This window comes from Actinomyces sp. oral taxon 171 str. F0337 (assembly GCF_005696555.1).
In the GTDB taxonomy this organism is placed as follows: domain Bacteria; phylum Actinomycetota; class Actinomycetes; order Actinomycetales; family Actinomycetaceae; genus Actinomyces; species Actinomyces oris_E.
In genome coordinates this window covers 2,468,725-2,526,026 of the sequence record NZ_CP040005.1, presented here as the reverse complement: position 1 = coordinate 2,526,026, position 57,302 = coordinate 2,468,725, and the positions used below count along the sequence as shown (strand labels likewise).

The 57,302-nt window shown below is 67.4% G+C and carries 49 protein-coding genes and 2 pseudogenes (1 of these 51 running past the window's edge); 22 read left to right on the top strand and 29 right to left on the bottom strand.

The annotated features are described in order from the left end of the window. The 6 genes from FBF36_RS10855 to dapC all read left to right on the top strand — a co-directional run. On the top strand, nt 1–372 hold the 3' portion of the coding sequence (locus FBF36_RS10855) for a hypothetical protein (protein ID WP_225792349.1). Its footprint begins 324 nt before the window's first position; the window shows 372 of its 696 coding nt (coding positions 325–696); its start codon lies beyond the left edge, outside the window; its stop codon occupies nt 370–372. Between the two features lie 87 nt (nt 373–459). Continuing rightward, nucleotides 460–1,662 (top strand): MFS transporter, encoded by a 1,203-nt coding sequence (locus FBF36_RS10850; RefSeq protein ID WP_009394102.1) that lies wholly within the window; start codon nt 460–462, stop codon nt 1,660–1,662. 206 nt (nt 1,663–1,868) lie between these two features. Then, nucleotides 1,869–3,791, top strand: coding sequence for a translational GTPase TypA (gene typA, locus FBF36_RS10845; protein ID WP_009394101.1), 1,923 nt, complete (start codon nt 1,869–1,871; stop codon nt 3,789–3,791). Between the two features lie 15 nt (nt 3,792–3,806). After that, complete coding sequence (locus tag FBF36_RS10840; RefSeq protein ID WP_009394100.1) at nt 3,807–6,005, top strand: VanW family protein; 2,199 nt, start codon at nt 3,807–3,809, stop codon at nt 6,003–6,005. A gap of 237 nt (nt 6,006–6,242) precedes the next feature. Then, nucleotides 6,243–6,593 carry a ferredoxin gene (gene fdxA / locus FBF36_RS10835; protein ID WP_009394099.1) on the top strand — a complete coding sequence of 117 codons (351 nt, stop codon included), beginning with the start codon at nt 6,243–6,245 and terminating at the stop codon, nt 6,591–6,593. Between the two features lie 59 nt (nt 6,594–6,652). Continuing rightward, complete coding sequence (gene dapC, locus FBF36_RS10830) at nt 6,653–7,861, top strand: succinyldiaminopimelate transaminase (protein WP_192574969.1); 1,209 nt, start codon at nt 6,653–6,655, stop codon at nt 7,859–7,861. Between the two features lie 16 nt (nt 7,862–7,877). Here the strand turns inward: dapC and FBF36_RS10825 are convergent, their stop codons facing one another. Beyond that, nucleotides 7,878–9,113 carry an ATP-binding protein gene (locus tag FBF36_RS10825; protein ID WP_034490803.1) on the bottom strand — a complete coding sequence of 412 codons (1,236 nt, stop codon included), beginning with the start codon at nt 9,111–9,113 and terminating at the stop codon, nt 7,878–7,880. 232 nt (nt 9,114–9,345) lie between these two features. On the opposite strand from FBF36_RS10825, the gene FBF36_RS10820 reads away from it, so the two are divergent. Further along, nucleotides 9,346–10,767 carry a citrate synthase gene (locus FBF36_RS10820; protein ID WP_087943936.1) on the top strand — a complete coding sequence of 474 codons (1,422 nt, stop codon included), beginning with the start codon at nt 9,346–9,348 and terminating at the stop codon, nt 10,765–10,767. A 339-nt stretch (nt 10,768–11,106) separates the two neighbouring features. Here the strand turns inward: FBF36_RS10820 and FBF36_RS10815 are convergent, their stop codons facing one another. The 7 genes from FBF36_RS10815 to FBF36_RS10790 all read right to left on the bottom strand — a co-directional run bounded on the left by FBF36_RS10815 (nt 11,107) and on the right by FBF36_RS10790 (nt 15,989). Beyond that, complete coding sequence (locus FBF36_RS10815; RefSeq protein ID WP_009393207.1) at nt 11,107–11,346, bottom strand: hypothetical protein; 240 nt, start codon at nt 11,344–11,346, stop codon at nt 11,107–11,109. Continuing rightward, a complete protein-coding gene (locus FBF36_RS10810) occupies nt 11,343–11,591 on the bottom strand; it encodes a ribbon-helix-helix domain-containing protein (protein ID WP_034490804.1) in 249 nt (82 codons plus the stop codon). Before FBF36_RS10810 ends, FBF36_RS10815 begins: the two co-directional genes overlap by 4 nt. A gap of 65 nt (nt 11,592–11,656) precedes the next feature. Then, on the bottom strand, nt 11,657–12,505 hold the full coding sequence (locus FBF36_RS10805) for a VOC family protein (protein ID WP_009393212.1): 849 nt from the start codon (nt 12,503–12,505) through the stop codon (nt 11,657–11,659). Between the two features lie 97 nt (nt 12,506–12,602). Next, nucleotides 12,603–12,677 (bottom strand): hypothetical protein, encoded by a 75-nt coding sequence (locus FBF36_RS13540; RefSeq protein WP_263970037.1) that lies wholly within the window; start codon nt 12,675–12,677, stop codon nt 12,603–12,605. Beyond that, nucleotides 12,674–14,887, bottom strand: a complete 2,214-nt coding sequence (locus FBF36_RS10800) for a GDSL-type esterase/lipase family protein (RefSeq protein ID WP_225792348.1) — start codon at nt 14,885–14,887, stop codon at nt 12,674–12,676. The genes FBF36_RS13540 and FBF36_RS10800 overlap by 4 nt, the downstream gene beginning before the upstream one ends. Nucleotides 14,888–14,965: 78 nt before the next feature. Next, nucleotides 14,966–15,502: a hypothetical protein gene (locus FBF36_RS13535; RefSeq protein WP_009393221.1), complete on the bottom strand. Its 537-nt coding sequence runs from the start codon at nt 15,500–15,502 to the stop codon at nt 14,966–14,968. A gap of 151 nt (nt 15,503–15,653) precedes the next feature. After that, complete coding sequence (locus tag FBF36_RS10790; protein WP_009393223.1) at nt 15,654–15,989, bottom strand: hypothetical protein; 336 nt, start codon at nt 15,987–15,989, stop codon at nt 15,654–15,656. A 373-nt stretch (nt 15,990–16,362) separates the two neighbouring features. Between FBF36_RS10790 and FBF36_RS10785 the strand changes: the two genes are divergently transcribed. Continuing rightward, on the top strand, nt 16,363–17,190 hold the full coding sequence (locus tag FBF36_RS10785) for a class I SAM-dependent methyltransferase (RefSeq protein ID WP_138137516.1): 828 nt from the start codon (nt 16,363–16,365) through the stop codon (nt 17,188–17,190). A 143-nt stretch (nt 17,191–17,333) separates the two neighbouring features. On the opposite strand, the gene dapD is transcribed toward FBF36_RS10785, so the two are convergent. After that, nucleotides 17,334–18,317: a 2,3,4,5-tetrahydropyridine-2,6-dicarboxylate N-succinyltransferase gene (gene dapD / locus FBF36_RS10780; protein ID WP_009395020.1), complete on the bottom strand. Its 984-nt coding sequence runs from the start codon at nt 18,315–18,317 to the stop codon at nt 17,334–17,336. 60 nt (nt 18,318–18,377) lie between these two features. On the opposite strand from dapD, the gene FBF36_RS10775 reads away from it, so the two are divergent. Both FBF36_RS10775 and FBF36_RS10770 read left to right on the top strand, forming a co-directional pair. Next, nucleotides 18,378–19,103 carry a histidine phosphatase family protein gene (locus FBF36_RS10775; RefSeq protein ID WP_138137514.1) on the top strand — a complete coding sequence of 242 codons (726 nt, stop codon included), beginning with the start codon at nt 18,378–18,380 and terminating at the stop codon, nt 19,101–19,103. Beyond that, on the top strand, nt 19,100–19,870 hold the full coding sequence (locus FBF36_RS10770) for a hypothetical protein (protein WP_225792347.1): 771 nt from the start codon (nt 19,100–19,102) through the stop codon (nt 19,868–19,870). Before FBF36_RS10775 ends, FBF36_RS10770 begins: the two co-directional genes overlap by 4 nt. 56 nt (nt 19,871–19,926) lie before the next feature. On the opposite strand, the gene FBF36_RS10765 is transcribed toward FBF36_RS10770, so the two are convergent. Then, nucleotides 19,927–20,400: a PLD nuclease N-terminal domain-containing protein gene (locus FBF36_RS10765; RefSeq protein ID WP_009397509.1), complete on the bottom strand. Its 474-nt coding sequence runs from the start codon at nt 20,398–20,400 to the stop codon at nt 19,927–19,929. A gap of 109 nt (nt 20,401–20,509) precedes the next feature. On the opposite strand from FBF36_RS10765, the gene FBF36_RS10760 reads away from it, so the two are divergent. Beyond that, nucleotides 20,510–21,889 carry an AMP-binding protein gene (locus tag FBF36_RS10760; protein ID WP_138137512.1) on the top strand — a complete coding sequence of 460 codons (1,380 nt, stop codon included), beginning with the start codon at nt 20,510–20,512 and terminating at the stop codon, nt 21,887–21,889. On the opposite strand, the gene FBF36_RS10755 is transcribed toward FBF36_RS10760, so the two are convergent. Next, nucleotides 21,873–22,805, bottom strand: coding sequence for a PfkB family carbohydrate kinase (locus FBF36_RS10755; protein WP_009398657.1), 933 nt, complete (start codon nt 22,803–22,805; stop codon nt 21,873–21,875). The two genes, FBF36_RS10760 and FBF36_RS10755, sit on opposite strands and share 17 nt — an antisense overlap. After that, nucleotides 22,802–23,833, bottom strand: coding sequence for an ADP-ribosylglycohydrolase family protein (locus tag FBF36_RS10750; protein ID WP_009398658.1), 1,032 nt, complete (start codon nt 23,831–23,833; stop codon nt 22,802–22,804). The genes FBF36_RS10755 and FBF36_RS10750 overlap by 4 nt, the downstream gene beginning before the upstream one ends. Nucleotides 23,834–24,041: 208 nt before the next feature. Between FBF36_RS10750 and FBF36_RS10745 the strand changes: the two genes are divergently transcribed. Beyond that, a complete protein-coding gene (locus FBF36_RS10745) occupies nt 24,042–25,022 on the top strand; it encodes a 1,4-dihydroxy-2-naphthoate polyprenyltransferase (protein WP_009398660.1) in 981 nt (326 codons plus the stop codon). 27 nt (nt 25,023–25,049) lie between these two features. Next, the gene (locus FBF36_RS10740) at nt 25,050–25,823 is read left to right on the top strand and encodes a hypothetical protein (protein WP_009398662.1); all 774 of its coding nucleotides are present in this window, start codon (nt 25,050–25,052) and stop codon (nt 25,821–25,823) included. A 47-nt stretch (nt 25,824–25,870) separates the two neighbouring features. Here FBF36_RS10740 and FBF36_RS10735 read toward each other — a convergent pair whose 3' ends face one another. From FBF36_RS10735 to FBF36_RS10725, 3 genes are all read right to left on the bottom strand, one after another. After that, complete coding sequence (locus FBF36_RS10735; protein ID WP_009398663.1) at nt 25,871–26,632, bottom strand: SDR family NAD(P)-dependent oxidoreductase; 762 nt, start codon at nt 26,630–26,632, stop codon at nt 25,871–25,873. Nucleotides 26,633–26,742: 110 nt separating this feature from the next. Continuing rightward, complete coding sequence (locus FBF36_RS10730; RefSeq protein ID WP_009398664.1) at nt 26,743–27,324, bottom strand: YagU family protein; 582 nt, start codon at nt 27,322–27,324, stop codon at nt 26,743–26,745. A gap of 279 nt (nt 27,325–27,603) precedes the next feature. Then, complete coding sequence (locus tag FBF36_RS10725) at nt 27,604–28,116, bottom strand: hypothetical protein (RefSeq protein ID WP_009398666.1); 513 nt, start codon at nt 28,114–28,116, stop codon at nt 27,604–27,606. A 225-nt stretch (nt 28,117–28,341) separates the two neighbouring features. Between FBF36_RS10725 and FBF36_RS10720 the strand changes: the two genes are divergently transcribed. From FBF36_RS10720 to FBF36_RS10710, 3 genes are read left to right on the top strand one after another with little or no spacing between them, the layout of a single operon-like run. Beyond that, nucleotides 28,342–30,045: a cytochrome c biogenesis protein CcdA gene (locus FBF36_RS10720; RefSeq protein ID WP_034493603.1), complete on the top strand. Its 1,704-nt coding sequence runs from the start codon at nt 28,342–28,344 to the stop codon at nt 30,043–30,045. Between the two features lie 39 nt (nt 30,046–30,084). Then, a complete protein-coding gene (locus tag FBF36_RS10715; RefSeq protein ID WP_009398669.1) occupies nt 30,085–30,717 on the top strand; it encodes a sigma-70 family RNA polymerase sigma factor in 633 nt (210 codons plus the stop codon). Further along, the gene (locus tag FBF36_RS10710; protein WP_138137510.1) at nt 30,714–31,643 is read left to right on the top strand and encodes an anti-sigma factor; all 930 of its coding nucleotides are present in this window, start codon (nt 30,714–30,716) and stop codon (nt 31,641–31,643) included. The genes FBF36_RS10715 and FBF36_RS10710 overlap by 4 nt, the downstream gene beginning before the upstream one ends. A gap of 362 nt (nt 31,644–32,005) precedes the next feature. On the opposite strand, the gene FBF36_RS10705 is transcribed toward FBF36_RS10710, so the two are convergent. Together FBF36_RS10705 and FBF36_RS10700 are read right to left on the bottom strand one after the other, a co-directional pair. Beyond that, entirely contained in the window at nt 32,006–33,097 is a 1,092-nt protein-coding gene (locus tag FBF36_RS10705; RefSeq protein ID WP_009398671.1) for a 1,4-dihydroxy-2-naphthoyl-CoA synthase, read from the bottom strand. Nucleotides 33,098–33,161: 64 nt separating this feature from the next. Then, nucleotides 33,162–33,833 carry a response regulator gene (locus FBF36_RS10700; RefSeq protein WP_009398672.1) on the bottom strand — a complete coding sequence of 224 codons (672 nt, stop codon included), beginning with the start codon at nt 33,831–33,833 and terminating at the stop codon, nt 33,162–33,164. Between the two features lie 486 nt (nt 33,834–34,319). Between FBF36_RS10700 and FBF36_RS13295 the strand changes: the two genes are divergently transcribed. Both FBF36_RS13295 and FBF36_RS10685 read left to right on the top strand, forming a co-directional pair. Further along, nucleotides 34,320–34,592, top strand: coding sequence for a hypothetical protein (locus FBF36_RS13295; protein WP_192574968.1), 273 nt, complete (start codon nt 34,320–34,322; stop codon nt 34,590–34,592). A 973-nt stretch (nt 34,593–35,565) separates the two neighbouring features. Next, a complete protein-coding gene (locus FBF36_RS10685; RefSeq protein WP_009398674.1) occupies nt 35,566–36,909 on the top strand; it encodes an arginine deiminase family protein in 1,344 nt (447 codons plus the stop codon). A 19-nt stretch (nt 36,910–36,928) separates the two neighbouring features. On the opposite strand, the gene FBF36_RS10680 is transcribed toward FBF36_RS10685, so the two are convergent. From FBF36_RS10680 to FBF36_RS10645, 8 genes are all read right to left on the bottom strand, one after another. After that, entirely contained in the window at nt 36,929–38,194 is a 1,266-nt protein-coding gene (locus FBF36_RS10680; RefSeq protein ID WP_225792346.1) for a galactokinase family protein, read from the bottom strand. Further along, on the bottom strand, nt 38,191–39,081 hold the full coding sequence (locus tag FBF36_RS10675; RefSeq protein ID WP_225792345.1) for a nucleotidyltransferase family protein: 891 nt from the start codon (nt 39,079–39,081) through the stop codon (nt 38,191–38,193). The genes FBF36_RS10680 and FBF36_RS10675 overlap by 4 nt, the downstream gene beginning before the upstream one ends. Before the next feature lie 22 nt (nt 39,082–39,103). After that, nucleotides 39,104–40,522 carry a phosphoglucomutase/phosphomannomutase family protein gene (locus FBF36_RS10670; RefSeq protein ID WP_009398678.1) on the bottom strand — a complete coding sequence of 473 codons (1,419 nt, stop codon included), beginning with the start codon at nt 40,520–40,522 and terminating at the stop codon, nt 39,104–39,106. Between the two features lie 87 nt (nt 40,523–40,609). Beyond that, entirely contained in the window at nt 40,610–41,473 is an 864-nt protein-coding gene (locus FBF36_RS10665; RefSeq protein ID WP_034493612.1) for a carbohydrate ABC transporter permease, read from the bottom strand. After that, nucleotides 41,470–42,462, bottom strand: a complete 993-nt coding sequence (locus FBF36_RS10660; protein WP_050792700.1) for a carbohydrate ABC transporter permease — start codon at nt 42,460–42,462, stop codon at nt 41,470–41,472. The genes FBF36_RS10665 and FBF36_RS10660 overlap by 4 nt, the downstream gene beginning before the upstream one ends. Nucleotides 42,463–42,518: 56 nt before the next feature. Further along, the gene (locus FBF36_RS10655; protein WP_034493614.1) at nt 42,519–43,811 is read right to left on the bottom strand and encodes an extracellular solute-binding protein; all 1,293 of its coding nucleotides are present in this window, start codon (nt 43,809–43,811) and stop codon (nt 42,519–42,521) included. A gap of 136 nt (nt 43,812–43,947) precedes the next feature. Continuing rightward, the gene (gnpA, locus tag FBF36_RS10650) at nt 43,948–46,158 is read right to left on the bottom strand and encodes a 1,3-beta-galactosyl-N-acetylhexosamine phosphorylase (RefSeq protein WP_009398683.1); all 2,211 of its coding nucleotides are present in this window, start codon (nt 46,156–46,158) and stop codon (nt 43,948–43,950) included. A gap of 97 nt (nt 46,159–46,255) precedes the next feature. After that, nucleotides 46,256–47,560, bottom strand: coding sequence for an ROK family transcriptional regulator (locus FBF36_RS10645; RefSeq protein WP_138137508.1), 1,305 nt, complete (start codon nt 47,558–47,560; stop codon nt 46,256–46,258). 552 nt (nt 47,561–48,112) lie between these two features. Between FBF36_RS10645 and FBF36_RS10640 the strand changes: the two genes are divergently transcribed. The 3 genes from FBF36_RS10640 (at nt 48,113) to FBF36_RS10630 (ending at nt 51,252) form a co-directional block, all read left to right on the top strand. Then, nucleotides 48,113–49,432: a quaternary amine ABC transporter ATP-binding protein gene (locus tag FBF36_RS10640; RefSeq protein ID WP_009398685.1), complete on the top strand. Its 1,320-nt coding sequence runs from the start codon at nt 48,113–48,115 to the stop codon at nt 49,430–49,432. After that, a complete protein-coding gene (locus tag FBF36_RS10635; protein WP_009398686.1) occupies nt 49,432–50,310 on the top strand; it encodes an ABC transporter permease in 879 nt (292 codons plus the stop codon). Before FBF36_RS10640 ends, FBF36_RS10635 begins: the two co-directional genes overlap by 1 nt. Before the next feature lie 66 nt (nt 50,311–50,376). Further along, nucleotides 50,377–51,252 carry a glycine betaine ABC transporter substrate-binding protein gene (locus FBF36_RS10630; protein WP_034493616.1) on the top strand — a complete coding sequence of 292 codons (876 nt, stop codon included), beginning with the start codon at nt 50,377–50,379 and terminating at the stop codon, nt 51,250–51,252. Between the two features lie 86 nt (nt 51,253–51,338). On the opposite strand, the gene FBF36_RS10625 is transcribed toward FBF36_RS10630, so the two are convergent. Continuing rightward, on the bottom strand, nt 51,339–51,869 hold the full coding sequence (locus FBF36_RS10625) for a hypothetical protein (RefSeq protein WP_009398688.1): 531 nt from the start codon (nt 51,867–51,869) through the stop codon (nt 51,339–51,341). Between the two features lie 775 nt (nt 51,870–52,644). Between FBF36_RS10625 and FBF36_RS10620 the strand changes: the two genes are divergently transcribed. Further along, nucleotides 52,645–53,394 carry a transposase family protein gene (locus tag FBF36_RS10620; RefSeq protein ID WP_225792509.1) on the top strand — a complete coding sequence of 250 codons (750 nt, stop codon included), beginning with the start codon at nt 52,645–52,647 and terminating at the stop codon, nt 53,392–53,394. Nucleotides 53,395–53,551: 157 nt separating this feature from the next. Here FBF36_RS10620 and FBF36_RS10615 read toward each other — a convergent pair. From FBF36_RS10615 to FBF36_RS10605, 3 genes and pseudogenes are all read right to left on the bottom strand, one after another. After that, nucleotides 53,552–54,382 (bottom strand): annotated as a pseudogene (locus FBF36_RS10615) (IS5 family transposase). Between the two features lie 246 nt (nt 54,383–54,628). Next, nucleotides 54,629–55,522 (bottom strand): TrmB family transcriptional regulator, encoded by an 894-nt coding sequence (locus FBF36_RS10610; RefSeq protein ID WP_192574967.1) that lies wholly within the window; start codon nt 55,520–55,522, stop codon nt 54,629–54,631. A 425-nt stretch (nt 55,523–55,947) separates the two neighbouring features. After that, a pseudogene (locus tag FBF36_RS10605) lies at nt 55,948–57,273 on the bottom strand (IS3 family transposase). Between the last annotated feature and the right edge of the window lie 29 nt (nt 57,274–57,302).

Sequence of the window (57,302 nt, the reverse complement as noted above, 5' to 3'; positions counted from 1 at the left end):
ACCCGTGACGACGTCGAGGTGCGCGCCTCGGCCGCTCCCCGCCGCGGCGGCATGGCCGAGTCCTTCCGGCGCCGACAGGAGCTGCGCGAGCAGCAGGAGCGGCGCGACGGCCTGCGAGACCCCGAGCCGGCCCCGGCGGTGCGCCCGGAGTACCTCACGGGGGAGGGGACTCACCGCACCAACCTCGACACCGGTGATGCCGGGTCCCTCATCGAGGCCTACGCCGAGCAGATGCGCAGCCTTCCTGCTCAGGCCGCGGACGATGCGGCGCCCGGCGCGGCCGCCGGCGTGAGCAGCAGCCTCAACCGCCCGGTCGTCGGCGCCGCAGGTCTGCTCGCCGTCGCGCTCGCGGCCGTGACCGTGCTCCTATGACCCGCCCCATCAGCGCCTTGGTGTACTTGGTGAACGGCGGCGAGACGGACGAACACGTACTGGCTGCGTGGCGGGAAGGGTAGCCGAATGAAGCTGATGGCGGAGGAGTACGTCGTTGAGTTTCTTGTGTCGCGAGGCCTGTATGTCCTGGCGAATTCGGCGGTTCCCGCATTGCTGGCGATAGCTGTGGCGTCGGAGGGCTACAGCGCCTCCGGCGTCGGGCTGGTCCTCGGCGTGGGCGCGCTGCCGGGTATCTTGGGTGCGTTGCTGGCTCCGCAGATGCTGGTTCACGTCAGCCCCAAGACCATGTTCGGCGGTGCGGCAGCCGCATGGGTCGTCATCTGTGGCGGTATCGCGATGCTGAGTCATGCCGGCTCGGTTGGGCTCGGCGTGTACGTCACTGTGTCATTCGCCTTGGAGTTCGTCGCATCGATCATGTACCCAACGATGGGGTCCTATGTCGCAGACCTCGTGCGGTCGGATCTGTTGGATCGGATGAATTCCGCCAGGGCTGTTGTCGCTGGTCTGTGCGCGGTCGCCGGCCCTGGACTTATTGCGGTGGTGCAGTCATGGCGAGGTGTCGCTGACGCTTGGTGGCTGGTCTCCCTGCTGATGCTCGCATGTCTGCTGTCGCAGATCCGCCTGCCGAAAGGGCGCAGAACGGGGGGTGCGGATCGCATCACCGCCCTGAACCGGGGCCTGCGGGTCGCTGCACGCTCCCGAGGGGTCCTCGTTGTGCTGGTCAGCTCCGGTGTGTGGCACTTTACTGTGTGGGGAAGTTATATGACGATATACCCCGTGGTGCTGCGCGATGATTATCGAGCGTTATGGTTCATCGGTGTCAGCGAGTCCTTGTTTGCGGTCGGTGGAATCATTGGGTCCTTACTTCGTGTGCCATCCCGCTTGTCTCGCCCGGTGCTGTGCCTGGTTGCGCTCCTCAGTTTCGTGCCGGTGCCGGTCGGTGTGGTGCTCGGTGCGCCTCTTTGGCTTGTCGCGGTGTTGGTATTTGTTTCAAGTGCTGTGATTGCGTCGACGGCGGTGGCTTGGGAGACGTTTCTTCAGTCTCGAGTTGAGCGTGACGCACTGCCCTCTGTCTTCGCCTTGGACTACCTCGCCGGGGACGGTATTGCGCCGCTCGGCTACGTGGCTGTTCCCGCCCTTGCCATGTGGCTGGGTCAGGGGACGGGTGTGCTGACGACCGCTGGGGTATGCGTACTGGTGCTGCTCGGGTGTCTGTGGGTGTCCGCCGTTTCCCCGGAGGCGGAGCAAGTCGAGCCTTCTGTGGAGTGACCGGCGGGTCGTGGCTCGCAGTCCCGCCCGGCGGTTGATGGTGCCAGCCCCTGAATGGTCGAGGTGAGAGGCGGCACAGGCCGGGTGTTGGCCCCGCCATGGCAGGTCTCGACCGGCGTCCTCTAGTCTTTCCCTGTTTCATGCCCTGTGGCCGGTGCCGTGAGAGGTGCCTGGCCCGCGGCGTCCCCCACCGGAAGAAGTGCCCCATGAGCGTGCGCCAAGACCTGCGTAACGTCGCCATCGTCGCCCACGTCGACCACGGCAAGACCACTCTTGTCGACGCCATGCTCTGGGAGGCGGGCGCCTTCGGGGCCCGGGCCACCGAGGAGACCACCGGCGAGCGCGTCATGGACTCCGGTGAGCTGGAGCGCGAGAAGGGCATCACGATCCTCGCCAAGAACACGGCGGTCCACTACTCGGGCCCCTCAGCCGTGGACGCCGGCTGCCCCGAGGGCATCGTCATCAACGTCATCGACACCCCCGGTCACGCCGACTTCGGCGGTGAGGTCGAGCGCGGGCTGTCCATGGTCGACGGCGTCGTCCTCCTCGTCGACGCCTCCGAGGGGCCCCTGCCCCAGACCCGCTTCGTGCTGCGCAAGGCCCTGGCCGCGAACCTGCCGGTCATCCTCGTGGTCAACAAGGTGGACCGTCCCGACTCCCGGCTCGACGAGGTCGTCGCAGAGTCCACCGACCTGCTGCTGTCCCTGGCCAGCGACCTGGCCGACGAGCACCCCGACATCGACCTCGACGCCGTCCTGGACGTTCCCGTCATCTACGCCTCCGCCAAGGCCCGTCGCGCCGACACCGAGGTCCCGGCCGACGGCGAGCTGCCGGCCAGCGAGAACCTCGAGCCGCTCTTCCGCACCATCATCGAGCGGATCCCCGGCCCCTCCTACGAGGAAGGCGCCCCCCTGCAGGCTCACGTCACCAACCTGGACGCCTCCCCCTTCCTGGGGCGCCTGGCGCTGCTGCGCATCCACAACGGCACCCTGCGCAAGGGGCAGACGGTGGCCTGGGCCCGCCACGACGGCTCACTGGCCTCCGCCCGCGTCTCCGAGCTCCTCGTCACCGAGGGCCTGGACCGCAAGCCCGCTGAGGAGGCGCACGCCGGTGACATCGTCGCCGTCGCCGGGATCGAGGACATCACCATCGGCGAGTCCCTCGTCGACCCCGAGGACCCGCGTCCCCTGCCGCTCATCACCGTGGACGACCCGGCCATCGCCATGACCATCGGCATCAACACCTCCCCGATGGCCGGGCGCACCAAGGGCGCCAAGGTCACCGCCCGTCAGGTCAAGGACCGCCTGGACCGTGAGCTCATCGGCAACGTGTCCCTGCGGGTCCTGCCCACCACCCGGCCCGACGCCTGGGAGGTGCAGGGACGCGGGGAGCTGGCGCTGGCGATCCTCGTGGAGCAGATGCGCCGTGAGGGATTCGAGCTGACCGTCGGCAAGCCGCAGGTCGTCACCCGTACCATCGACGGCAAGCGTCACGAGCCCATCGAGCGCATGACCATCGACGTCCCCGAGGAGTACCTGGGCGCCGTCACCCAGCTCATGGCCGCACGCAAGGGCCAGATGGAGACCATGACCAACCATGGCACCGGCTGGATCCGCATGGAGTTCCTTGTGCCGGCCCGTGGCCTCATCGGCTTCCGCACCCAGTTCCTCACCGAGACCCGCGGCACCGGCATCGCCTCCTCCATCGCTGAGGGCTACGCCCCCTGGGCCGGGCAGATCGTCTCGCGCACCACCGGATCCCTCGTCTCCGACCGTGCCGGGGCCGTGACCGCCTACGCGCTCATCCGCCTGCAGGACCGCGGAAGCTTCTTCGTCGAGCCCACCCAGGAGACCTACGAGGGTCAGGTCGTGGGGGAGAACCCCCGCGGTGAGGACATGGACGTCAACGTGGTCCGCGAGAAGCAGCAGACCAACATGCGCTCCTCGACCGCGGACAGCTTCGAGGCCCTCGTGCCGCCGCGCCGCCTCACCCTGGAGGAGGCCCTCGAGTTCGCCGCCGACGACGAGTGCGTCGAGGTCACTCCGGAGGCCGTGCGCATCCGCAAGGTTATCCTCAACTCCCAGGAGCGTTTCCGCGAGAACGCCCGTCGTCGTCGTGCCGAGGCCTGAGAGGAACCGCCGCCCATGAGCCAGTCCGTCAACCGCGGGAAGAAGCCCGCTGCCTCGAAGGTCGCGGCCGACACCGTCGAGCCCGTCGAGCCCGCTGAGTCCGTCAGGCCGACCGGGCCCGTCGAGGAGGCCGAGGAGACTGCGAAGGCTTCGGCCGTCGTCGAGCAGCCCACGCAGAAGGCATCCGTCGTCGAGGATGCCGGTGAGGCCGCCGACCAGGGTGTGGGCGAGACCGCCTCCCTTGCTGACGAGTCCGTTGAGACAGCCGGTTCCGAGCCGGCCGCTGCTGAAGCCGCAGCCGCCGAAGCGGTGGTGACACCGGCGTCGATGAGTGTCGTCGATGAGGCCACCACCCCCGCCGAGGCCCTCTCGCCCTATGAGTCGAGCGGTGCCGATGCGACTGTCGAGGCTCAGCAGGTCACCGCATGGCCCTCCGGCTCCGGCGATATGCCGCCATCGATCGCCCCGAAGATCCCGGCATCCGGGTCGCGCGCCTCGCGCCGTCGGCGCCTCATCCCCGCCGCCTGCGCCGCCGGGGCCGCGGCCCTGCTCCTGGCCTGGGGCGGCATCGCCTGGTGGACCACCCAGCACATCGCCTCGGGCACTACCGTCTCCGGCGTCGACGTCTCCGGCCTGAGCCCCAAGGAGGCCCGCGACCGCATCAGCAAGGGCGTCGGTGACCAGCTCGCCCAGCCCGTCACCCTCACCGTCGGGCAGGGGAGGTCCGAGCTCGTACCCGCCAAGTCGGGCGTCTCAGTCGACACCAACGCCTCGGTCAAGAAGCTCACCGGATTTACCCTCAACCCCGTCACCCTGACCCAGCGCCTCGGCGGTCAGCGCACCGACGCCGTCATCCGGGTCGATTCCACCGCCCTGCGCGGCGCCCTGGAGGACCGGGTCGACACGATGGCCAACGGTGCGGTCTCGGCGACCGTGACCCTGGACGGCACCAAGCCGGTCACCACGCCCGCGAGCAACGGTATCGGACTCGACGTCGATGCCTCTCTCAAGCAGCTCGCCGGCTCCTGGCCCCTGGGCAAGAAGACCCTCGCCATGGCCGAGGGCACCGCGATCCCCGCCATCACCAACGAGGAAGCCACGAAGTTCGTGGACGGCACCCTCACGCCGCTGCTCTCCAGCGGGCTGACCGTTGATGCGGCGGGCACCGGCGTACAGAGCAAGAACCCCGGCGCGGCCGCTGCCTTCTCACCGCAGGACACCGCCGCGATGCTGAAGCTCTCCTCCGAGGGCGGTACCTTGAGCGCCACCTTCGACCCGACTGCGCTGCGTGACGCCGTCGTCGCCAGAATCGGTCAGGTCGAGGCCCCCGTCCAGAACGCGACCTGGAAGATCGACGGCTCCGCCACCGGCGCCCCGGGGGCTCGCCCCCAGTACGTCCCCGCTGCTCAGGGCAAGCTCATCGACACCGCGGCCCTGTCCGCAAGCCTGCTCAAGGCCGGTACCTCCGCCACCGACGTCGCCGGCCGGACCGTGCCCCTGCCGATGGTCGTAGCCGAGCCGACGGTGACGACGCCGCAGAACGAGTGGGGCATCAGCGAGGTGATCGGCGAGTTCGCCACCCCGTACAACAGTGGGGACGCGCCGCGCACGCAGAACCTCACTCGCGGAGCCGAGCTCGTCAACGGCACGGTCGTCAAGCCCGGCGAGGTCTTCTCCCTGGAGAAGGTCCTCGGCGAGGTCGACTCCGAGCACGGGTTCGCCGATGCCGGGGTCATTCAGAACGGAGAGCATGTTGACGCGATGGGAGGTGGACTCAGCCAGGTGGCCACCACCACCTTCAACGCCGGTTTTGAGGCCGGGATGGATGACACCGAGCATCATCCCCACCAGTACTACTTCGAGCGTTACCCGGCTGGGCGTGAGGCGACCCTGTGGACCGGCAATCTCGACATGAAGTTCACGAACTCCACGTCCCATGCGGTACTGGCCCAGGCGTGGCTGGACGGTGAGCAGATCCACGTGCGGCTGTGGTCGACCAAGTACTACGACGTTTCCATCACCTCCTCGGATCGCTCCAACTTCCGTCCGGTGAGGACCAAGCACGGGTCCGGTCCCGACTGTGAACCCACCTCCGGGGGGCAGCAGGGATTCGACATCACTGTCACCCGCACCCGCAAGCACGACGGCAAGGCCCTGCCCGACGACGTCCTGACCACCAAGTACGACGGCGACATCGATATGATCTGCAACTAGTGCTGTGTGAGTCTGCGGCTCCTGTGGCAACGGGCACGCGGATCGGGGCGCATCGATTGTTACCTATGACATTCGCGCCGTGGCAGTGACGTAATCGCGGTGCGGCAACCCTGAGTTTTCGGCGTGCTGACGGCCACTCTCTCACCTCTTGGGTCGACGGGCACTGGGGGACCATACTTGGCCCGACCGCGCCTACTCGCGCGGGAGGATCCCCAGAGGAGAAAGGACACTGCTGCTATGACGTACGTCATTGCCCAGCCCTGCGTCGACGTCAAGGACCGCGCCTGCGTCGACGAGTGTCCCGTCGACTGCATCTACGAGGGTGAACGCAGCCTCTACATCAACGCCGACGAGTGCGTCGACTGCGGCGCCTGCGAGCCCGTCTGCCCCACCGAGGCGATCTTCTACGAGGACGATGTTCCCGAGGAGTGGGAGGACTACACCCGCGCCAACATCGACTTCTTCGAGCTCAAGGGGCTCGGCTCGCCCGGGGGCGCCCAGCGGACCGGCGCGCTGGACTACGACGACCCCATGATCGCCGCCCTGCCCCCGCAGAACGAGGAGTGGAAAGAGGCCAACGGCTACTGAGCCGACGGGCGGGGCCGGAGGTGGAGACGCCCCCGGCGTGTGAGGAAGAATCAGGGCCCGTGACCACCAGCGCGACACCTGATACCGTCTCCACTCACCACCTGCCCCGCCGGCTGGCCCTGCCCGACTTCCCCTGGGACTCTCTGCGCCCCTACCGGGAGCGCGCCGCCCAGCACCCGGACGGCGTCGTCGACCTCGCGGTGGGCACGCCCGTCGATCCCACTCCTGAGATCGCTCGCATCGCCCTGTCCACAGCCGCCAACGCCCCCGGCTACCCGACGGCGGTCGGCGCCCCCGCGGTACGTGCCGCCATCATCGAGTGGATGGAGCGACGTCGGGGCGTGGCCGGCCTGGGCGACGACGAGGTCATCCCCACCATCGGCTCCAAGGAGTCCGTGGCCCTCTTGCCGCTGCACCTGGGGGTGCGCCCCGGCGACCTCGTCCTGCACCCGCGGGCCGCCTACCCCACCTACGACGTCGGCGCCCGCCTCGTGGGGGCCACCCCCGTCCCCGTGGACACCGACGCCGACCCCGACACGTGGGGCATCTCCGAGGACGCACCCGTGGCCGTCGTCTGGCTCAACAGCCCCGGCAACCCCGACGGTCACGTCCTGAGCGTCGAGCAGATGGCCCGGATCGTCGCCTGGGCCAGGGTGCGGGGTGCCGTCGTCATCTCCGACGAGTGCTACGCCGAGCTCGGCTGGGAGTCGCCGTGGGACGACCATCCGATCCCGAGCCTCCTGGACCCCCGGGTCGGAGGGGAAACGGGCCGAACCGGCCTGCTCGCCCTGTACTCCCTGTCCAAGCAGTCCAACCTGGCCGGCTACCGGGCGGCCTTCCTCGCCGGTGACGCAGAGCTCGTGGGCGCCGTCACCGAGGTGCGCAAGCACACCGGCATGCTCATGCCGACTCCGGTGCAGGCCGCCCTCGTGGCCGCCCTCGGCGACGAGGCGCATATGGAGGTGCAGAAGGAGGTCTACCGGGAGCGCCGCGAGGTGCTCGTCGAGGCGACCGCCGCCGCCGGGCTCGTCAACGACCCGGCCTCCGTGGCCGGCCTGTACCTGTGGCTCCGGGGGACCGCGTCGATGAGCGCCTACGAGCTCGTGGGGGCCTTCGCCGAGCTGGGGATCGTCGTGGCCCCCGGCGACTTCTACGGCGAGGCCGGCGCCGGGCGAGTGCGCATGAGCCTGACCGACACCGACGAGCGCGTGGCCGCCGCCGCCGCTCGCCTGCACTCGCCCGAGGCCGCCGCCCTCTTCGCCGGCTGAGGCTGGCCGGCCCCGGTCAGCCCACCTCGGGCCACTCGGAGGTGAGATAGGCTCCGACGGCGCGGTGCTGGAATCGGTAGGGCCTACCGCGCCGGATGATCCTGCGGGTCAGGTCGAGCCGCTGCGCGGTGGGGCCCGCGTCCGTAGCCCTCTTGTGCCCGAGCCGGTTGGCGATGTTCGTCAGAGACCGCTCCTCGGGTGCGAGCTCGGCCATTGCCTCGACGAACTCCCTCTCACGCGGTGGGAGCCGGTCGAGGATGCGCTGCACATGTGCCTCTGCCTCGCGGACCGCCTGCCTGCTCCATCCGGTGTAGACGTGTTCGGCGGTGATGATGCTGTCGGTGCTGGCGTGCCAGGCGCACTGCCCGGCGAGCTGGAAGAGGAACGGCTCGCCGCAGGAGAGCTCGACGATGGCGCGTTGGGCGTCGGGCTCCATGAAGATCCGGTCTGTGCCGCCGTCGGCGGTGGTGATGGGCCACCCCTGGCTGATGAAGGGGTGGAGTGCGGTCAGGAGGTCGTCGTCTTCGATGGTCTCCAGTGTGCTGGTCTGGAAGCGACGCGCGAAGGTGGCACCGGACTGGGCTCCGGCCATGTCCGCGAACTCGGGCAGCCCGGTCAGATAGACGGCGATAGGAAGCGCCGAGCCAACGCTCAGACCGCCGGGAAGGGTTATGGACTCCTCGTGAGTGAGCGCGTCACCCAGGGCGATGAGCAGCTGGGAGCGCGCGTGCTCATCAGTGATGTTCTGGACCTCGTCGATGTGGATCATCACCACGGCGTGGCGCTTGGTGGCTGCACGGCCGATCTCAATGAGTAGATCGGTCAGGGCGGAATACGGCTCGGGACCGTCCTGGGCTCGCACGGACAGGGAGATGCCGGAAGCGGCCACGGACTCAACGCGGCGCAGCAGGTCGCCGATGCGCTGCTCCCTTGCTGCTGGCAGACCCGCCGTGTCGGCGAGGGTTAGCAGAGCCGAGGCGACTCGCTTGATGGGGTCGCTTCCCGACGGGATACGCAGCTGTGGCGTGACCCAGTCGCCCGCCTCCAAGGCCTTACTCGCGATCCGGCGCACCAATGCGGATTTTCCGGAGCCGGCTTCCCCCAGGATTGTGCGGCCGCGCTCGTGGATGCCGGCGGCGCGGCGTGGGTGAAGGGCATCCCGCCAGTCGCTGAGGTGCTCGATACGCCCCGCCCACACCAGGGGCACCGTGTCCGAGCCTGGGCTGAACGGTGAGTCAAGAGGAGTCCGCACGATGATAAGTTTATCAACGAGCGAGTGACTTGATAAGTTTATCAAGCATCGGGTGGTGCCTGACTGCTGCGCTCGGCGGGCCGATCCGGGCCGATCCGGTCTCGCCCTCGGTGGGTCCATGAAACGACGCTGTGACGTCGCACCCCGTACAGTGGTCGCTGGGTCTGCCGGAACCCCGTGGGCCCAGGTCTCGCCGTCGCGATGCGTGCGGCCCCGAGCCTCAGGAGGCATGATGACGAGCATCCCCACCCCCGCCGCGGCTGAGCAGCCCGAGCAGAGCCGGTCCGGCGTCGGCGGCGGCCCCGGTCTGCTGACCGTTGACGGCAAGAACCTCGAGCTGCCACGCACCCCGGCGACCGACGGCACCGACGGCCTGGGCGTGTCCAAGCTGCTGGGCTCCACCGGCGTGGTGACGATCGACCCGGGCTTCACCAACACGGCGTCGTGCACCTCGCAGATCACCTACATCGATGGCGCGGCCGGGATCCTGCGCTACCGCGGCTACCCGATCGAGGAGCTGGCCAAGTCCTCGTCCTTCCTGGAGGTCGCCTACCTCCTCATCAACGGCGAGCTGCCCGACCGCGAGTCCTTCGCGCGCATGGAGCGGCGCATCTCGCGCCACCGGCTCCTGCACGAGGACTTCCGCGGCTTCTTCACCTCCTTCCCCTCCTCGGGCCACCCGATGGCGATCCTCCAGGCGGGGATCGCGGGCCTGGCCACCTACTACGAGGACACCCTCAACCCGCACGACCCCTACGAGCGCGAGCTCGCCACCGTGCTGCTGCTGGCCAAGATGCCCACGATGATCAGCTACATCGCCCGGCGCGCCATCGGTCTGCCGCTGCTCTACCCCGACCCGCAGCGCTCCTACGTCGAGGACTTCATCCGCCTGACCTTCGGGATGCCCTACCAGTCCTACGACATCGACCCGGCCGTGGTGCGGGCCCTGGACATGCTGCTCATCCTGCATGCCGACCACGAGCAGAACTGCTCGACCTCCACGGTGCGCCTTGTGGGCTCGGCCGACGCCAACATGTACGCCTCCGTGGCCGCGGGCGTGGGCGCCCTGTCCGGGCCGCTGCACGGCGGCGCCAACGAGGCGGTCCTGCGGATGCTGGACACGATCCAGAGCTCGGGGATGAGCACGGCCGAGTTCGTCCGCAAGGTCAAGGACAAGGAGGACGGCGTCCGGCTCATGGGCTTCGGCCACCGGGTCTACAAGAACTACGACCCGCGCGCCGCGATCGTCAAGGAGACCGCCCACGACGTCCTGACCCGCCTGGGGTCCGACGACGGCGACCGCAAGCTCGAGATCGCCATGGAGCTGGAGGAGACGGCGCTGCGCGACGAGTACTTCGTCTCCCGCAGCCTCTACCCCAACGTCGACTTCTACACCGGCCTCATCTACCAGGCGATGGGCTTCCCCACGAAGATGTTCACGCCCCTGTTCGCGTTGGGGCGCTTGCCGGGCTGGATCGCCCAGTACCGCGAGATGATCGCCGACCCCGCCAAGCGCATCGGGCGGCCCCGCCAGGTCTACGACGGCTCCACCGAGCGCCACTACGTGGCCATGCACCGACGCAAGCACGACGACGGGCAGTACCCGGCCACCCGTGCCGGCGTCCCCAGCCTCGACCGCGTCACCCGGGTCTGATCCGGGCTTACGCTGGTTGCTCGCGGCCGCGGTGATCCGGACCGGGGACGTACTTTTCCGACGACGACTGCGTTCTCCCGCAAACCACTGAAGTCCGCCCTCAGTGGTTCGCGGGAGAAGTACGTCCCCGATGCAGAAGTACGTCGTCGATCAGTTGCTTCCGGGGTGCCACCAGCCGCTCGTAGACCAGCTGGCTGCCATCAAAGGTGAACGGGGTCGCCCGTCGATGCGAACTCCACCACCGGGCAGCACTCCGCCGCATCGGGAGGGGCCGACTGACGTTCTACCGAATCGGGGTGTCTGTTCCAGAGGTGGAGCGGGTCCCCGGTCTGCTGGGCATCAGTCGATCAGATCCAGGAGATGGCGACGCGCCTTCATCGCATGGATGAGAAGCTGGTTACCACTGTCGAAGGTGAGAATGACGAGTTCCAGAAGCCGTCCTTGGCTGTCGAAACCCATGACGAACTGCTTGGCTGGTACGTCGTCGTCCGGCCAGCTCTCGTAAATCCGGTGGTTGGCGGCGTAGAGCGCGTCCGCAGCGCTGATGCCATGCTTGAGTGCTGAGTTGTGGACTTTCACGCGACGAAGGCTCGTACGGCTGAGCGGATGATCTCGGAGCGGCTGGTGCCGTCCTTTTCAGCGCGTTGGTCGACCGCGGCCACCAGACTGTCGTCCATGCGGACTGGGACGACCCGCGCCGCACCATCCCCGATGGGTCGGCGTCCTCGCTTCTTCAGCACGTCGACGTCGTATCCACGTTCCGCTTCGTCCGACCACTCTTGGATCATCTTGTCGGTGACCGGTACGCCATCAATGGTTTCCACATGACAAGTGTAATACGAAATAGCTGCCTGCACGTCACCGAGACCGTCGTTGTGAGATCGGCGGCCTACAGGCCGGCCAGGTCGATCTTGCCCATGTTCAGGAGCTTCTCGCGCGTGGCGGCGTCGGCCATGAGCTCGGCAATGTTGTGGGGGACGACCTGCCAGGACACGCCCCAGCGGTCGACGCACCAGCCGCAGCGCTCGGCCTGGGTCGCGGCCGACAGCCCCGACCAGTAGCGGTCGATCTCCTCCTGGTCCCGGCAGGAGACGATCATGGAGACCCCGGGCGTGAAGGTGAAGTCGTGGAAGGCCCCCGAGTCCATGGCCGCCATCCAGGTGCCGCGCAGCGTGAAGTCGGTGAACATGACGGTCCCCGCCTCCATCGGCCCGCCCTCCTCGTAGCGGCGCAGGGCCCCGCGGCGGGCGTCGTCGAACAGGGCGATCCAGGCCTCGGTGGCCTCCTCGGCGTTGGCGTGGTTGGTCCCGCCGAACATGAAGGAGGGCAGGATGAAGGGACGCGGCTCGCCGGCCGGGTCGGTGAGCATGAGCCGCCAGGTCATGCCGAAGCGGTCGCGGACCCAGGCGTAGCGCGGCGAGAACGGGTACTCGCCCAGTTCCATGAGCACGCCGCCGGTGGAGAGCCGCTCGTAGAGCTCATCGAGGTAGGCCCGGGCCTGCTCCTCGCCGCCGAACAGGAGCGGGTCGAAGTTCAGGATGCAGCTGATTGACGGGTTCGGGGAGTACTGGTCACCGCCGTTGATGAGCGAGAGCCGAAAGCCGTGGATGCTGACTGTGGCGGCAAGCCCGGGCACCTGCTCGACGATGGAGCCCTCGCGGAAGACGTCGGCGTAGAACCGGGCTGCTTCGTCGGCGGTGCCGTCGCAGCAGATGGCGGGAGTGATGATCTGATCCATGTGGACACCGTACCGGGACGTGTGTTGGGGCCGCTCCGGGAGAGGAACGGCCCCAACACTGTGATCGGCGAGCCGGGATTTGCCCGGGTATCACCGGCTACGAGGTGACCTTGCGGCGGTAGTGGAGAACTGTTGCGCCGGCGAGCAGCCCGAGGATCGCCAGGGCTATCAACCTGCTCGCGTCGGTCCCTGTGTTGGCGAGGGGGCGCTTTGAAGCAGTAGTTGTCGGAACTGCCGTGGGCGCCTGGGTGGGCTCAGTGGCGACGGCGGGGTGGGTGTCGAGCCTCCACTCGGTGCGGGTGTTGGCTGGGCGCTGGGAGTCCCGCTGTCGGGCGGGCAGTTCTTGCCGACGACGCAGACACCGGGCTTGTCTTGGGTGGGGAAGCCGGGGTCGGGGTCGCACTCATCTCCGACTCCGTCGTTGTCGTAGTCGGTCTGACCCCAGTTACTGACGTCGGGGCAGTTGTCCTGGTCGCGTGGCGTGTTGTCGCCGTCATCGGTGATATCGACCTGGGTGGTGGCAACGGCGGTCTGCCCGTCTGACTGGGTGACGCGCAGCCCGATGACGCCGCTGAACTCCTCGCTGAAAGTATGGGTGATGCGTGGGGAGGTTCCGGTTTCGTCGTAGACGCCGTCACCGTTGAAGTCCCACTCATAGGAGGTCAGGGAGCCAGAGACTGCGTGGGAGGCTGCGGCATCGATATCGACAGGATCTCCGACCTTGGCGACATAGGGACCCTGGATCCAGGCGAAGGGCTTGTTGAGCTCGCTGCTGATGGCCTTGTTGACGAGGTCGCTGACCTGGTCGGGAGCGGAAGCGTTGGCGGTGGTGCCCGTGCTGGAGGTGACCAGCGTCTGGAAGCTGGTGGAGTTGAGCTGTCCGGTGTCAATACCGTAGACACTGACCGGGTCCACGTCGTAGGCAACCTTAGCGACGGAGGCAGCAGTATAACCGGTTTCCGGCTCAGGGTCGCGTGGAGGAGCGTCACCGATGACGACGACGATCTTCTTAACTCCGTTGCGCCATTTCATATTAACGGCTTGCATGACACCGCTGTAGACGCTGGCGTTGGTGTTTCCTATGTTTCCTCCTTCGTAATTCAAAGATCCTAAAGCTGCTTCTAGTTCGGAGATGTCTGAAGTGAAGTTCAAGTCCGTGTTGGCTAGATAATTTTGGTTGTTGGGATTGAATTGTGGGTGGTCCTTATGGTCGACGAGCGCGAAGCGGGGAGATGTGGATGCTTTACTTACCTCTCTTGCGAGACTGTCAATCTTTGATCGGATAGCATCGACATTATTTTTCATGGATCCTGTGGAGTCGATTGCAAAAACAATATCTATGTCCATGTTGCGATCGCGTCCCTCACTCAACTTAGGCACCCCAATCTTGTCTTTGATGAGGTTAGCGATTTCTTCATGCCCAATTATGTTTGGATGATAGTACTCGCTGGCGTCTATGCTGGGCTTAGATCGAGTGCTTCCGTCTGTGCCCTTTATTCCTTCAGTTTCGAAAAGTCCGTTGATCCATCTGTTTGGGTTGGAATTGCCGTATACCTCGAAAGGAGTGGGTTCGTGCCCGTCGAAAGCGTTAATTACTCCATCAATATAGGTTACTTTAAGTTGTGGATGATTTCTATTCCATTCCGATACCAGATCTGATTGGATCTTCTTCGATGCGTCGCTCAGTTTTCGGACGGAGGTTCCTGCGTCATACACGATCATTGGTCTCCCAAACCTGAAACCTGAGTTGTCTATAAGAGTATACTTTCCGCCGGCTAGTCTTGGGTATCCAACTATAACTACCTGCGCTTCGTGAGGGAGGTGGTTGTCGATTTTTTCCAGGATAGATAATGTTCGAGTTTTCACCTCGTTGAGCTTGGAATTTGCGCGGTCGACGAGCCCCTCGCATTGTTTAGGTTCGCGAGAGGATGGAGCAAAACATCTTCTGACGATTCCTCCAAAATCAACTTCGTTCCCTCCGATAGTGAACATCACTAAATTGGTGTTTGTGTCAATGTTTGGAATCTGCTCATCCATCACATCGTTCGTGGTGTATCCGCTGTGGGCTAGATTGTTAAGTGTTGCTGGAATGCCTTGTTTGTTTATCCAATCCACATACTTGTGAGCCCAGTTATTATGACTTCTGTATGCGTCTTTGTTTCCATAGTATGACCCGGCGCCATTTCCTGCCGAGTAAGAGTCTCCGAGTAGGGTGGCTCGGATTAAGTGATTTAGTTTAACGTCTGCTTTGGCGTCGGTTGTGTGAAGTGAGGCTGCTGTGAAATGTATGAAGAGGCACAGCAGTGTCAGAGTGACAAGCGCGATGTTAAAGCGATTCATTCCGTCTGTTCGGGAAGAACTGTTATTGATATCAAGTTTCATGGGACCCCCAGTGCTTGCTGTCAAATAGGCGCTACATGAATTGTATGCAAGGGGATGCGATTGTCTCAGTGTGTGTCGCTAATCGTAGTCAAGAACTACAAGGACTATATTTTTTTCTACGGAGCTGGACTGGCTCAGTCCGATGGCTAACTCCATGTAGTCGTCCGAGTCGCGGTGGGAGTGTCGTGCGAACCATGATGTAGACGAGCCGAATCTGCTCTCTTTTTTCCATCCGCGGGCTTTGGCGTAGTTGATGAATTCGTTTCTGAGTTGCTCAGCAGGTTTTGATGGATCTTGGAACCACCGGTTGAGGTGAACTCCTGGGTACTTCCAGGTCGTCCATCCGGGGAGCTCAGACTCTTCTGTGCGGACGGCGGTGAGGCCAAGGATGGTCTTGGCTCCCATGGGGTCGTTTTTGAGTGCTTTCAGTTGTCTCGCCTCATGTGAGAGAGGGCCTCCGGGGCCGAAGGCCCAGGTGAGTCCGCCTCCTACGGCCAGACCTCCAACAAGAGTCCCGCAGCTGATGCGAGTCAATATCTGGCGGCGAGATAGACGTGAGGGTGGGGTTGTGGATTCTGATGCAGGGGTGTGGGGATCTGGGACTGCCGTAGTCATATGGCGATTCTATGAATCCCTTAGGGTAGTTGTGTGGTTTGGTGCACTGAGATTATTCAGTGTTGCTGAAGGGGCTTGTCGTAGAGGTTCGTGGCCATGTGTGTCGCTACGATGAGTGGTTCTCGCTTGACGGGGAGGGGATGGTGTTGTCTCAGGCGTACCCGAGTCCGACAACAACCGAGCCGCTGAGCGGGTCGGTCTCGTGCGGCCCGATATCGGGGGCGACATTGAGGATCATGCCATCAGTCGGCTCCGTCCCGCCGTGGCGGCCGATCCATGACTCGGGTGTGGATGGTCCGGGATCCCTCGTCCAGCCGTGGCTCTCTGCGTAGTCGATGAAAAGACTCGTGAGCTCCGCGGAAGTTCTGCTCGCGTCATAGAACCATCGGCGCAGTGAGACACCCCCGTATTTCCACTGAAACCACCTGGGCAGCTCCCGTGACTCGGTGAAGACGGCGGAGACCCCGAGGATGGTCTCCGCTCCCATCGGGTCGTCTCGGAGTGCCCTCAGTCTTCTGGTCTCGTAGGACAGTGTCCCGCCCGGTCCGTGCGTCCAGGCGTACCCACCTGCGATAGCGAGTCCTCCACCGATGACAAGGCCGGTAGCCCGCACGAGCATCCGTCGTCGTGTCGCCTGCCCCGGCCGCTCCACAGCCTCATCGGGGGTTGGGCGATCCGCGTCATCATGCGGAGGATGGGCGGCAGCGGGCAACATATTGAAACGGTAGGTCCCGTTCCTGTCCTCGACAAGGCGAGTCTGGGGCTGAACCGTGTGTGCCTGAGCCTGTCTGCCACACCAGGCGGCTGTCGCCTGATGACGACCCTATCGGTCCCCGCTCCGATGTGGTTAGGCTGGCCTTATGAGCAAGAAGCCTGCCGACTCCACCGCCTCGGCCGACCTGCCGCTGCCCCACGCCGACCGACCCATCGCCTCCGCGCCCGGCCACTGGGTCCTGGCCCGCGCCGGCAAACGCGTCCTGCGCCCCGGCGGCGCCGCCCTGTCCGCCGCCATGCTCAGCCACGCCGGCCTCGCGGGCACCGACGTCGTCGAGCTCGCTCCGGGCCTGGGGCGCACGGCCGCCGAGATCATCAAGGACCACCCCGCCTCCTACACGGCCATTGACCGCGACCCCGACGCCGCCCGGCGCGTGGCCGCCGTCGTCGGGGACCTGGGCACTGTCCGCCAGGGCGAGGCTGCCGACACCGGCCTGGACGACGCCAGCGCCGACGTCGTCGTCGGCGAGGCCATGCTCACCATGCAGGGGGACAAGGGCAAGGCTGCCATCGTCGCCGAGGCCGCCCGTGTCCTGCGCCCCGGCGGGCGCTACGCCATCCACGAGCTCGGCGTCACCCCCGACGACATCGACGAGGAGTACTACACCCAGCTGCGCCGTGACCTGGCCCGCTCCATCCACGTCAACGCCCGCCCCATGACGGCGGCCGCCTGGAAGGAGCTCATGGAAAACGCCGGACTCGTCGTCGACTGGGTCGACACTGCCCCCATGGCGCTGCTCAAGGTCGGCCGCAACATCCGCGACGAGGGAGTAGGAGGCTTCCTGCGGATCGCGCGCAACGTCGCCGCCGACAAGGCGCTGCGCCGGCGCGTCCAGGAGATGGCAGGCACCTTCAAACGCTACGAGAAGGACATGGTCGGCATCGCCCTCGTCGCCCACAAGCCCGCGGCCTGAGCCCTGTCCTTGAGGCGCGAAGCACTCGACCGGCTCTGAGCCCGGCCCTCCTCGGCATGCTGGTCTCTCCAACGTAACCGGCCGCCTCCCGCGGTTGAGGCGGAAGGCGGCCGGAACGAGAAGCGCGGCGGAGGAGAGAGGCCCTACTGGTCGGCGTGCTGCGTCGAGCCCAGCTCAATGCTCTTGCCGCCGCGGGCCAGCGCCTCGACGGCGCCGGACTGGGAGTTGCGGCGGAACAGGACGTTGGAGGCGCCGGCCAGCTCGCGGGCCGAGACCACGCGCGGCTCCTTGAACAGGCCGTGGTTGCCGGGCACCACACCTCCCTGCGGCATGAGGGAGACCTTCGTCCCGGCCGTCAGGTACAGGCCGGCCTCGACGACGCAGTCGTCACCCAGCGGGATCCCGAGCCCCGAGTTCGCCCCCAGCAGGCAGCGCTCGCCCAGGGCCACGCACTGGCGCCCGCCGCCCGAGAGCATGCCCATTGTGGAGGCGCCGCCGCCGACGTCTGAGCCGTCACCGATGACAACCCCCTGGGAGACTCGGCCCTCGACCATGGAGCGGCCCAGCGTCCCGGCGTTGTAGTTGACGAAGCCGGAGTGCATGACCGTGGTGCCCTCGGACAGGTAGGCGCCCAGGCGCACGTTCGCGCCGTTGCCGATCCGCACCCCCGAGGGCAGCACGTAGTCGGTCATGCGGGGGAACTTGTCCACCGAGTGCACCTGGATGGGACGCCCCACGGCGGCGCGCAGCCGCATGCGGGTGGTCTCGAAGTCCTCAGTGCGGCAGGGGCCCGCGGAGGTCCACACCACGTTGGGAAGGCGGGAGAAGATCCCGTCCAGGTTGACGGTGTTGGGCCTAGCCAGACGGTGGGACAGCGCGTGCAGGCGCAGGTAGGCGCCGGCCACGGTCTGGGGGGCGTCGTCGAGGTCGGCCCAGGTGCGCACCACGGTGGTGTGGACGCCGCGGGCCTCATCGCGGCGCTCCATGGCGCTCAGGGAGGCCAGGAGGTCGGCGTGCCCGTCCGCGGGCTCGTCGCCGAGAACCGGGTGGGGGTACCACACGTCGAGGGTGTTGCCGTCGTCAGTCACGGTCGCCAGACCGAGACCCCATGCACTGCGAGTCGTCATGGGGACACCCTACGGTGCTTGGTGGCTGACCGTTGCCGGCGAGCGTGCGAGAATCACCGCATGGCGCGCACGACGATCCACCTCATGCGGCACGGCGAGGTGCACAACCCCGAGGGCATCCTCTACGGCCGCCTGCCCGGGTACCATCTGTCGACCCTGGGCCACCAGATGGCCCAGCAGGTCGCCGATGTCCTGTCCGCCTCCGGGCACGACATCACCCAGGTCGTCACCTCGCCCCTGGAGCGGGCCCGGGAGACCGGCGCCCCCACGGCCGCGGCCTTCGGCCTGGCGCCGACGACGGATCCCCGACTCATCGAGGCCGGCAACGCCTTTGAGGGGGTGGCCGTCAACCGTAACCGCTGGGTCCTGGCCCGCCCCACCCTCTGGTCCAGCTACGTCAACCCGCTGCGCCCCTCCTGGGGCGAGCCCTACCGGGAGATCGTCGAGCGCATGCGCGGCGCCGTCGTCTCCGCGCTCGACCTCGCCGAGGGCCACGAGGCGCTCCTCGTCTCCCACCAGTTGCCCGTCTGGTCGCTGCGCCTCTTCCTGGAGGGGCGCTCCCTGGCCCACGACCCGCGCCGACGCCAGTGCGCCCTGGCCTCCCTGACCTCCTTGACCTTCGAGGACCGCACCCTCGTGGGGCTGGCCTACTGGGAGCCGGCCGGTGACCTGCTGCGCCAGGCCCGCGACATGGTCCCCGGCACCTCCTCCGCCCGCCCCGCCACCGGCAGCGTCGGCCGCGACGGCCGCGACGGCCGCGACGGGCGCACCGAGGCGGCCCGGTGACCCAGCAGCCGCCCTCACGTCCTGTCGGCGGCGAGGTCGTGCGCGCCGGCCCCCCCGGTGAGGTCATCCGTCCCGGCCGCGCCCGCCCTGCCCCGCGCCGCCCCTGGACAGGGCAGGACTTCGTGTGGTGGCACACCGCCGCCGTCCTGACCTCCACCCGCCAGGGCCGCCGCCCCAACCCGGTCTCGCCGACCATCGACCCCGTACGCCCGGCCCTGGGATCCGGCGAGGTCATGCTGGCCACCTGCGACGCCGAGCTGCTCCTGTGGCGGCGCGGGGACGCCACCTACAACCCCTCCCGAGGCTTCTTCCTGGCCGGCGGTCCCGTCGGCCTGGCACTGACGGCCGCCTTCTTCGGCGGACAGGCCTACCTCAACCACCGGCGCCGACGCGCCGCCGAGGCCGACGCCGTCGAGAAGTGGCGCCACCTGGCCGGCGCCCGCCTGACTGTGTCCACCCACGGTATCTACCTGGGCACGGGGGAGGGCGTCATGCCCATCTCCTACGCCGACATCCAGGAGGTCCAGCTCACCGCCACCGGAGAGATCGTCATCGCCGCCGCCAACGCCTCCGGCTCGGTGCGTCTCAAGATCCGGGCCCAGTGGGCCGAGCTCGTCCTCATCCTGTGGTCGGTGCGCTACATGCCCGAGCACCCCCAGCTCATCGGGCGCACCTGGATCCCCGGCGACTGGCTCATCCACGCCGCCGCCCACGGCTACGACGTCGACACCACTCCCTGGCCCCAGACGCGCGCCGCCCTGCCCTGAGGCCGGAGCAGCGCGGCCGGGCCGGTGTGCTCCCGGTCAGTGCTGGTCAGTGCTGGTCAGTGCTGGTCGGTCCCGGAGCGGTCGGTCTCGCCCGTCTCATCGCCGCCGGCGTCCTCTCCGGCCCCACCGGCCTTGCCCTCGTTGCTGCCCTCAGCTCCGCTGCCGGCGTCGTGACCACCGGCGGGCTCTGGCGGGCGGTGCCGGCGACGGCGGATGTCCTGCTCCAGGCCCCTGAGGAACTCCGGGTCGTCGTCCGGCGCCGTGGGACGGGCGCGCTGCGGACGACGGAAGGTCGTGCCCTCCCGGGAGGACCACACGGTGGGCTCGACGTAACCGCCGCGCTCCTCGGCGGCCCTGACCCTCGAGACGATGATCCAGGCGATCGGGCCGATGGTCGGGAACAGGACGATCAGGGTGATCCACAGGTACTTCGGCATCCGCGCCGGCATGCTCTCATCCGGCGTGCGTGCGCAGTCCAGCAGGGCGTACAGCGTCAGGGCGAACACCAGGACGATGAGGACGATACGCATGGGCCAACCCTAACCGAGCCGGACGATCCCGCAGGCCCCTCACTGCCCGGCCCCTCCCGTCTGCGCACCCGCTCACCCCATCCGGCCGGGGCCGTGGCACGATCATGCCGTGCCCACCCAGCCCGCCCTCCGCCTCCTGACCGGCGGAACCGCCCCCGACGACGTCGCCGCCCTGCGCGCCGCCCTCGCCGAGCGCCTGGCCCTGCGCGGCCTGCTCACCGACCGTGGTGACCACCCCGCCCCCGCCGCCCCCGTGGAAGGGGAGGACCGGACGGATGTGCTGCAGCCTCTGCTCGTACCCATCGGCCCCGGGGAGGACCCCGCCCGGGCCCGCGCCGACCTGAGCCGCCGTATCACCCGCATCCCCGCGCGCACCGACCTCATCCTGCGCACCTCCGGCTCCACCACCGGCACCGGCCGGCTCATCGCCATGAGCGCCGCCGCCCTCGTGGCCTCCGCCCGCGCCACCCACGCGCGCCTCGGCGGCCCGGGAACCTGGCTCCTGCCCCTGCCCGCCCACCACGTCGCCGGCCTGCAGATCCTCATCCGCTCCCTGGAGGCCGGAACCGAGCCCGTCGTGGTCGACACGAGCGCAGGATTCAGCCCGACGGCGCTCGCGGACGCCCTGGACTCGGCGCGCCTGTCCACTGGGGCGGCCGCCTCCCGGCTCTACGTCTCCCTGGTCCCCACCCAGCTGGTGCGCGTCCTGCAGGACCCGGTGGCCGGCCGGGCCCTGTCGGATGCCGACGCCGTCCTCCTGGGCGGCGCCGCCGCCGACCCGGCGCTGCTGGCCCGGGCCCGCAGGGCGGGCGTCACCGTGGTCACCACCTACGGCATGAGCGAGACCGGTGGGGGCTGCGTCTACAACGGCCGCCCGCTGGCAGGCGTCGAGGTCGCCATCCAGGACCCCGATGCCGAGGGCGCCGGCCGCATCCTCCTCTCCGGTCCGGTCCTGGCCGAGGGCTACCTCCGCTCCTCTGGCCGCAGGCCCGCCGACAGTCCCGGCGGCAGACCCGATGACGGCGAGGGCTTCCACCGCAGCGGCGGCAAGCGCATCCTGGCCACCTCCGACCGCGGCCGACTGCACCCCGACGGGCGCCTGGAGGTCCTGGGCCGCCTGGACGACGTCATCATCACCGGGGGCGTCAAGGTCGAGCCCCGCCGGGTCGAGGAGGCCCTCACCGCCATCGACGGCGTTGCCGAGGCCTGCGTCGTCGGCCTGCCCGATGAGAAGTGGGGAAGCCGCGTGGTCGCCGCCGTCGTGCTCGAGCCGGGCCGGCAGCGGGCCCGCTGGCCCGGGTGTGACGGCGCCGCCCTGCGTGAGGCGGTCCGTGCCCGGTTGGACGGCGCCCACGCTCCCAAACGGGTCGTCGTCCTGGAGGCCCTGCCGCTGCGCCCCAGCGGGAAGGTCGACCGGCGAAGGGTCGCCCGGCTCCTCGCCGCGGCCGCGACGGACGTGACGTCGGAGCCTCCTACGCCAGGGCCCTGATATCCGCCTCACTCGGGCAGGTCGCCGGGCCGAAGCACGTCGTGGTCAGGGCGCCGGCCACATTCGCCCAGCGCAACGCCGTCGTCAGATCGACGCCCCTGGCCAGGGCCGCGGCCAGGACACCGGAGTGCGCGTCCCCGGCCCCGTTGGTGTCTACCGGTGTCACCGGGATGCTCGGGGTATGGCACGCCCCGTCTCCGTCGGAGAACCAGGAACCCTGCTCCCCGGCCCGTACCAGGACGATGCCGAGCCTGGACGCCAGCGTCTCGCAGGCAGCACCGTGGTCGCCGATCTCCACATGCAGCCCCAGACGACCGGCGAGCAGCCCGGCCTCACGCTCATTGAGGGACCAGATGGGCGCCAGTCCACCGATGCGCTCCAAAGCGCTCATGGGGATCGAGTCAACCATGGGGGAGACGTCGAACAGTGCCGTGCACCCCGCCCGGGCCTCGATCAGTCTCCCGGCCAGCCGCTCCAGCGCCGTCCTGGAGGCATCATCGGCCAGGGAGTAGCCGGAGAGGTAGACGACGTCGTCGCCGCTCACCTCCAGGTGGTCGAAGGCATCCACCGGGCCGCGAGTCTCGGCCCCGCAGGTGGAGATGAAGGTGCGTTCGGCTCGCGCATCGGTCATGGCCACGCAGTAGCCCTGGTCACCGGGTACGACCGGGCCGACATGATCCACCCCGATCGTCTCCAGCGCCGCACGGGCCACCTCGGCGAAGGGTCCCTCGCCCAGTGGCCCGGCGTACAGGGTCTCGGCACCCAGCCTGCGAGCGGCGGCCAGGACGTTGAAGCCACCGCCGACGGCCATGGAGGACTCGCTGGCGAACACGTCACCGCCGGGCTCTGGGATCGCCTCGATCCTCAAGGTGAGGTCGATGACGACCTGGCCGGTGTGAATGACCCGTCCCGTCATGGCCGCCTCCGCTCCGGAGAGGCCTTCCGGGAGCGCCCGATACCGCCACGGAGCGCCAGCAGCGCCTCGCAGACCGGGGCGAGTCTCAGCCTGGAGCGCGCCAGTACCTGACGGACCGGCTCGGCAGGAAGAAGCTGGGGTGAACTCGCCCCCAGGACCGCACCGGCCATCGCGGCAATCGTGTCGGTATCTCCCCCGAGCTCAGCGGCGAAGCACAGCCCGTCCAGGGGCCGCTGCGCGAACTCCCGCACGATCACCAGAGCGCAGGGGACCGACTCGGCCGACTCCACCGAGGTCCCGACGTAGGTGCGCAGATGCTCGGCCAGGGCGTCCCCGTGCAGGTCGCGACTCGTCTCCAGGGCCAGGCGCGTGCGGGCGGCGACGGAGGCCCTCTCCGTCCAGTGGCCCTCCTCGGGGTGGGCGGCCACGAAGTCCAGCGCCGCCTTCAGCGCCCCCGCCGCGTCGACGCCGTCGATGGCCGCGCTGACCGCTGCGGCCAGGAGCCCAGCGGCCTCGAAACCCTGCCGGGTGTCGTGGGTGACCAGGCAGGAGGCGTGAACGGCCCGGGCCAGCGCGTTGCCGTCGGTACTCAGGGAGAAGGCGATGCCCACCGGAGCCACTCGCATCGCGGCGCCGTTGGTGGTGCCCTCCCTGCCGGTGCAGCGCGGGTCGGCCCCGGCGCGCACCCGCTCCAGAGCGAGCTTGGTGGAGGGCCCCAGCAGGTCCAGGGAACCGCGGGCGCGCATATCGTCCTCCCAGCGCAGGAGGGCATCGGCGAGCTGGTGGGGGTCGATGCGGCCGCCACCGTCGGTGAGGAGGCCGGCCAGGATGAGAGCCTGCTCGGTGTCATCCGTGACGCTGCCCGCAGGCATGGAGGGGGCGATGGGCTGCTCGGGGACGGCGTCGCGCAGTCCGGTGATCGAGCCGTAGCACCGGCGGATCTGTGCCGGGCTCATCGACTGGGTGGGCATCCCCAGTGCGTCGCCGAGGGCCAGCCCGGTCAGTGCTCCCAGGGCGCGTTCGCCCACCGAGGGCTCAGACGCGGCAGGCTCAGACCCGGGTGAAGGAGTACGAGGACGGGGATCGGGGTGTCTCACGGAGGTCCTTCTGGCGATCAGGGTGCCGGCTGCCTCACCGGCCGAGGTGTGGCTCAGGCGCTCGCACCGGTGAGGGCCACGGCGCTGGTAGGGTCACTGCCGCCTACCCTAGAGGATTGCGAGAGGATCGGAGGAAGCCGTGAGCGGCGAGAACGGCGAACACGCGCAGGACAGCGGCCCCCGCGCCACCAGCTGGGGGGAGGTGGTGCGTCTGCGCACCCTGCCGGCCGCCGTCGCCCCCGTCATCCTGGGCGCCGGGGCCGCCGCCGCGATGGGGGAGCTCTCAGTGATGCGGAGCCTTCTGGCCGCGGGCGTGGCCCTGGCGCTGCAGATCGGCTGCAACCTGGCCAATGACTACTCCGACGGCGTGCGCGGCACCGACGACGATCGCACCGGGCCGCCGCGACTGACCGCATCCGGGCAGGTCGCCCCCCGCACCGTCAAGCTCGCCGCCTTCGGCTGCTTCGGGATCGGAGCCCTCCTGGGGCTTGCGCTCGTGGTCCTGAGCGGCCAGTGGTGGCTGCTCGCCGTCGGCGCCGGGGCGATCGCTGCCGCCTGGTTCTACACCGGCGGCTCCCACCCCTACGGTTACGCCGGCCTGGGGGAGGTCTTCGTCTTCATCTTCTTCGGCCTGGTGGCCACGGTGGGAACCGCCTATGTCCAGGCCGGCACGGTGCCGGGGTGGCTGTGGCCCTCGGCCTGCGGGATCGGCCTACTCGCCTGCTCCCTGCTCATGGTCAACAACTTACGCGACATCGACACCGATCCCGCCCACGGCAAGATGACCCTGGCGGTCCGTCTGGGGGAGGGGGGCGCTCGGCGCGCCTTCTCCCTCATGCTTCACGTGACCCTGCTGCTGGGGGCCGTCGCCCTCGTGTGGGCGCGTGAGACCGGATCAGCCAGTCCCGTCGACGGCGGGGGACACATCAGTCCTCTGCTGACTCTGGTCATCGCGCTGGCGGCGCCGCTCCTGCTCCTGCCACTGGTGCGGCGGGCTACCGCGCCTGTGCGTGCCGGCGCCCGGGGACGCGATCTCATCGCCTCCCTGCGTGATGCGGGCCTGATGGAACTGGCCTACGGCGTCGTCTTCGCCGCCGCCACCGTCATCATCACCCTGTGAGCCCCGGCTCCGGAGAGCGTCAATCTCATGCGGGGAGATCTCAGGGCGTCAACGAAGTACATCGACTGGGCGCTGGTTCCATCCCGCTGGATTGAGCGGCGATTCCTCATCTTCACGGCACTGCGCAACCCGAGTTACATCCTCCTCCATCTCTTCTTGTTCCTCCCCCTGACCGCAACCGCAGGAATCGCCGCCGGAGTTCTTCTGGCGGCGACGGGGGCGTCCAACCAGACCATGACGGGTGCCCTGGTGCTCGGTGGCCTGCTTGTGGCCTCTCTCATGGCGTACCGGCTGCTGAGCTTCACCGTGTTCAACGCCTCGGGCGTGCACATCTTCCGGTTCATCGGATGCTGGTGGTGGCGCACCGACATCCCCTGGGTGACCTTTCGCGAGACGGCGCGTGTGAACCTTGACAGGGGGCTCCGCATGAGCAACGGCTTGACGCCTCCTGATACCCACAACCTGGCGCTGCATCTGACGACCATGGAGGAGTGGGCCAGGTTCGTTGGGGCTTGGGCGGTACAGGGGGATCGCCCTGATCCGCTGGCGGGCCTCCCGCTCGCGGACCGTCTGGTGCTGGCCGAGGCCTTCGAGGAGCAGCACTACTCCTGGCCGTTTGACGACGCATCGACGATCGTTCCCGGTTTTGTGCGCCAGTCTCACCCCGATGAGCGGCGTCAGGAGGCGCAGGAGCGCATCGCCCGCGACTGGCGCGCCCTCATCGAGTGGGCGGAGCAGAAGCAGTACCTGCCCAGACGCCTTTACCCCTTCGAGTCCTACCCGGGCTTTCTTCCCTGGTAGCCCGGACCTCAAGCCTCCGGGTACCTGCGGTCGGAGCCGGAGCCCTCCTAGTGACGGAACACCCGGTCCACTGCCGCCAGGAGCGCCCGCTTGGGGAGGACACGGGTGAGGAATCGTGCGACGACGGCGTTCCCCAGACCATCGACAACGCTGGGACCGCTTCCTCTCAGGGCGCGCATGGTCGTATCGAGGACCTGGCGCGTGGAACGGAGCCTGCCGACGACCGTGCCCTCGTCGGAGACCTCGAAGAACGGGGTGTCTGTGGATCCGGGGCACACGGCCAGCACACGGATGCCGTCCCTCCTCGTCTCTCGCCAGAGCGCCTCGGTGAAGGAGAGCACGAATGCCTTGGTGGCCCCGTAGACGGCCATGTGGGGCATCGGCTGGAAGGCGGCGGCGGAGGAGACGTTGATGATTGTGCCGCTCCGGCGCTCGCGCATCGCCGGCAGGTACCTGGCCGTCAGGCCCACCACCGCAAGACAGTTGAGGCGCACCTCCTGCTCCAGGCGTTCGGGGGCGTCGTCGGCGACGTCCTTCCCGGTGCCGAAGCCGGCATTGTTGACCAGGACGTCAACGTGTAGACCTCTGCGGTCGGTCTCGTTCCACAGTCGTTGGGCTGCGTCAGGCTCGGACAGGTCCAGGGAGATGGCGGTGACCTCCACACCGTGCTCCTTGCGGAGCTCCTTGGCCAGAGCGTCGATCTTGTCCTGCCTGCGGGCCACCAGAACGAGATCGTGCCTCCTGGCCGCGTAGCGGCGGGAGAACTCCTCACCGATCCCCGACGACGCTCCGGTGATGAGTGTGACCATGGCTGCTCCTCCTGATCGAGTGGTTGGGCGGGTGACAGCCAAACAGCGTGGGCTGCACCGCCTCATGCGGTGCAGCCCACGCTACGAGAGACGAGCCGAGCCCTGAGGACTCAGCGGGCCGGTTCGGCGTCGAGCGGAACCCACGGGTCGGGCTGGTGGGTGATGCGGTTGCGCACGTCCCGGCGCACGAGCTCGATCGACCACAACCAGATGACGTGCCCCAGTGCCTCGGAGAAGTGCTCCGCCCAGGTCTGCCCGCCGGCGACCCACGGGAAGGGCGAGGGGACGGTGCCCGTCAGCGGCATGAGCACCAGGTGCGCCCCCACCCACACGAGCAGACCGAAGGCGGCCCCCTGCCACAGAGTGATCGACTTGTAGTACTCCGCCATGACGCAGTAGAAGACGGCGAAGACGATCGCGAAGCTGAAGTGGATGATGAAGGAGTAGATCGGCAGCCCCTCGTTGCCGTTGAAGGTGACGCCGGTGTGGGACTGCTCCGGGCTCATCCCCAGCTGCTCAAGGAGCTGCTGGGGCGGGTTGGTGGCGTTGCGCTCCGGGGTGCGGGGCGGGAAGGGAACCTCCCAGCCGAACTTGACGATGGCGGAGAAGAAGCCTCCGATGACGCCGACGACGATCGCGGTTCCGACTCGCCGCCGCGCGGGGTCGGTCTTCTCCAGCAGGGTGGACAGCATGGGGGTCTCCAGATGTTGGGAACGGGTGCGGGGACCGGGGCGGTGGACGGCTTGCAGATCGAACGGTGTCCTGGTCGTCCGTTGTCCACCGCCCCGGCCTCCCGGAAGCCTGGCATGGGGGCGGCCGAGCCGCAACGTTATCGTGATCCCCTCCGGTCGCGTCCTGTGCGCCGTGATGAGGCTGAGGCGCTGTTACGTGAGTTGAAAGCCGGCGAGGGCCTCGCCGCAGCCGTTGCTGCAGCGAGGCCCTCGCCAGATGGGTAGTACAGGTCTCCCGGCTCAGTTGCCGCCGCCCTGCTGGCCCGGCTGCTGGGCGCCGGCGCTGCTCTCGGCGCCGCCCTGCTGCTGACCACCCTGCTGGTTGTCGCCCTGGATGGAGCCGCCCGGCTGCTGGCCACCCTGCTGGTTGTCACCGCCCTGCTGGCCCGGCTGCTGGCCACCCTGCTGGCCCGGCTGCTGACCGCCCTGCTGGTTGTCGCCACCCTGCTGGCCCGGCTGCTGGCCCGGCTGCTGGCCACCCTGCTGGGTGCCGGCGCTGCTGTCAGCACCACCCTGCTGCTGGCCCTGGGGAGCGGTGGGCTGGCTGCCTCCACCGGTGGCGCCACCGGTCACCTTGCTGTCAGCGCTGGGCGTGGCCGCGCCACCGTCGCTGGTCTTGCCCGCGGTCTGCTTGGTGGCGGGAGTGGTCGAGTCGCTCGAGCCGGAACCCGAGCAGGCTGCCAGACCGAGTCCGGCGGTGACGATGAGGAGCGAGGTGGCGAGGGTCTTGGCACGTGTAGCGGTGAATCGCATGAGATCTCCTATGCGGTTGCTGGTGCAGTGTCAGTGCGGGATGGCCCGCTCTTGCGGATCCGGAGTCGTCGCCGTTCACGGAACTCGAGAATGAGCCTGACGACACCCGTCGTGAGTGACGATCGTCATAGGCGGCTATGTGGTTGTTCGACAATCCCTGTTGCCGATGGCTCCGAACCTCTTTCGAGACTAGCAACAAGAAACGGACCGAAAGGGTGAATTATCGTGACAACCGTCTCGAGTCTGGTGGCCGTCGGGCTGCTGGGAGGACTCATCACGGGTATCTCCCCGTGCGTTCTTCCCGTGCTCCCCGTCATCCTCCTCTCCGCAGGAGCGCAGGGCGTACGCGGTGATGACGGTGATGACAAGGAGGCCGACGGCGGCTTCGCCTCCCGTTTCCACCCCTACCTCGTGGTGACCGGCCTTGTGGTCAGTTTCACGATCTTCACGCTCCTGGGGTCGACCCTGCTGAGCCTGCTCCACCTGCCGCAGGACCTCATCCGTTGGATCGGCATCGTCATGCTCGCCCTGATCGGCCTGGGCATGATGGTCCCAAAGGTCATGGAGATCCTGGAGCGTCCCTTCGCGCGCTTCCAGCGCTTCGGCGGTTCGACGAATCCCTCCAACGGCTTCCTTCTGGGCCTGGTTCTGGGAGCCGCGTACGTGCCCTGTGCCGGCCCGGTCCTCGCGGCCGTCGCCGTCGCGGGCGCCACCGGGCGGATCGGCGCCGACACCGTCGCACTGGCCGTGTCCTTCGCCGTCGGCACGGCGATCCCGCTGCTGGCCTTCGCCCTGGCCGGACGCGGCATCACGGAGAGGATCCGCGCCTTCCGCACCCGCCAGCGCGCCATCCGCGTCACCGCCGGTGTCGTCATGCTCGGGCTGGCCGTGGCGCTGGTTCTGGACGCCCCGGCCGCGCTCCAGCGCCGCCTGCCCGACTACACGGCCTCCCTTCAGGCCCGCACCGACGACCTCCTTCACAGTGACTCCTCCGGGGCCTGCCGCCCCGGGGCCACCGCTCTCGGTGACTGCGGTCCTCTACCCGCCATCGACGGCGCGGTGGCCTGGATCAACACGCCCGGCGACCGGCCCCTGACCCAGCAGAGTCGCGCCGGTAAGGTCACCCTGGTCGACTTCTTCGCCTACTCGTGCATCAACTGCCAGCGCTCGATCCCCGGCATCGAGAAGCTGCACGAGACCTACGCCGCCTCCGGCCTGCAGGTGATCGGCGTCCACTCCCCGGAGTACGCCTTCGAGAAGGAGGTGGACAACGTGCGCGGTGGCGTGAAGAGCCTCGGCATCACCTACCCCGTGGCCGTCGACTCCAACCTGACCACCTGGACCAACTTCGACAACCACTACTGGCCCGCCCACTACCTGGCCGACGCCCAGGGCAACGTCCGCCAGACCCACGTCGGTGAGGGCGGTGAGGCCGCCACGGAGAAGCTCGTCCGCGAGCTGCTCACGCAGGCCAATCCGAAGGTGACCCTTCCCGCCCCCATCTTCTCCGAGGCGAACGACGACGCGGGTACCAACAGCCCCCGCACCCCCGAGACCTACCTGGGATCGGACCGTGCCTCCGGCTTCGCGCAGGGGACCCTCCAGAAGGGGCAGCGCGCCTTCTCGTTCCCCTCCCGCCTCCAGGCCGACACCTTCGCCCTGGACGGAACGTGGAAAGTGGAGCCGCAGTCCATCGCCCCGGCCGAGGGCAAGGGCCGCCTGCGCCTGTCCTACCGCGGCAAGCAGGTCAACCTCGTCGTCTCCGGCGAGGGGGACCTGACCTGGACGGTCAACGGGAAGACCCGCACCACCCACGTCTCAGGCGTGCCCAACGGGATGGAGCTGGTCCGTACCGACGAGGCGGGATCAGGTGAGCTCGAGCTGGAGGCCTCGCCCGGGCTGCAGCTGTACTCCTTCACCTTCGGGTGACCCGACGGTGAGGGCAGGGACGACCCAGGAGACGGTGCGATGAGCCTGGCGACGCTGGAGGCGCGGACCGGGACGCGCACCGTCTCCGCCCGCGGACTCGCCTACCATTCCCCTGTGACAAGCAGCAGTTCCAGCAGCTCTGAGGGGGAGTGGATCGCGCAGGTTGCCGACGGTGACGCCGACGCCTTCGCCCGCCTCTACGACGCCTGGTCCTCCCGACTGTTCGCGCTGATCCTGCAGATCGTCGTCGACCGCGCCCAGAGCGAGGAGGTTCTCCAGGAGGTCTTCCTCGAGGTGTGGCGCACGGCCGGCTCCTACTCCCAGGCGCGGGGCAGCGTCCGGGCCTGGCTGGTGACCATGGCCAGGCGCCGGGCCATCGACCGGGTCCGCTCCTCCCAGTCCTCCCGGGACCGGGAGAGCCGATGGCATGACTACATGCCCGACGTCGACCAGACGGTCCAGCAGGTCGAGGACAGACTCGTGGGCGAGCAGGTGCACCGGGCGCTCGAGGCCGTGGGGGAGCCCTACCGCTCCACCATCGAGCTGGCCTACTTCACGGGCCTGACCCATCGCGAGATCGCCCGCCGCACGAACACGCCGCTGGGAACGGTCAAAACCCGCATCAGGGACGGAATGGCACGGTTACGACGAGAGCTGGGGGTGCAGTCATGAGCGATCGCGATAGGACTCACGAGGACGCCGTCAACGGCGGCGCCGATGCGCAGGCCGCCGAGGGGCTCGACGGCGCGCAGAGTGGAGATGACGTCGAGCTCTTCGACGACGAGCTCGACTCAGAGGCGGCCGCCCTGCTGGGGGCCTCGCTGCGGCCCGTGACCCCGCCGGCCGCGATCCGCGCCTCCCTTCTGGAGGCCATTGCTCGCGAGCCTCGGACGGAGCAGGCCGATGAGGCCACCGGCGGCACTGCGGAGGAGGGCTCTGGTGATGTCGGTGAGGCCACCGGTGGCAGCGATGGCGGCAGTGACCGCGACTCGGTGGACTCCTCCGTCGTCAGCCTCGATGCGCACCGCCGACGCCGCTCCGCCTGGCGCACCGGCCTGTTGCGGGCCGCCGCCGCGGTGGTCCTGCTCGGCGTCGGCATCGGTGTGGGGCGCTGGAGCGCGCGGGGCGCGGTCAATGAGGCCATGGACTCCATGAAGAACTCCATGGCACCGACCCAGCACTACGCCCACCTCAACCAGGCCCAGGACGTCCAGCGGGTGACCGACACGATGCCCGACGGACACGTCGCGACCCTCACCTGGTCCCGGGACATGAGCATGACCGCGCTGACCCTGCCTGCCGCCATGAAGGAGTCCGCCGGCGGGCGCAGCCTCCAGGTCTGGCTCAAAGAGGGGGAGACAACCACCTCGCTGGGCGTCTACGACCCCCGGGAGGAGGCCGGCTTCTCCTTCCTCGACATCATGCCCAAGCCCGGCCAGCAGATCGTCATCACCATGGAGCCGGCCGGCGGCTCGGCTCGGCCGACGACGCCGCCCCTGGTCACCCTGCGGGTGAGTGAGGACGCCGACCGGACCGGCACCGCGACCGGCTCGCCGTCCCCCGGACCCTCGGCCGGCCCCACCGGGGACTCCGCTTAGCGGCGGGCCGACGGGTGACGGGGTGGCACGAGCACCCGGAGTGTGAGGTAGATAACAGTTGGGTCGCTCTGAAGGGGCTGACCCCAATGCTGATGGATGTCAGTGTCTCTGAGGGGATCTCCCGTCATTCCAGGGTTTCCTGAGGTCTGGCGGAAGCACCGCTCAGCGAGGGCCGTCGTCGCCGCGATAAACGGGAAACAATGATCCTTCTTTTTCCGCCCCAGGTAGGAGTCTGCGGAGAATTCCGGGGGCATGAACTCCTTTTCAGGATATTCTCTCTGATCCGGTACCCGGCATGATTCTGAATGTCCTCGACTTATCGACCGTGAGTTCTCGGGTGCGATAGCAATGACGGCCCAGGGTCAGAAGTAGTACGGGAAGGGTGACCAGTCGGGGGTGCGGCGCTGGAGGAACGCGTCGCGCCCCTCGACGGCCTCGTCGGTCATATAGGCCAGACGCGTGGCCTCACCGGCGAAGACCTGCTGGCCGGCCAGGCCGTCGTCGGCCAGGTTGAAGGCGAGCTTGAGCATGCGGATGGCCTGCGGGGACTTGCCCGCGACGGTGGCCGCGTACTCCAGGGCCCGTTCCTCGAGCTCGGCGTGGGGGACCGCCTCATTGACGACGCCCCAGCGCTCGGCGGTGACGGCGTCGTAGGTGCGGGCCAGGAAGAAGATCTCGCGGGCGCGCTTGTCTCCGACCTGGCGGGCCAGGAGCGCGGAGCCGTAGCCGGCGTCGAAGCTGCCGACATCAGCGTCGGTCTGCTTGAAGCGTGCGTGCTCGATCGAGGCCAGCGACAGGTCGCACACGACGTTGAGGCTGTGACCGCCGCCGGCGGCCCAGCCCGGAACGGCGGCGATGACGGCCTTGGGCATGGTGCGGATGAGGCGCTGAACCTCCAGGATGTGGAGCCGACCGGCCCGCGCGGTGTCGAGGCGGGCCTGGGCGGCGGCGACGTCCGCCTCGTGGCTGTAGGCGTGGTCGTCGGTCCTGCCGGCGGCAGTCGGGGGATCCTGTGATGCGTCGGGTGTGGTCTCCCGCTCGTAGCGGTAGCCGTCCCGGCCACGGATGCGCTGGTCGCCGCCGGAGGAGAAGGCCCAGCCGCCGTCGCGCGGGGAGGGGCCGTTGCCGGTGAGGATGACGGCGCCGACGTCGCCGCTCATGCGCGCGTGGTCCAGGACCCGGTAGAGCTCGTCGACGGTGCGGGGGCGGAAGGCATTGCGCACCTCGGGCCGGTTGAAGGCCACGCGGACCACCGGCAGGTCCTGGAGCCAGATGCCGTCCTCGCCCCGGACGCAGCCCCTGTGGTAGGTGATGTCCGTGAGGGCCTCCGTCCGCTGCTGGGAGGTGTCCGTGCCGGCCTCGGCGTGGGGGAAGCCGGGCACCTCCCGCCAGCGAGCGGGGGTGAAGATCTCCGAGACGCGGCGGGGCAACGGGTGGGTGGTGGCGGCGTTCATGGCCTCAGCGTAGGGGTGCCGGGGCTCGTTCCGCCCCAGGTGCCGGTTGTGGTCGTCGTGGCTCCTAGTTTCCCAGGGCTGCGGCGATGAGCTCGGTGCGCGAGGTGTGGCCGAGGCGGTGGAGGACCTCGGAGACGTAGATACGCACGGTGTTCTCGGAGATGCCGAGCCTACGGGCGATGCGCCGGTTGGTCAGACCCTCCAGGAGGCAGGTGTAGATGTCCTGGAGGCGGGGCGGCAGCTCGTTGACCAGCCCCTGGATGCGGGCCTCCGCGGTGGCGCGTTTCTGCTCGGACTGGTAGGCGTCGACGAGCATCTTCGTGGGGCGCAAGGACATGACGGGCTCGCCGCGGCTGGCGCGCAGCAGTGCCGCAGCGACGTTCTCCGTGCTCTCGTCCTTGGTGATGAAGCCGTTGACACCCTCTGCCAGGGCATCGGTGAGCATCTCGTCGCGGCTGAAGACGGTGAACATGACAATGGGCATCCTGGGGAAGCGCTCGTAGATCGCTCTGGCCGTCTGGGCGCCGTCCATATCCGGCATGTCGCTGTCCAGCAGGACGACGTCGACGGGCTGCTGCCCGGTCATGAGCAGGCTGATGGCCTGCCGTCCACCGGAGGCGGCGGCGACGACGGTAATGGCCCGCTGCGAGTCGAGCTGTTCGGCGAAGGTGGTGCGAATGAGCGGGTCGTCATCGACGATGAGGACTCGCAGGGAACGCAGGGTGTGACTAGGCATAAGCGGCTCCGTCCGGTGGTGACATGAGGGATCTCGCATTAGTTGTTGGTGTGGCGATCTCGTTCCAGGGGAGGCTGGCGAGAACGGTCCAGGAGGCTCCGATCCGGTTCGAGCTCAAGGAGCCCCCGGCATTCTCGAACCGGTCCTGGAGGGCCCATAAACCGTATCCCCCGTGCATCTCCTCGGGCACTTTCTGATCATGCCAGGGCGAGCTGAAGCTGATGAAGAGGGTGTCCTGCTCCTGCTCCACGAAGAGGGAGACAAGATCGTGGGGGGAGTTGTACTTGAGAGCGTTGAGGGTGTTCTCGCGGATGAAGGCGACCAGGAGCCGACCGAGCTCGGAGCGGTGCAGCGCCGGGATCCTCTCGATGCCGTCGAGGTCGGCGTCCAGGACGATCTTGCGCTGAGCCAGCGTGGAGGCGCTGGATTCGATGATCTCCTGGAGGGTGGGCTCCTCCTTGGGGGCCCTTGGGAGACGGCGAGGTTGTGGATGAGCAGGCGCAGGTGGGCGAGGGCCTGCTGGGTCCGGTCCTGCAGATCGAGGATGCGGTCGCGGTCGTCGCCGTGGGGAAGCCTGATGGAGCGGGAGATGATGAGCATACGGGTGAGGTCGGCGGCCAGGTCGTCATGGAGGCTGTCGGCAATGTCGCGGCGCAGCTGCTGAATGAGCTCGGCGGCGATTTCCTTGGAGCGTTCCGCCTCGCGTTGCATCTTCTCAAGACGTTCCCTGGCGTCACGGATGAGGATGCTGATGGATGAACAAACCAGCACAGCGAAAAATATGGTGGTAGCGGTAAAAAGCGGTTTGTATCCAGCCGAAACTTGCGCAATATACAGTATAATAAACTGAATGAGGGCTAGTTTTGTGTGCTTAGAGACGAGGAGGTCGATGGCAATAACAAAAGCGAGGCACAAGCTCCATCCAGGGCTCAATGTGGGATGGATGAAAGTGAATAGTAGTGCTGTCGAAAAAGCGAGCGTCCCGACACTTCGCTTTTTTGAGGCGCAATACACGAAAAAAGCGGAGAGTTGAAGAGATTCTGCAACCAAAAAAGATCGATCGCTGTAGTTGGTTAAGATAACTAAATCCAAAGAAAGTATCGGTAGTACGGCCGATAAAAGAATAGCTATTCTCAGGTGCGGCAAGAACTTACTGAATCGCACCCAAACTGTATAGAATAAACTATTGCTCTGCATTCTGCGGTAAAATGATCTTATGTTGCCGGGGAGCTAGATGCGTGAATGTTGAGTGACATGGATGCCGACACCTCTGGGCTTACCTGCTTGTGATGACAGGTAAGCCCAGAAGGTGTCAACAGCCATGTCACCAGTTACGCCACGCCTTTCCCCACGGTTCGTAGCAGACTGCTTGGTTGATAAGGCAGAAGCCCGGGTACAGTTTGGCTCTACCGAACGCCGTTGGTGAGTCATCCTGGGTTGCGGGGGTGGTGGTTGGCGCTGCGCTGGCTGGTGCAGCGAAGCCTGTCAGGAGGAGGGCAATCAGGGAGAGGCGGGCAACTGTTTTCACTGTGGGAACTCCTGTCTTGGGAAGGTGCTTTGAGTAAATTATCTTACCATTCTTGCGGTTTGCGACAAGCATGCATCTTTGACGCCCCAGTTGATTCGTCGCTCAACAAAAGCCGTTGACGATGGTAGTGACCGCTTCATGAGACGCCCGGCCGGGAGTCGGGCGCGCCCTTTGCTTCCCGCTACCTCCCGTTACCCTGTGCTCATGACACAGACCGGTGAGACCGCCAGCCGCACCTTCATCCCCGTTGCCGACGGTGGGGGGCGAGTCGACTCCGAGACCGGTTCTCTGCGCGAGGTGATCGTCCACCGTCCCGGTGGGGAGATCGCCCGCCTGACCCCCATCAACGCCGACTCCCTGCTCTTCGACGACGCCCTCAACATTCCCCGGGCCCAGGCCGAGCACGACGCCTTCACCGCGATCCTGCGCTCCGAGGGCGTCATCGTCCACGACTTCCGCGAGCTGTTCACCGAGGTCCTGGCCGTCCCCGAGGCCCGCCGCCTGGTCCTGGACGAGGCCGTCGGCCCCGACGTCGTCGGCGTCTCCGCCTCCGAGCTGCTCATCGACTACTTCCAGTCCCTACCCGACGCCGACCTCGCCGAGGTACTCCTGAGTGGTATCACCCGCGCCGAGCTGCGTGAGCGCCTCAGCTCATCCGACGGGCGCGACCTGTTCTCCTCCACCTACCTGTCCACCCTGGAGGGCCAGTTCGTCGTCACCCCCCTGCCCAACCTGCTCTTCACCCGCGACGCCTCCGCCTGGCTCCATGGCGGGGTCTCGGTCAACTCCATGGCCCTGGAGCCGCGCCGGCGCGAGGCCGTCGGCTACGAGGCCGTCTACCGCTACCACCCCGCCTTCGCCCCCCGCCTGGCCGAGCTCGGCGGCTCCGACGGCCCGGACGCTCGCCTGTGGCGCGAGCAGGGGCGCGTATCAGCGGCCTCCACCATCGAGGGCGGAGACTTCCAGATCCTGGGCAACCGGACCCTCGTCATGGGTCTCACTCACCGCTCCACCGCCGCCGGCGTGGAGCGCCTGGCCTCCCAGCTCTTCGCGGCCGGTGTGGCCGACCGGGTCATCGGCGTCCATATGCCCGACGCCGCCTTCTACACCCAGCTCGAGGCCGTCATGCACCTGGACACCCTCATGACGATGGTCAGCCCCGACACCTACCTGCGCTTCCCCGGCTTCACCGAGGTCACCACCGTGGAGATCGAGCCCGGAGCGGCCGGGCGGGCCCTCAAGGTGACGGTCCACGACGGCTCTCAGATGGATGCGGTCCTCGCCCGCGCCGCCGGCATCGACTCCTTCCGCGTCATCAGTCCCGGTGCCTCCGAGGAGGCCGAGGCCCTGCGCGAGCTCGCCCGGGACTCCTGCAACGTCGTGGCCCTGGCGCCCGGGCGCGTCATCGGCTACGCCCACAACCAGCGCGCCAACGACGCCCTGCGCAAGGCCGGCATCGAGGTCGTCGAGACCCCCGGTGTCGAGCTCGTGCGCGGCCGCGGCGGCTCGCACTGCATGACCTGCCCCGTCACCCGCGACGCGGTGTGAGCCCGGCCGGTCGGGGCACTCAGAGCAGCCGGCAGGCCCCCGGCCCCGGCCTGGTCACGATCACCGCTGCCTGCTCGGCGCCCTGCTCTCGGTCCCGGTAGGCCCGGAGCCACTGCGCGGCGAAGCCCTCGGCCTCATCGGCCCGAACCAGGGCGTACACAGATCCGCCCCACCCGGCGCCGAAGGAGGAGGCGCCGATGGCGCCCGCCTCACGGGCCAGTGACACCATGAGCCGGGTCTGCGGCACCTGGTTGCACAGGCCCCGGTCGGCCAGCTCCTGGGAGCGCTCAAGGACCTCGCCGATGCCGGGGTCGGCCGCGGCGATCAGCCGGGCGCCCTCGGGAACCAGGACGAGGGACTCGATGAGGAACTGCTCGATCCGCTGCCTCTCGTAGCCGGGGTCGCACAGCCTCAGCAGGTCCTTCAGGGCGGGATCGCCGGCCGCCTGCTCGCCGGTGGCGTCCCCGACCAGGTGCCTGACCGCACCGGCCAGGGAGGCATCGGCGCGCCCGGTGGTCTCGTTCCACCTGGCCAGCACCGTCTGGACGGTGCTCGGCCCACGGTTGTAGTCCTCCAGGGCTGCACCGGTCTTGTGGGCCAGCACCCCGCTCACGCCGACGACGAGCGCCCACTGGGAGGGGAAGGAGATGGTCCGCTCGACGCGCATCGGGTCGAATTCGGCCAGGAGCAGCCGGTCCCGGGTACCGCACAGCATGCCGGTGTGGTCCTCGCTCCCTCCACGGGTACCCACCCCGCTGGTTCCCGGCAGGTCCCGCCATGCCCGCCCGCCCTCCACGGCGGCGAGGTAGCCGGCCAGGGACAGGCGGTCGGGCATCGACTCGATCCACCGGGGATCCTCGTCCCAGCCGTTGAGGGAGGCCAGGGCCAGGGCCGTGGCGCACACCAGTGCGGAGGACGAGCTCATCCCGGAGGCCGGCGGCAGGTCCGAGGAGATGGACAGGTGGGCCGCGGCGCCCTTCCCGAAGTTGAGGGTGAGGCGGTCCAGCACCGTGTGAAGGTAGCGGCCCCAGTGGCCCGGTTCCAGGCCCGGGGCCACCCCGGCGCGCAGAGTGACCGGATCGCCGCCGTCCGTGGTGGCGGTCAGGGACCCAGGCGACCCCTCCACGCGGCGCGCCCGCGCCGTGATCGCCCGGTCGACGGCGCCGACCAGGACTGAGCCGCCGGCGTAGTCGGTGTGCTTGCCCAGGACCTCGACGCGTCCGGGCACCCGCCACGCGGTCTCCTCGGGCATCTCACTCATCGCCCCGTGCGTTCCCTCACTCACAGCGACACCTCCGTCCCGGACAGGCGGGCCTCGACCTCGCGGATGTCCTCACGCCGCGACAGGTCCAGGACCCCTCCGGTTGCCGCCAGGACCCAGACCGGACCGGGCAGGGCGCGCACGGCGTCGACGATCTCCAGCTCGCCGCGCGGCGAGGGGGCGATCCGCCGGCAGGCGGCGAAGATCTCAGGGGTGAACCGGAAGGCGTTCATCGACACCGGGGCGTGGGCTCCGGCGGCCCGGACCACCTCCGCAGTGGGCTTCTCCACGATCTCCTCCAGCGCACCGTCGCGGGCGCGCACGATGGCGAAGGCGGCGATCCGCTCGGCGGGGATGTTGGACTCGGCCACCAGGGCGGCGCGGTCGAAACCGGCCAGGGCGTTGCCCCGGTGGCGGGCCAGGTCGCGCAGCACCTGGCGGGGGTAGTAGTTGTCCCCGTTGACCATGAGGAAGCACTCCTCGCCGACGGCCGCCTCGGCGGATAGGACGGCGTCGGCCGTCCCCAAGGGGTTGACCTGGACGGCCAGGTCAATCGTGAGCCGGGTGAGATCCAGGGAATCGATGTGGCGGCGGAAGTCCTCGTGCTCGGGGCCGACGACCAGGACCGCCCGCTCGATCCCGGCGTCGACCAGGGCCGAGAGGCTGTAGTCGATGAGCCGGTGCCCGCCGATGGGCATGAGGGCCTTGTAGCCGCTGGCCGCGGCTGTGGCCTGCTGGGAGGTCAGGCCGGAGCCGGCCGCGCTGCTCGCCCGCATGCGTGTGCCCAGCCCCCGGGCCAGGACGACGGCGACACGGGTGCGGCCCGCCGCGTCGTTCCCCGTCTCATTCCCCGTCTCAGTGCCCGCCTCAGTCGCAACGGCGGTCATCGTGTCAGTGATCGCGTCTCTCATGGGATCCTTCCTCCCGCCCGTCTCAGGCGTTCAGGCCGTAGTGGCTCGCGACGGCGGCCGCGGTGGCCCGGGCCTCGTCGCCGGTGGGCATCTCGGCGAAGACCCGCAGGAGCGGCTCGGTGCCCGAGAAGCGGATCGTCACCCAGCCTCCGCAGGTGAAGTAGACCTTGCAGCCGTCCTCCCAGGAGACGCGCTCGACGTTGTGGGCGAAGGCGGGCAGGTCCTGGGCGTCGAAGATGCGCTCCTCCAGCTCGGCGCGCCGCTCGGAGGTGAAGCCGTAGGCGTTCTCCACCATGACGAGCTCACCGTAGCGGGCCACGATGTCGGCGTAGAGCTTGGAGAGCCTCTTGCCCGAGGCCGCCACCGCCTCGACCAGCAGGGAGCCGGCGTAGACCCCGTCCTTGCCGGGGATGTGGCCGCGCACGGTCAGGCCCCCGGAGGACTCGCCCCCGATGACGGCCCCGGTCTCGGCCATCTTGGCACTGATCCACTTGAAGCCGACGGGCACCTCGTGACAGACCTGCCCGTGGGCGGCCGCGACCCGGTCCAGCAGGTGGGTGGTGGACATGTTGCGCACGGCCGGCCCCGACCAGCCCTTGCGGGTCAGCAGGTAGTCGTAGAGCAGGACCAGGACCTGGTTGGGGGTGAGGTAGGCGCCGGTGTCGTCGATGATTCCCAGGCGGTCCGCGTCCCCGTCGGTGGCGATGCCCAGGTCCGCTCCGGACTCGACGACGGCGTTGCGCAGAGTGGTGACGGTCCCCTCGGTGGGTGAGGGCATGCGGCCCCCGAACAGGGGGTCGTGGCGGTCGTGGATGACGTCCACCTGGCAGCGGGCGGTCAGCAGGATCGTCTGCAGGCTCGTCTCGGAGACCCCGAACATGGGGTCCAGCACGATGTGCATGTGGGCGTGGCGGATGGTCTCGGTGTCGAGCTTGTCGATGATGGCGTCCAGGTACCAGTTGATGGAGCGCTGGATGGTGACGAGCTCGCTGGAGGGGGCCTCATGGGGCCCGACGCTGCGCACGTCCGCATCCGTCAGGCCCTGCACGGAGGCGGTGAGCTCGTCGGTGACCCCCAGGTCGGCGTCGCGGCCGCCGGGCAGGAAGATCTTGATGCCGTTGTACAGGGCCGGGTTGTGGGAGGCGGTCACGGCCATCCCGTAGGCGGCCCCCAGGCGGCGCACCGTCCACATGGTGGTGGGGGTCGGGGAGGGGCGGTCGATGAGGGTGACCCGGATGCCGTTGCCGACGAGCACCTCGATGGCCCACCAGGCGGCGGTGTCGGACAGGAAGCGGCGGTCGTAGCCGATGACGACGCCCTGCTCGGCCGTGCCCTCCTGAAGGATGCGGTTGGCCAGCCCCTGGGTCAGGAGCCTGACGTTGGCGCGGGTGAACTCGTCGCCGATCACGGCTCTCCAGCCGCCGGTGCCGAAGTGGATCATGGTGGTTCCTCTGCTGAGGCGCCGTTGCCCGGGACGGGGCGGCGAGGTGGATAGGGGGAGGGGAAGGGCGTTGGGGACGGGAGGGACTCAGCCCTTGACGGCGCCGGCGGCCAGGCCGGACTGCCAGAAGCGCTGCAGGCCCAGGAACAGCACGATCAGGGGGATGACGCCCAGAAGAGCGCCCTGGAGGAGCGCCCCGTACTGAGGGTTGAAGTAGGTCGACATCCCGTAGAGCCCCAGGGTGACGGGCTTGAGCTCGGCGGAGTTGATGGTCATCAGCGGCAGGAAGAAGTTGTTCCAGGTCGCCACGAAGATGAACAGGAAGATGGTCACCATCGCCGGCGCCAGCAGCCGCAGCACGATGGTGAAGAAGATGCGGATCTCGCTGGCCCCGTCGATGCGCGCGGAGTCGATGATCTCGTTGGGCACCGAGGAGTCGGCGTATACGCGGCCCAGGAAGACCCCGAAGGGGCTGACCGAGCACGGCAGGATGATCGACCAGACGGTGTTGGTCAGGTGAACGGCGTCGAGGACCAGGTACAGCGGGATGGTCAGCAGCGCGATGGGCATGAGCAGGCCGGAGAGGATGACGACCTGGACGGCGCCCCGCCCCGCGAACTCGAACTTCGCCAGGCCGTAGCCGGCGGCGACCGACAGAAGCGTGCCCAGCACCCCGGCGACGCTCGAGTAGAGCAGCGAGTTGAGGATCCAGCGCCAGAAGAGCCCCTGGGTCCAGCTCATGAGCGCGCTGTAGTTGGCGGAGAAGCTGTTGTGGCCGGAGAACCACCACCCGGAGGAGGTCAGCAGGTCCGAGTTGGACTTGGTGGAGGAGACGATGAGCCAGTAGACCGGGCCGAGCATGTAGGCCAGGACGATGACCAGGACCGCGATGGTCACGGCCCGTGCGGGGACCGACGGGCGCAGCGAGCGAGGAGTGTCGGTGGGCTTCACTTGTCGATCCTGTTCTGCACGAGGGCGTAGAGGGCGGCCAGGGCACCGGCCACCAGGGCGATGAGGACGGAGACCGCGGATGCCGGGCCCGAGCCGGACGGTGAGAGCGCACCGGTCATCGAGTTGTAGGCCATCATCATCGGCGTGTAGTCCAGCCCCATCCACTGGTTCTGGCTGTACAGGACGGTGGGCTCGTTGAACAGCTGCACGGTCCCGATGATGGAGAGCAGAACCGCCAGCAGCGAGGCGGAACGGACCATGGGGATCTTGATGCGCCGGACGATCTGCCACCCGGTGGCCCCGTCGATGCGGGCGGCCTCGTAGAGCTCGCGGGGCACGGACTGCAGCGCCGCCAGGAAGATGAGCATGTTGTACCCGGTGAAGGTCCACGTCGTGATGTTGGCCATGGACCACAAGATGATGTTCCTTCCGAAGAAGTCCACCTTCAGGCCCACCAGTCCCAGCAGCTCATTGATGGGGGAGAAGCTGGGGTTGTACATGTAGAGCCACATGATCGCGGCCACGATCCCGGGGATCGCGTAGGGCAGGAAGAAGCCCAGACGGAAGACCGTCACCCGCCTGACCAGGAGGGAGTCGAGCACCAGCGCCAGGGCGAGGGCCACCAGGATCATGACCGGGACCTGGACCACGCCGAACAGCAGCACCCGTCCCAGTCCCTTCCAGAAGGCGGGCTGCCCCGCCGCCTGGACGTAGTTGTCCAGGCCGACGAAGGTGCTCACCTTCTCCCCGCCGCCGTAGAGGTCCGAGCCCGAGGCGACGTCGCGGAAGAAGGACCGGTAGACCGACACCACGATCGGAATGAGGAAGACGACGGCGAACATGGCCAGGAACGGGGCCACGAACCCGATACCCGCCCGGGCCTCCCTGCGCTTTCGCAACGAGGTGGTACGGATGGCGGGAGAGGCCTGTTCTCGATCCGGTGACGAGGGGGAGGAGGAACCGCCCGTTGTCGTTGTCGTCGTGCTCATGATGCTCTCACTTCGATCGTGGTGCCGGTGGCTGCCCGTGGGCCGTGCTCGACCGCCTACTCGGCGACGGGCAGGTTGGCGTCCTTCAGGGAGCTGACAGAGGTCTTCTGGGCCGCCTGGAAGATGTCATCGACCTTGCCGGTCCCCTTCCCGGCCGCCTCGGCGGCCTTGGTCATGGGGTCCGCCAGGGAGGGCCAGGTCGGCATGAAGCCGAACTTGGAGTTCACGGCCGCGTTGGCCTTGGTGAACTCGGCGTAGACGTCCTGGCCACCGAAGAAGGTGGAGATGGTCTGCGGAGTCTTCACCGGGGCCTTCGCGGTCAGGACCAGTCCCTGGGTGGCCAGGTCATCGACCTGGGTGTTGAACCAGTCGTTGAAGGCCATGGCCCCCTCGGGGTTGGAGCAGCCCTTGAGGACGGCCACGCCGGATCCGCCGTCGGGACCGGACATGGCCTTGTCCCCGAAGGCGGGCAGCTGGGCGACCGCCCAGGACCCGGCGTTGGGGGAGTCCTTCATGGTGTCGGCCAGGAGCGCGCCCTCCCAGGCTGCGCCGATGGTGCCGATGAGCTGCTGGTCGACGAGCGCCTTGCCGAAGGCGTCGTCCCAGCGGTTGGCCACGAGGGCCGACTTGGAGTCCAGGACCCCCTGCCAGAAGGAGGAGACCTTGGCAGTCTCCGGGCTGGAGACGTTGACCTTCCACTTGTCGTTCTCAGCGCTGAACCACTGGGCGCCGGCCGCCGCCGCCTGGCCCGCAAGAGTGTTGGGGGCCTCATCGGGCTCGAAGGCCAGGGCGTACTTGCCCTGCTCCGCCGCCTTCTTGGCGACCTCGGCCAGCTCGGCGCTCGTGGTGGGCGGCTTCAGCCCGAGCTGGTCGAAGGCGGCCTTGTTGTAGAAGTAGACCAGCGGACCGGAGTCCTGCGGCAGGCCGACAACCGTCTTGCCCACGGTCATCAGCGACATCGACCCCTCGGAGAAGTGGTCCTTGTACTTCTCGGCCTGGGAGGACACGTCGGTCAGCAGGCCGGAGGTGTAGAGCTTGGGGATCTCGGCGTAGCCGACCTGCGCCAGGCAGGGGCCGGTTCCGGCCTTGACGTCGTTCTCCAGCTTGACGTTCATGTCCGCGGCCTTGCCGTCGAACTTGGTGGCCTCGACCTTCATGTCGGGGTGCTCGGAGTTCCAGCGGGCCACGATGTCGTTGACCTTCGTCATCCCCTCGCCGTCGGGCAGGCGGTGCAGGTAGCGGATGACGCCGCCGGATGAGGACGAGCCGGACGAGCCGGTCGTGGCCGAGCAGCCCGCGGTGAGCATCGCGAAGGCGAGCAGCGAGGCGGCCAGTGCGTGTTTCTTCATGGGATCTTCCTTCTTCGTCATTGAAAAGGCCCGGCTTCTGCCGGAAGGGGCGGGGGCGCGGTGGGGTGATGACATGGTGTTGCCGGCGTCGTCGGTGCGCGCCCGTGAGTGGAGAGTGGATGTGGAACAGGGGTGCTCACTGCGACGCAGCGGTGAGCCACTGGTGTCCTCCTTCCTCCAGGCGGACCGTCCGGGGGCCCTGGGGCGTCGGCACCGTCGTGGTGACGGGCTCCAGGGAGTTGTTGATGACGAGGGTGGTGCGGCCATCGGGGTAGGCGGCCACCTCCACCCTGGGGTCGAGGGCCGCCCAGTCGGAGAACTCCTCCTGACGGCCCGCGGCCCAGAAGACGGCCCGGTGCAGCAGCCGCGAGTTCTGGGCGCTGTAGGGCAGTCCCGTGGCGTACACCGCCCTGCCCCGACCCAGCTCGTGGACCGCGAGACGGACCTGACCGTCCGCGGCGTCGAGCACCTGGGTACCGGGGCTGGTGACGACGACGTCGGGGGTGCCCTCGCCGTCGTCGAGGCCGCCGGTCAGGTCCCGGGTGATGAAGTGCTCCTGCACGTCGGGAGGACGACGGCGCGTGCTCAGGCCCCAGCCGACCTCGCGGTCGACGCCCAGGACGTCGGCGAGCTGGAAGGTGACCCCGTGAGCGGGGTGGGCACTGGGAGCCCCCACCCCGATGAGGCCCCCGCCTGCGGTGACGAAGGAGCTGACCGCGGCCACCAGCTCCGCATCCGTCCACTGCTCGCCCCCGGAGAAGGCGGTGCCCTCGGCGCCCGCGCAGATGAGGACCTTCACGTCCGGGGCCAGGCCGGCGCGCACGTCGTCGAAGGACAGGAACTCCACGTCCACCGGCAGACCCGACAGTGCCTCGAGGACCCCCAGGTAGGTGTAGGTCTGGCGGTACCACAGCGCGTGCGCGACCATATGCGTCATCCAGGAGCGCAGGCGGCCCCACGAGTTGACGACCGCGACCTTGAAGCCGGGGGTCAGCGGCCGCAGCCCCGCGGAACGCTCGTGGATGGCGCGGAACTCCGCGACGATCTGCTCGACGCGGTCGATGAAGTCGGGGTGCTCGACGGCCAGGGACAGGTAGCCGCCGTAGCCGATCCGGTCCAGGGGGGAGCGCACGATGGCGCGCCGGGCCTCCAGCCAGCTGCGGTTGGCCTCGGTGACGGGGTCGCCGCCCGGGTGGAAGACGTCGGGGAAGAAGTACGGCAGGAAGCGGCCCTCCGTGTAGCGCACGTGCGGGATGTCGGCGATCATCCGGCAGGTCGCCCCCGATCCGACGGAGCCGACGACGGCGTCGAGGCCGGTGGTGGCGAAGTGCTCGCCGTAGGGCTCGGTGCCGATCCAGTTGTCGCCCAGGAACATCATCGCCTCCTTGCCCTGGGCGTGGACGGCGTCGGTCAGCTCTCGCACCCGGGAGCAGACGAAGCGCTGCTGGAAGTCGATCCAGTCGCGGAAGGCGCGGGTGGGAACCCGGAAGGGCGAGTTGTAGTAGCCGGCGTCGACGAAGTCCTCGGCGTTGAGGCGGTAGCCGCGCTCCTCCTCGAAGGCCTCCAGGGCGGGGACGCTCACCGAGGCGGAGTAGCCGAACCAGTCGACGTAGCGCTCGGTGGCGTCGGCTCCGTAGACGAGGGTGAAGTGGTAGAAGAAGGTGGTGAAGCGGACCACGTCCACCTCGGGGTGCGTGGAGAGCCAGGAACTCAGGTGGGTGCGCACGTGTGACCACGTGGCCTCGTGGCGCACGTCGAAGGGCTTCTCCTTGACGTGGGTGGGGTCATCGTGCCAGCCGTTGGTGAGGTAGTTGTACATCTGGGTGGGGTCCCAGGTCTGGACCGCCAGGAAGCTGACGGTGTAGACGTGCCCGGCGATGGCCTCGTGCACGGTGACCGTGCGCCCGTCGGCCTCGATGCCCCACGCGGAAGCGGGCAGCTCCTGGCCGGTGGTGCGGTCGTGGGCCTGCCACCAGCGCGAGATGTCGCAGCCGGTGTCGGGGCGGACCTGGTCGGCGAACCAGGAGGCCAGCAGGTCGATGCTCACGGGGCCGTCGGCGGTGGCGGCGACCCGGTCGGACATGAGGAAGATCCGGGTGGCCTCCTCGGGGTGGGCGTCGGCCCAGGCGTTGTCGCCGCGTCCCACGAAGTAGGTGGCGTAGACCTTGGCGGCCAGCTCCGAGACGATGTCGGGCAGCTCGGTGCCGTCGGAGTTCCGCACGGCGTCGGCACCCAGGCGGGCGATGAGGAGGCGGATCTCCTCATCCATGCCGGTCTGGATCGGCAGGGTGAGGCGTCCCCCCACCTGGGAGGGGAGCGACGCTGCGGGCTGGGTCTGGAGAGACATCAGCACTCCTTCGGGCTGAATAGTCTGAACTCCGAACAAACTACAGTATGCGGCGCCCGCCTGCTACTGGCGAGGTGGTCGATATGCCTGGTGACGGCTAGGAGGTGGGCCTGCGGTCCACCAGGGTGGGGTTGTCGAGCACGGACTCCAGCGCCACCAGGGCCGCCCCATGTGATGAGGCCCACTGACCCAGGTGGGAGGTCTCCAGTCTCACGGCGGCGCGCTGGTCCAGCAACCGGGCCTTCAGGGCGGTGGCGGTGGGGGAGAGGAATACGTCGGCGAAGGCGGCCAGGTACCCCGACAGCACGATCACCTGAGGGTTGAGGACGTCCTCCAGGATCGCCAGGGCGCGTGTGAGTGCCTGCTGGGAGAGCTCCAGTCTCCGAGTGAGCTCGGCGTCCCCGGCGTCGAAGCGTTGACGCAGGATCTCGATGCGCTCATCCAGGGAGGTGGTCTCGTCGCGCACGGCGTCGCCCGGCGGGTACGCCGACGTCAGGGCCTGCAGGCCGGAACGGGTCTCCCAGCAGCCGCGCCGCCCGCACCGGCACGCCAGGCCCTCGGGCTCCACGGGCATGTGGCCGACCTCGCCGGTCAGGCCCAGCCAGCCGCGCAGGAGGTGGCCGTCGGAGATGATGCCGGCGCCGATCCCCTCGCCGCCAGACAGGTAGAGCAGGTTGCGCACCCCGGTCTGTGCGTAGCGCTCATAGGTGGCCAGCGCGGCGAGCTTGGCGTCGTTCTCCAGCGTGATGGTGGGCACGCTGTCCTTGGGGCTCATACGGCGGGCGACTGCGTCGCGCACCCGGTCCGCCACGGGGATGTCGTGCCACTCCAGGGTGGAGGAGTAGCGCACGGTGTTGCCGGCGTAGTCGATGATCCCGGGCTGGGCCAGGACGATTCCCGGAACCGTCGTCCCCTGTCGCGTCAGCTGGTCCAGGGCGTGGGACAGCATGGCGGCCACGTGCTCGATCATCCGGTCGGGCCGGTGCTCGGCATCGCCGACGAGCTCGGAACGGCGCAGCACGACCTCCCCGGTCAGGTCCGCGATGGACAGGAGCAGCGAGGCTCCGCTGATCTCCAGGCCTATCCCGGCTGCCGCGCGCGGGGCTGTGCGCAGGCCCGTGCTCGGTCTGCCGACGTTGCCGGACAGGTCCGGCTCCTCCTCGAGGAGCAGTCCTCGGGAGCACAACTCGGCCACCAACGTTGATACCGTCGCCTTGGACAGTCCTGTCTCTCGGGTCAGGCGCGTGCGCGACAGCGCGGGGCTCGTCTGGAGATGGCGCAGGATGAGCGACATGTTCGAGATGCGCACGTCGGCGTGGGCCTTGGGGCCGTGCGCACCCGGACCTCCGAGGGATCCCCAGGAGGTCGGGCCGTCCGCCGGGATCCATCCTGCAGCCGGCACGGCAGTCTCCTCCTCCGTCGGTGCCCCGGTTGGTCCTGCGGACCGCGGGCGTGCGTCTCAGCGTAGTGATTCCGGGTGGGCGGGGGAGGTGTTTCGGGGACCCAGCAACCCGTGCCGGCGCGGAGCGGAGCGAGCTGGCGGACTAAGTGAGATAATAATCACATTAGAATGCCGTGAGGGGGACCAGTTGCACGTATTGATGTTGTTGGTTATGTGCATCGTCCTTGCTCGTGGGGTGCAGGACTCCTGTGGCTCCTCGGTATTCGTCGTGATTTCAAGCATTCACGGTGTTGCTGAGCGGTGGTGCGCAGCGGTGCGTGCCAGGTGGGCCCAGCCCCGTTCCGCGGGCGTGGCCACGGACGCGCCCGTAGGCGTGTCAAGGCCTGAAGTCCGCCGACTTCGCGGAATTCTTCGTCCCTTCAAATTGACCGTATGAACTCTCCGCAGCACTATGAATCGGGCCTGCAGCCGCCATGGGGCCCGGAAGCGGCTCTCACAACTCGTCTTCCGGACTCTCGCGGCCAGGCCAGGAGATAGAACGCGAGGAGTGCTGTGAAAGTTATTGAGGCCAACCATGTCTACAAGGTCTTCGGGCGGCGACCGTCCGATGGCGTCAAGAAGCTCAAGGCCGGCAAGACGCGGGACCAGCTGAGGAAGTCGGGGCAGACCGCGGCCGTCATCGACACCTCCTTCGACGTCGACAAGGGTGAGATCTTCGTCGTCATGGGCCTGTCGGGCTCGGGGAAGTCCACGCTCATCCGCATGGTCAACGGCCTGCTGCCCATCACGGCCGGCAACATGACCCTCTACGGTGAGGACCTGGCGCACGTCTCGAAGTCGAAGCTGCGCGAGCTGCGCCGTGAGCGCGTCTCCATGGTCTTCCAGAACTTCGCCCTCCTGCCGCACCGGACAGTGGGGGAGAACGCCGCCTACGGCCTGGAGATCCAGGGCGTGGGTCGCTCCGAGCGTGAACGTCGGGCCAAGGAGGCCCTGTCCCTGGTCGGCCTCGAGGGGTGGGGCGGATACAAGCCCGGGGAGCTCTCGGGAGGAATGCGTCAGCGGGTCGGTCTGGCCCGGGCGCTGGCCGCCGAGACCGACATCCTTCTCATGGATGAGGCCTTCTCCGCCCTCGACCCGCTCATCCGCCGGGAGATGCAGGATCAGCTCATCGACCTCCAGGGCAAGCTCGGTAAGACGATCCTGTTCATCACCCACGACCTCAACGAGGCCATGCGGCTGGGTGACCGCATCGCCATGATGCGTGACGGCCGTGTCGAGCAGGTCGGCACCGCCGAGGAGATCCTGCGCGACCCCGCCTCCGACTACGTCTCACGGTTCGTGGCCGACGTCGATCGTACCCGGGTCCTGACGGCCGGCTCCATCGCGGAGCCCCCGTACGCGGTCCTGGGGTCGGACCGGAGCCCCCGTGCCGCCCACAAGCTCCTGCGGGAGAACCAGCCGCCGTGGCTGCTCGTCCAGAACCGCGACCGCTCGCCCTTCGGGTATGTCTGGGAGGACGACGTCGCTCGGGCGGTGAAGGAGGGCTCCGACGTGCTCCCGCTGTCCACGATCCACGAGATGCCGGTCGTGGCGCACTCGACTCCCGTCAACGAGCTGTTCGCCCACGCCGCACAGCACGCGGCCCCCATCGTCGTCGTCGATGACGACGGACGGATCTCCGGCGTCATTCCGCGCGTCACCCTGCTGGCCGCCATCAGCGAGCAGAACCAGGACACCGGTGCCTCGAGCGCCGATCCAGCCGGTCCTGACGATGACTCGCAGGACGGCACGGCCGGCCCGGCCGTGGAGCAGACCGACGAGCAGGCCGCCGAGGCCAGTGAGACCACCGAGGCCGAAGGAGCCGACGCCTGATGATTCCTGCACACACTCCTCTTCCCAAGATTCCCCTGGGCAACGCGGTCGAGGTCCTGATCGTATGGATCCAGAACCACCTCCACGGCTTCCTCAGTGCGATCTCCAGGGCCGGAACCCTGGTCAATGACACTCTTGCAGACCTGCTTCTGGCCGTGCCCCCGTTGATCATGGTGGTGGTCTTCGTACTCATCGCCTGGATGGCCAAGTCATGGAGGCTGGCGCTGGGGACCGCCATCACCTTCCTCGTCATCATCTCCCTTGGGCAGTGGCAGAACGCGATGGAGACGCTGGTCCTGGTCACCCTGGCGACCTTGACCGCCCTCGTCTTCGCGATCCCCCTGGGGATCTGGGCATCCCGGAACAAGTACGTCAGCGTCCTCATCCGCCCGGTCCTCGACCTCATGCAGACGATGCCGGCCTTCGTCTACCTCATCCCCTCGGTCCTGTTCTTCTCCATCGGTGTGGTGCCCGGGATGTTCGCCACGCTCATCTTCGCGATGCCCCCCGGGGTGCGCATGACCGAGCTGGGCATCAAGCAGGTCGACAAGGAGACCGTCGAGGCGGGACGTTCCTTCGGCGCCACCGACTGGCAGATCATGCGGGGCATTCAGCTGCCCCTGGCCGTCCCCACCATCATGGCAGGTGTCAACCAGGTCATCATGCTGGCGCTGTCGATGGCCGTCATCGCGGGCATGGTCGGCGCCGACGGCCTCGGGAAGGAGGTCGTCAAGGCGCTCGCGACGATCGATATCGCCAAGGGCACCGAGGCGGGACTGTCCATCGTGTTCCTGGCGATCTTCCTGGATCGGGTGACTGCGGCCCTCGGGGCGCCGCGGGAGAAGGGCTCGCTGCTCTCACTCATCAAGAAGCGGTGACCCATGACTCGACGACGCTTTTCTGCTTCGCCCTCGCCGGCGCGGGGCACATATCGAAGGAACGCCATGCAGACCTCCCGCCGCACGTTCACCGCCGCCCTCGCCTCTCTGACGGCAGCGGGCGCTCTGTCCGCCTGCGGTCAGGGCTCCGGCGGGGGAAAACGGCTTCGACTCGGTTTCCTTCCGTCATGGAGCGATGGACTGTCCATGACCCACCTGCTCAAGACCCAGCTGGAGAAGGCCGGCTACCAGATCAAGCTCATGGATCTCAGTGAGGCCGGACCGCTCTACGCCGGCCTCAGCCAGGGGGCGGTCGATCTCTTCCCCTCTGCGTGGCCGGACGTCACCCAGAAGAGCTACATGGACAAGTACCGCACGTACATCGAGGACCTGGGGACCTACTACGACTCGGCCAAGCTGTGCTGGTCCGTCCCGGACTACTCCTCGATGAAATCGATCGAGGACATCAAGTCCCACGCCTCGCAGATCGACAACAAGATCGTCGGTATTGAGCCGGGTGCAGGCCTGACCAAGGTGTCGCAGGAGGACGTGATTCCCGCCTACGATCTGGGGGACATGAAGTTCCTGACCTCCTCCACCACCGGGATGCTGGCCGAGCTCAAGAAAGCGGTCGACGCGAAGAACGAGATCGTGGTCACCTTGTGGCACCCCTTCTGGGCGAACACGACCTTCAACATGCGGGACCTGAAGGACCCCAAGGGGGCGCTCGGCAAGGGGGAAGGGCTTCACTTCCTCGGGCGAGAGGGATTTGCGCAGGAGTACCCGGAGATCGCGAAGTGGCTCGGCTCCATCAAGATGGATGAGGCCACCTACGGCAGCCTCGAGGACCTCGTCGTCAACACCTACGGCGAGGGCCGGGAGGACGAGGCCGCCATTGACTGGGCCAAGAAGCATCCCCAGTACGACTTCAAGAAGTCCTGACCCGGCGCGTCCGCTCACTCCCGCGGACAGTAGTCCGAGCCCTCGTGATCCCGCTGTCGGCATGCTCGACGGCGGGATCACCGCTGTCAGGACGGAGCCGACGGGGAGCGGGCGGGGCGGTGTGCCGTACCGGTGGAGGCGACGTCGTCCTGACGGCTGCGTTCCCTCATCTCCTCATGCGACATCGGTGCGGTCCACGGCTTGTCCAACGCGCAGGTCGAGATGACCGAGGCGGCCCACGTGAGCGCGGTGAGCGGGATGAGGTGCGCCGGAGCGAAGAGCATGGCCGCTGTGGCGCCTCCGACGGCGGGGCAGATGAAGGCGGCGATGGCCCGCTCCACACGATTCATGTCGTCGGCGCGCTGGATGCGCATGGTCAGGCGCATTGATGCTGCGTCCAGCGTCTCGCATACCGCGGTTGCCAGGATCGTGAATCCCGTGATCTGGTCGGAGCTGAGTCCGGTGTGAGTGAGAGCGGACCAGATGGCCACTGCGATCCCGACAACGAGTGCCTCGAGGATCGCCAGGAGGATCCTTCCGGCGACCACTCCAGACAGGGGGACGGCCGGCGTCCAGTGTCCGTGGTCCGGTGTGTGAGCGATGCTGCGCGCACTCATGTGCTCCTCCTACCGCCTTGCAGCCCACAGGTGTCGCACGTCCACCCTAACGATGGCGTGAGCGCCGTCGCAGTTGATGCTCGTCGGGGGGCGGTCAGCGGAGCGGCTCCGTTATCTTGACGTCTGGTGGGTGCCCCGCTACCTTTATTGCTGGCAGCTAGGGATGAAACAGTTTCCCGAGCACCGATTCGTAGAGCCCCGCCTTGTGCGGGGTTTCTTCGTGGCTAAGGGGATGAAGTGCTTCATGCGTATATTGATGAAAATGGTGGAGTGTGTGGTGTTTCTCGGCCAGGGGAGTTCTTCCCGCGAGTCGATAGTATAGATCCCATGCCAGCAGTGAAATACTCGGAGGAACTGCTTGGCCCAGGTCGTGCCTGAGGTTACTGGTGAAGGGCTGCATGATCGCCTCGGTGGCCGCCTAGTACGATCTTGTGGCGTAGAGAAGTGGGTAACTGGGTCGCAAAGCACAGAAAAGATCATGTCACTGACCAGGACCGCAAGAAAGCCTCCGAATCGGCCGAGATCACAAAATTAAAGGCGGGTTCATGAGTTATGTCAGGAGAACGAGTTCCTGAAAAAGCGGCCGCCTGGCTTGCGAAGGAACGACCGTGACTTGGCGGCTGCGAGTTCGGGGCCGCGAAGAAGGCTATTACCCCATTGAAGGTTATTCAGGGGCGTGTGTGGGGGTTTAGGGGTTCGGTGTGTTGAATGGGTGACGGCTCGTTGGTCTGAGAGAATCAGATTGCTACATGAAACCTCTCAGGAACGAGCCGTGATGGGTAAGGGTATCACGGGCCTGGACAGAACGCAGTTGAGCTGCCTGGTGGAAATGGTGCTGGGTGATACTGAGATCTCCTTGGCGCCAAGAATTCTTGGCCCACTGGCCGCGGTGCGGGCGACGTTGATGTATTTGCGCACCAACACCTCCCAGGAGGCGATCGCCGAGATCATGGGGGTGTCACAGCCGACGATCTCGCGGGCGATCTCGGTGGTCACCCGGATCATCGCCAGGGTCCTGGGGCCTGTGCTGGCGACCGTCGAGGAGGTCCCCCATGGGGGCGTGCACATCATCGACGGTACGCTCCTGGCGTGCTGGAGCTGGAAGGATCGGACGGACCTGTGGTCGGGCAAGCACAAGCGCACCGGCCTGAGCCTGCAAGTGCTGGTCAGCCCCGCCGGGCGCCTGCGGTGGGCCTCAGACCCGCTACCGGGGGCCACCCACGACACCAAGGCCATCACCACCTCCGGTCTCTTGGAGGAGATCGACCCCTCCTGCTGCATCGCCGATAAAGGCTACATCGGAACCGGGGTTCTCACCCCCTACAAGAAACCTCCCAACAGTGAGCTCACCAAGGCCCAGAAGCAGGCCAACAAATCCCTAAATGAAATCCGGTATGTCGTGGAGAGAACCATCGCGCACATCAAATCCTGGAAGATCCTGGCCCACGACTACAGGCGCCCCCTGCACACCTTCAAAGAAACTATCACAGCCACCCTAGCCCTCTACGCCTACACCAACCCCTGAATAACCTTCAATGATTAAGAACTCCTTGGCTTAGCCAAGGCGGCATGAAACACAAAACAAGTCGCGTCTGAAAAACACCCAGTTCCCGGTAGTTATCACGACGATCCTCGGAATTATATTCACCTACGTCCGATGAATAAGAGATCGCGTCATTAGGTTAGGGCTTGCGGGTAGGGCGTTGGGCCCAGCGGTGGGTGGTCCAGGCGTGGTGGATGAGGTTCCTGATGGTGATGATGGTGTTGGCCAGGGCGATGAACGCCTCGATCACCTGGGTGCGTACCTCGGTGCATACCTGGAGCCTACGGAACCCGCGGGTGTGCCATGAGTTGGTGCATCACCCAGCGCCGGCCGGCCTGCAACGGGGTGCCTCTGGGGGAGATCCGGGCGTCACAGCCCAGCACCTCGAGCAGCTCGCGGGTCCTGCGGCTGTCGTAGCCGGCATCCAGGTGCACGGTGATGTGCTCGGGCAGGTCGAAGCCGAACCTGCCCAGACGCTCCAGGGTGGGTTCCAGCAGGGGCGAGTCATGACGGTTGGCGGGCGCAACCACCACGCCGACGGGGATGCCGTGGCCCTCGACCATGACTGAGCGCTTGGTGCCCTGCTTGCCCCGGTCCACCGGTGAGGGGCCGGCGGCCTGGCCCCCGCAGGGGGCCTTGACGATGCAGCCGTCGACGCACAGGTCCTCCAGCCCCAGGCCGACGACCTTGTCGTAGGCCTCCAGCGCAGCCTGCCCGCCGGCGGTGAACACCCCGGCGGCGATCCACTCACCCGTGTCTGCGTCGGATGGTGGCCGCTGAGCAGGTGGAGTCAGCGACCTTCTCATAGGCCGCCCCCAGCACCAGGACCTGGATGAGCTTGCCCGGACACGATACGGTCAGGGATACGGGACCGGTGACACCCCAGTGGATGGCTATCAACGCGCTCAGGCAACAACGCGGCGAACTGGACCCACAAGGGCTCCATCACCGATGATGGCACAGCGGGCACAAGGAAACACCCCGGGAACAGAAGCAAGTACAGACAACTCACTTCTACCGGGACCTTGTGCCCGCACCCCGCTCCCACACCGCACCTACTGACGCGACCTCTAAGTCGTGATGTGCTCTTCTTGCAAAACTGAGGTCATATTTCGGCTAGCATTCCTGGAAAGATATCGACACTGTCCGTGATTGCCGTCATCGAAGCCTGGCAACCCAGTATCCGCGAAATCCGAGACTTAAGAACTTACCATAATTACCAGGAAAGGGGTCTATACTTCGCTCTCAGTGTTGCTAGAGCGGGTCCGAAGGTTTCCTCCAAGATGTCACCATGTGCATTGAGCATCTCCAGCTTGTAGAGATCGTGGCGTACAAGCTCAGTGATCGGTACAACTAGTCCTGGATGTCTGGTCCAGGCGGCTCGGGATTCGGCGTCGCCTGACACGCTTCCGGCCACGACTTCACGATCATCAGCTGACACCACCAGCCAGCGACTGCCGAGGCCGTGTGTGACTTCATCCGTTCCGGGGTGCGGGAAGACTGTAGCAAACGGAAAGTCGACGACACCGTATGCGACAACAATGACTTTAACCCCACGAATGGCAGCATCCTCAAGGTCTCGATGCAGGCGGTCGGCTTCTGCTTCCCAGATTTCACACAGGAGCCTGGTGGATGCGCGCCCGATGATATCTTGAGCGCGGAGGATAATGTCGCTGCGTCCCTGTAAATCCCAGATGACGCTACCACTCTCCTCGCGAGCACCGAAATTGCGGAGGATCTCATCGGCGCGGGAAAATGATTCCTCTGTTTGTCGACGCTGAGCTTTCAGGAATTCTTTCGGGGCTGTGGGCGCAAACTTCTGTGGCTTTCCATTTGAAACTCGAGCCGCCCCTTTGGATACGAGGGAATCGAGAACCTCATATATGCGGGCGCGCGCCACTCCGGACCTTTTGGCAATTCCATAACCAGTGGCAGGGGCCTCATTGAGAAGCGTCAAATACGCCTTCGATTCCCACTCTGTGAACCCAATTGCGCGTAGTGCTTGGACCTCTGTGTCGCCGAATATCGGCTGGCTCACGTCATTCTCCTCGCTTGCGTTTGCTCGATCGACCACTATTTCAAGTGAATCCGCGTTATTATAGTAACTCACACATCGCAGTCGACCGCTGCATACATCGAAGCGTGGCGACGGCGGGACACGCCACCGGGCTGGGTTGGTAAAGCCGAAGGTTGGTTGTCTGATCTCTGGGGGCTGGTGGGTCGGTGCGGATGTGGCGTGACCCGCCCGGTGATGGTGAAGGTGTCTACTCAATCCCGTCACCAGTAAGGTCATTCCGCCGATGTCGTTGGTCACCACGACAGCCCTGTGACGCCAGCCTCTGACCCAGAGATCAACTTTCGCCATCGGCGGAACGTGCGTTATGGCCTGCTTGTGATCCTGTCTCTGGCCGTGACTGGGATGTTTGTAGGGTGTCAAGCCCCGGGTTTTGTGGAGGCTGGTTTAGCTGGATGTGGTGGTGGCCGGTCGTGGTTGTTCCTGGGCCTTGTCCCTTGTTGTTGGACACGGGGGTTGGTTTACGCGGCGGTTGCCAGCGTAGTGGTTGAGGTCTGTTGCTCGTAGGTGGTTGGGGGTAGGTGGCCGCAGTAGGAGTGGCGGCGTACGGTGTCGTGCGCGGGTCAGCCATCTGAAGGTCTGGCGCCGGCAGGTGCGCTCATCGGCCCAGGATCGCTGGTCCATGAGGACCTCACGCTTCAACGTGGCATTGAATGACTCGGCCGGCGCGCCTGCCGCGCTGGAGCCGCCTGCTCCCATGGACTGGGTCACCCCGAGCCTCTTGCCCTCGGCGGCGAAGTCCTTGGAGGTATAGACCGATCCGCGGTCGCAAGTGGAACACGGCGCCCTTCAGGCTCCCTTGAGTGGCCGCGCCGCGGCCTGCTGGAGGGCCTCGATGACCAAGGGGGCGTGCGCATGTGGTCGCGCAGCGCCCAGGCGACCAGGCATCGGCCGTGCGCAGTCGATGACGGTAGCCAGGTACAGGTTCGTCCCGTCGGCCAGGGGCAGGTAGGAGGGGGCACCTCCCACGCAGTGGGGGAATGTCACCGACGTACCTGTGGTTGGGGGCCGGGGCTGTGAAGTCACGCTTGAGCAGGTCGGGGCACCACCGTGCCGGACCGGGCCGGCACGGTGGTGCGCACCCGGCGCCGCCTGCGGTAGCCGGCGGGTACCCGCGGCGTGCATCAGCCGAGCGACCCGTTTACGGTTCACACGCCCTCCTGCTTCCTGGGTGGCCTCGTTGAGGCCGGCAGTGATGCAGTGATCCTGGGCGAGCCCATGGCCGGGTCGGTCTTGTGCAGTGCGCGTTATCGGCTCTCTCAGGGCCGCATCGGTGGCCGAGCGCCGCTCACGGGCCGGCCTGCCGGCTCTCCAGGCGTAGTAGGACGAGCGTGCGACCTCGACCAGCCCGCAGCCGTTTGACCTCATAGGTGTCCCGGTGGTCCTCAACGAACCGGGGAACAGGCTCTTAGCGGATCGTCTCCACCAGCGAGACATGCTTGGCCGCCTGCTGAAGGGATCCCACCGGCTCCCCGGGCCGAGCTTGACGGCCTGAGTGTGAGGCTCAGCGTTGGCAGCCTCCAGGCGCGCGATCGGCTCTGAGGCATTCTCCTGCGTCTGCCCGCCCGCGGGAGTCGTCGGACCTGCGTGGACGCAACGGGCTGACAGCCGGACTGCCATCGGCGCCGGTCTTACGCCCGGTAGCGTACCGGGCCAGCCACTGGCGCAGCGTGCCGCGCTCGACGCCCAGGTCCTGGGCGATCCCACGCACCGTCGCCCCCGGTGTCGTCTCGTACAGGTCCACCGCCTGACGCCGCAAGCTCCTCAGAGTAGCTCTTCCTAGCCATGCTCAGATCATCTCGCTCTCCCCAGCCCA

Excerpts from the sequence above, each read along its gene's own strand:
- FBF36_RS10850 (WP_009394102.1), top strand. The coding sequence starts at position 460 with ATGAAGCTGATGGCGGAGGAGTACGTCGTTGAGTTTCTTGTGTCGCGA.
- FBF36_RS10840 (WP_009394100.1), top strand. The coding sequence starts at position 3,807 with ATGAGCCAGTCCGTCAACCGCGGGAAGAAGCCCGCTGCCTCGAAGGTC.
- FBF36_RS10730 (WP_009398664.1), bottom strand. The coding sequence starts at position 27,324 with ATGCTGTCCACCCTGCTGGAGAAGACCGACCCCGCGCGGCGGCGAGTC.
- typA (WP_009394101.1), top strand. The coding sequence starts at position 1,869 with ATGAGCGTGCGCCAAGACCTGCGTAACGTCGCCATCGTCGCCCACGTC.
- FBF36_RS10635 (WP_009398686.1), top strand. The coding sequence starts at position 49,432 with ATGATTCCTGCACACACTCCTCTTCCCAAGATTCCCCTGGGCAACGCG.
- FBF36_RS10620 (WP_225792509.1), top strand. The coding sequence starts at position 52,645 with ATGGGTAAGGGTATCACGGGCCTGGACAGAACGCAGTTGAGCTGCCTG.
- FBF36_RS10805 (WP_009393212.1), bottom strand. The coding sequence starts at position 12,505 with ATGGATCAGATCATCACTCCCGCCATCTGCTGCGACGGCACCGCCGAC.
- FBF36_RS10625 (WP_009398688.1), bottom strand. The coding sequence starts at position 51,869 with ATGAGTGCGCGCAGCATCGCTCACACACCGGACCACGGACACTGGACG.
- FBF36_RS10705 (WP_009398671.1), bottom strand. The coding sequence starts at position 33,097 with ATGAACGCCGCCACCACCCACCCGTTGCCCCGCCGCGTCTCGGAGATC.
- FBF36_RS10820 (WP_087943936.1), top strand. The coding sequence starts at position 9,346 with ATGACGAGCATCCCCACCCCCGCCGCGGCTGAGCAGCCCGAGCAGAGC.
- FBF36_RS10755 (WP_009398657.1), bottom strand. The coding sequence starts at position 22,805 with ATGACGGGACGGGTCATTCACACCGGCCAGGTCGTCATCGACCTCACC.
- FBF36_RS10785 (WP_138137516.1), top strand. The coding sequence starts at position 16,363 with ATGAGCAAGAAGCCTGCCGACTCCACCGCCTCGGCCGACCTGCCGCTG.
- FBF36_RS10790 (WP_009393223.1), bottom strand. The coding sequence starts at position 15,989 with ATGGGAGCGGAGACCATCCTCGGGGTCTCCGCCGTCTTCACCGAGTCA.
- FBF36_RS10700 (WP_009398672.1), bottom strand. The coding sequence starts at position 33,833 with ATGCCTAGTCACACCCTGCGTTCCCTGCGAGTCCTCATCGTCGATGAC.
- dapD (WP_009395020.1), bottom strand. The coding sequence starts at position 18,317 with ATGACGACTCGCAGTGCATGGGGTCTCGGTCTGGCGACCGTGACTGAC.
- fdxA (WP_009394099.1), top strand. The coding sequence starts at position 6,243 with ATGACGTACGTCATTGCCCAGCCCTGCGTCGACGTCAAGGACCGCGCC.
- FBF36_RS10630 (WP_034493616.1), top strand. The coding sequence starts at position 50,377 with ATGCAGACCTCCCGCCGCACGTTCACCGCCGCCCTCGCCTCTCTGACG.
- FBF36_RS10655 (WP_034493614.1), bottom strand. The coding sequence starts at position 43,811 with ATGAAGAAACACGCACTGGCCGCCTCGCTGCTCGCCTTCGCGATGCTC.
- gnpA (WP_009398683.1), bottom strand. The coding sequence starts at position 46,158 with ATGTCTCTCCAGACCCAGCCCGCAGCGTCGCTCCCCTCCCAGGTGGGG.
- FBF36_RS10710 (WP_138137510.1), top strand. The coding sequence starts at position 30,714 with ATGAGCGATCGCGATAGGACTCACGAGGACGCCGTCAACGGCGGCGCC.
- FBF36_RS10775 (WP_138137514.1), top strand. The coding sequence starts at position 18,378 with ATGGCGCGCACGACGATCCACCTCATGCGGCACGGCGAGGTGCACAAC.
- FBF36_RS10675 (WP_225792345.1), bottom strand. The coding sequence starts at position 39,081 with ATGAGAGACGCGATCACTGACACGATGACCGCCGTTGCGACTGAGGCG.
- FBF36_RS13535 (WP_009393221.1), bottom strand. The coding sequence starts at position 15,502 with ATGACTACGGCAGTCCCAGATCCCCACACCCCTGCATCAGAATCCACA.
- FBF36_RS10735 (WP_009398663.1), bottom strand. The coding sequence starts at position 26,632 with ATGGTCACACTCATCACCGGAGCGTCGTCGGGGATCGGTGAGGAGTTC.
- FBF36_RS10660 (WP_050792700.1), bottom strand. The coding sequence starts at position 42,462 with ATGAGCACGACGACAACGACAACGGGCGGTTCCTCCTCCCCCTCGTCA.
- FBF36_RS10765 (WP_009397509.1), bottom strand. The coding sequence starts at position 20,400 with ATGCGTATCGTCCTCATCGTCCTGGTGTTCGCCCTGACGCTGTACGCC.
- FBF36_RS10715 (WP_009398669.1), top strand. The coding sequence starts at position 30,085 with ATGAGCCTGGCGACGCTGGAGGCGCGGACCGGGACGCGCACCGTCTCC.
- FBF36_RS10800 (WP_225792348.1), bottom strand. The coding sequence starts at position 14,887 with ATGAAACTTGATATCAATAACAGTTCTTCCCGAACAGACGGAATGAAT.
- FBF36_RS10740 (WP_009398662.1), top strand. The coding sequence starts at position 25,050 with ATGCGGGGAGATCTCAGGGCGTCAACGAAGTACATCGACTGGGCGCTG.
- FBF36_RS10685 (WP_009398674.1), top strand. The coding sequence starts at position 35,566 with ATGACACAGACCGGTGAGACCGCCAGCCGCACCTTCATCCCCGTTGCC.
- FBF36_RS10670 (WP_009398678.1), bottom strand. The coding sequence starts at position 40,522 with ATGATCCACTTCGGCACCGGCGGCTGGAGAGCCGTGATCGGCGACGAG.
- FBF36_RS10725 (WP_009398666.1), bottom strand. The coding sequence starts at position 28,116 with ATGCGATTCACCGCTACACGTGCCAAGACCCTCGCCACCTCGCTCCTC.